Below are 57,671 nucleotides of genomic sequence, written 5' to 3'. Positions count from 1 at the left end.
AAGAGAGCCCCGCCGGTTTCCGCCCCGGGCGGGGGACTCAGTAGGATTGATAGGCCCCCGACCCGGGGGCCTATCGGTTTTAACCCCTTGCGTACCCAGCCGGGACAAGAGCAGGAAACGGCCCGCGCACGGGGTGCCGATATTTCAGTATGTGGACGCTTGCTCCTATGCTTGAGTGCAGTCTCTCTTTGCTGTTGGGGCAATTTATGAAAAAAGAAATTAGGTGTTCATGGGTAGCGTTCTAACCATCCGTGGTGGAGTTCCTCTCACAGGAAAAGTCCCCGTCCGCGGAGCGAAGAACCTCGTTCCCAAGGCCATGGTCGCAGCACTGCTGGGCAACAGCCCTTCACTGCTGCGCAACGTTCCGGAAATCAAGGACGTTGAGGTAGTCACCTCGCTGTTGAAGCTGCACGGCGTCGAGGTTACCAAGGACCCCGTGACCGGTGACCTGACCATGGATCCACAGAACGCGAAGACGGCGGCCTCCAAGGACATCGACGCCCACGCCGGTGATTCCCGGATTCCGATCCTGCTCTGCGGTCCGTTGATGCACAGCCTCGGCGAGGCCTTTATCCCGGATCTGGGCGGCTGCAAAATCGGCGACCGGCCGATCGATTTCCATCTCCAGATGCTGCGGAACTTCGGTGCCGTGGTGGAGAAGCGTCCCGGCGGTATTTCCATTTCCGCGCCCAAGGGCCTCACGGGTGCCAAGGTGGAACTGCCCTACCCGAGCGTCGGTGCCACCGAGCAGGTGCTGCTGACCGCCGTCAAGGCCGTGGGGATCACTGAGCTGCGCGGTGCCGCAGTGGAGCCCGAGATCCTGGACCTCATTGCCGTGCTGCAGAAGATGGGCGCGATCATCACGGTCCAGACGGACCGCGTGATCCGCATCGAGGGTGTCTCCGAGCTGAGCGGATACAACCACCGCGCCCTGCCCGACCGCAACGAAGCCGCCTCCTGGGCCTCCGCTGCCCTGGTCACCAAGGGTGACATTTACGTGGAAGGCGCGTCGCAGCAGGATCTCACGGCCTTCCTGAACACCTACCGCAAAGTGGGCGGGGCATTCGACGTCGACGACGGCGGGATCCGCTTCTACCATCCCGGCGGGGCGCTAAACCCGCTGGTGCTGGAAACCGATGTCCACCCCGGCTTCATGACCGACTGGCAGCAGCCGCTGGTGGTTGCCCTGACCCAGGCTGAAGGCGTGTCGATTGTCCACGAAACGGTTTACGAGAACCGTTTCGGCTTCACGGAGGCCCTGATCCGCATGGGCGCGAACATCCAGGTCCACCGCGAGTGTCTCGGCAGCGTCCCGTGCCGCTTCGGCCAGCGGAATTTCCTGCACTCGGCTGTCATCTCCGGCCCCGTAAAGCTCAAGGGTGCCGACATCGACATTCCGGATCTCCGCGGCGGCTTCAGCCACCTCATCGCAGCCTTGGCTGCCGAGGGCACCTCACGGGTGACAGGGATTGAACTGATCAACCGCGGCTACGAGCATTTCCTCGACAAGCTTGAGGGGCTCGGGGCGGACTTCGACGTCACTCCGGCTTCAGCCGAAGCAAGGTAGCCGCCGCCATGCCTGAGTCGGTCAAATCGCGGGTGGCGTTCGCCCTGTTGGCGAACAGCATGCGGCCGGTGATGAATCTGCTGCTGAGCAAGCAGTGGGAAGGGTTGGAAAACCTGCCCCGGGACACCGGATTCATCGCCTGCCCCAACCATGTGACAGAGATCGACCCGGTAGTAGTGGGGCATTTCTTCTACAACCAGAAGATCATGCCCCACTATCTGGCCAAGGCATCGCTGTTTAAGGTGCCCGTTTTCGGAGCGGCTCTTCGTGCCACCAACCAAGTGCCGGTTGAGCGCGTCACCACCGGAGCCTCGGCGTCCCTGACCAGTGCCCGCAAAGTGATCGATACCGGGGGAGCGCTCATCGTCTACCCCGAAGGAACGCTGACCCGGGACCCGGACCTCTGGCCCATGCGCGGACGGACCGGAGCCGCCCGGCTGGCGTTGCAGACAGGCGCCCCGGTGATTCCGGTGGCGCATTGGGGTGCCGAGGCACTGGTGCCCCGCTACAGCAAGCGCCTGAGGCTGTTTCCGCGCAAGACAGTGCGGCTGCGCGTTGGTGCTCCGGTGGACATGTCCGACCTGCGGGGTCAGCCAATGACGAAGGCACTGCTGGATACCGCTACAGAGCGGATCATGAACAGCCTCACCGAGATGGTTGCCGAGCTGCGGAACGAAAAGGCCCCCATCACCCGCTGGGATCCGGCCATCAAGGGCCAAGCTGCCACCGGCAGGAATTTTGAGCATCCCCGGGATTTTGAGCAGCCCAGGGTTACCAAGCAGGACGGAACGGAAGAGAAATGACCCCCCGCAACGACTACCCCTCAACCGTGGCGGTACTTGGCGCCGGCAGCTGGGGAACCACCTTCGCCAAGATCGTGGCCGACGCCGGGGCTGAACGCCGCACCGACGTCCGGCTCTGGGCCCGCCGCCCGGAAATTGCCGCCGAGATCAATGACGGACACCGCAACACCCAGTACCTCAAGGACACGGTGCTGCCCGGAAACCTCACCGCGTCCGCCGACCCCGCAGAAGTGCTCAAGGGCGCCGAACTCGTGGTGCTGGCGGTTCCCGCGCAGACCCTGCGCGCCCAGCTGCGCCAGATCAGGGACCTGATCCCGGCAGGCGCCGTCGTCGTGTCCCTGATGAAGGGACTGGAAGTCGGTACCGACTCACGGATGAGCCAGGTCATCGAGCAGGAGTTGCATTGGCCCGAAGACCGGGTGGCGGTCATTTCCGGGCCGAACCTGGCCATGGAAATCGCCAACCGGCAGCCGACGGCGTCAGTGGTGGCCTGCTCTGACCTGGACACCGCGGCCTGGATCGCGCGGGCGTGCACCGCTCCGTACTTCCGCCCGTACACCAACACCGACGTGGTGGGCACGGAAATCGGCGGCATCGTCAAGAACGTTATTGCCCTGGCCGTGGGCATCTGCGAAGGCAAGGGCATGGGGGATAACACCAAGGCCTCGGTGATGACCCGCGGCCTGGCCGAAACCACCCGGCTCGCGCTGGCGCTGGGCGGCAGTGCCGAAACCATGTCCGGGCTGGCCGGTATGGGCGACCTCATCGCCACCTGCTCCTCGCCGCTTTCACGCAACCACACGGCCGGCCGGCTCCTGGCCCAGGGCCTGACGCTGGAGGAAGTCAACGCTTCCATGAAGCAGACAGCGGAAGGCATCAAATCCGCGCAGGCAGTCCTGGACCGGGCCACCCAGCTTGGCGTCTACATGCCGATCACCGAAAACGTTGTGGCCGTGCTGCAGGGCGCCATATCCGTTGATGAACTGGGGCCGCGCCTGCTGTCCCGCGAACTGAAATCCGAAGGTGTGCACACCCCGTGACCATTGAGCCCCTGAACCCCGAGACCGGTGTTGTCCCAGGCACCGCCGATTCTGATGGCACCGGCCGCCGCCCCCGCGTCGCCGTGCTGTTCGGCGGCCGGTCCAGCGAACATTCGGTGAGCTGCGTGACCGCCGCCGGCGTGCTGGAAGCCATCGACCGCAATAAGTACGACGTCGTTCCCGTGGGCATCGCGCGCAACGGCCAGTGGTCCCTGGTGTCGGCGGATCCGTCCACCTGGTCCCTGCGGTCGCAGACACTGCCCGAGGTGACGGTCGGCACCGAGTCCGTGGTGCTCTCCGCGGACGGCACAAGTTCCGAACTAGTGGCCCACGCCGACGGCACCCTGCCGCGCAGCCTGGGCCGCATCGACGTCGTCTTCCCCGTGCTGCACGGACCGTTCGGCGAGGACGGAACCCTGCAGGGCATGCTGGAGATGGCGGATATCCGATACGTCGGCGCCGGCGTCCTGGCGTCGGCAGTGGGAATGGACAAGCACTTCATGAAGGTGGTGTTTGAATCCGCCGGGCTGAAGGTTGGACCCTACGAGGTCATCACGGACCGGCAGTGGCAGAAGGACGCCTCCGCCGCCCTGGAGCGCGCAGCGCGGCTGACGTTCCCGCTGTTTGTGAAACCGGCACGCGGTGGCTCCTCCATGGGCATCACCCGGGTCACGGATCCGACCGGTCTGCGGGCCGCGGTGGAAACGGCACGTGAACACGACCCGAAGGTTGTCGTCGAGGCCGGCATCACCGGCCGCGAGATCGAGGTGGCAGTCCTGCAGGGCCGCGGTACCGATGATCCCCGCACCAGCCACCCCGGCGAAATCGCCGTGCAGCACGGCGGACACGAATGGTATGACTTCGAAGCCAAGTATGTGGACGGCACGGCAGCTGAGCTCAGCTGCCCGGCCGACCTGCCGGCGGAAATCTCCGAGCGGGTCCGCGCCCTGGCTGCTCTCGGGTTTGAGGCCGTGGGCGCCGAGGGCCTGTCCCGGGTGGACTTCTTCTACACGCCGGAGGGGGAGCTGATCATCAATGAGATCAACACCATGCCCGGCTTCACCCCGGTCAGCATGTACCCGCAGATGTGGGCCAAATCCGGACTGCAGTACACCGAACTGATCGACGAACTCATCTCCCTGGCGCTGGAGCGGAAAACCGGACTGCGCTAGTCGCAGACGGCGCAGGTCCCCGCGGGGCCGCTACTGCGCGGGCAGCTGGAGATCGTTGCTGCTGACGCACTCGCGCGTCGGCTCGATCCGCGACACAGCGTTTTCCAGCTGTACCAGCAGGGTTGATGAGGAAACCTCTTCCGGATTGAACACCACTTCGATGGCTGGTTCCCGGCCGTAAGTGGTGGCGGTCCACATGGTTTCCTCTTCCTGCAGGATCCAGTCGATTCCGTTGACCGTGGCGCACTGCTCGGTGGTGGGGCCGGGAACCGGAACCCCGCACCGCAGGATGATCTTCGAGGGGTCGCCCCAGGCCGCACTGGACTGGCTGTCCGTCTCACGCTGCTGCTCGTCCGCCAATACGGACGGCAGGGAAACCATGACAATCGCGCAGTCCGGATTCGCGGCGTCGGCCGCCGGTTCGACGTCGGCGATCGGAGTGCAGGCCGTAAGGGCGGCTGCGAGAGTAAGGAGGGCTGCCGGCAGGGCAACGCGGGAGGAGAACATGCCTTCAAGGTTATCCGGCGAAGATGCACAGCCCGGAATCGGAGGATCGCGCCGGGACCGCTAGGCTTCTACTGCAGCTACCGGCTGCAGCTGACAGAGGGAGTTTTTGTGGCGCAGTACATTCAGGAGGATTACGAGGCACCGGTCAAGCGGCGTCGCGGGCATCCGATCCGCAACCTGTTCATGGTCCTGATCGTCCTCTTGGTCATCGCTGCCCTGGTGGCCGGAGGCTACCTCTGGAACCTGGCCCGCAGCTTCGACAGCGGCACCACGACCATAGACAATGCCCTTCCGGCCGAGAGTCCGTTGAAGGACCCGGCGGCGGGGGATTCGCAGAACATACTCCTGATCGGCAGCGACACCCGCGATCCGGCGTCCGACGACGCCCGTTCCGACACCATGATGCTGGTTCACCTGCCCGGGGACCGCAGCGGCGTCTACGTGATGTCGATCATGCGTGACACCTGGACCGAGATTCCCGGCTACGGCGAGCACAAGATCAATGCGGCCATGGCCTTTGGCGGAGTTCCCCTGGTGGTGGATACCGTCCAGACGCTCTTCGATGCCCCGATCGACCACGTGGCCATCATTGATTTTGAGGGCTTCAAGGGCCTGACCGATGCGCTCGGGGGAGTCGAGGTGAACAACCCGGCGGCTTTTACCTCCAGCGGAGAAAGCGGCGAGTACTTCCCTGCAGGAACCGTTTCCCTGGAGGGGGACTCCGCGCTGAGCTTTGTGCGGGAGCGGTATGCCTTTACCGACGGTGACTACCAGCGGGTGCGCAACCAGCAGGCCTTTGTCAGGGGCCTCCTGGGAACAATGCTGACCAAAGAGACCTTGACCAGCCCCGGAACCATCAACAAGTCAGTAGCCGAGATAGCCCCGTACCTCAGTGTGGATGAGGAACTGGATGCGGCCGCCGCAGGAGGCCTTGCCTTCTCACTGCGTAACGTCCGCAACGCCGACATCTCAATGTTCACCCTGCCGACCCAGGGCGTGGGAACGTCCAGCGACGGGCAGTCGATTGTGATCAAGGACGAGACCGCCATCGCGGAAATAGCCGATGCTTTGGACAGCGATGCCATGGAACAGTACTTTGAGGCCCACAATGCGGGAGTTTGACATGCGGGCCGGCGGTTGGAAGCGGCGGGCCGGAACAGCTGTAATGGCTGCCGCACTCCTTACCTCCTTGACTGCCGGCCCGGCTCTGGCGCAGGAGGAAGGTGAACCACCTGCCGAGGCACCGGTTGAAAGTCCAGCTGTGCCGCAGTTGCCGCCCGTTGAGGAGCAGCCACCTGCTCCCGCACCGGAACCCGTTCCGGCTCCGGTTCCGGCTCCGGTGCCGGCACCTGCCCCCGCACCGGCTCCTGTGACTGAAGCGGCGCCCAAGCCTGTGCCGGCACCCGCTCCGGCCGCCATCGACCCGGCTACCGGATTCGCAGTTGACGGTGGCACCGGGTTTTTGATTCATCCGGACACCGGTTGGCTGATCGAGGGAGGAACCGGATACCTTATCGATCCCGGGACTCTGTTGTATACGGACTTCAAGTGGGACGCGGCGACCGGGGTGGTGACACCTCTATCGGATGACGAGGAAACTGCCAGCCCTTCGCCGTCTGCCTCGTCAAGTACCTCCCCGTCGCCCTCGCCAACGGCTACCCAGAAAGTTTCGGCCTCACCCTCACCGACCGCCCTTGCGGCTGCAGCCAGCAGCGACACAGGAAAGACCTTCGGGACCAGCTGGCTGGTACGTGTCGTGGTCATCCTGGGGCTCGTTGGTGCTGGCGTTCTCTACTACGTGCGGCTAAGCGGCTCCTCAACTGTCAAGGGTGCAGGCAAGGGATAGCGGGTGACGCGGTAGACTGTCACGGTCTTATATAGCGGTGCCGTATTGCGCCAGTCCGGGGGGAAGTCTTTTTGCGAGTTCTGTTGCTCACCCATTCCTACTCGCCGGAGCACAGCCCCCCGCAGCGGCGGTGGACGCAGATCATCCGCTCCTTCCGGCAGCAGGACTGGGACGTCGACGTCGTCGCCCCCGTCGCCCACGCTCCACATGGGCGGCGTACGCTGCCGAAATCCGACGCAGGCCGGGCCTTCCGCCGCGATACTGGCGTATTCGGAGAACACGTTCGCCGGGTGCCCTACCTCTGGCACCGCACCACCCGGCTGGGGCGCCTCGCGGACCACCTTGTGTCGGCCGCCTGCAGCGTTCCGGCAGCTCTCCTGGGCCCCAAACCCGATGTGGTGATCGTCACCGTCCCTAGCCTCCCTATCCTGGGTGCCGGATACCTGGCCGCTCGCCTGCTGCGGAAGCCCCTGGTCGTGGACATGCGGGATGCGTGGCCGGACATTGCCCGCGACGCGCGCCTGGTTCCCGGCAGCGCCAAAGGCCTGGCCGAGCGCGTTATCGTCGCGATCCAGGACCGTGCGGACCTGGTCGTCACCGTCACCTACGGCTTTGCGCAGACGCTGCGGGACCGGGGACTGGGCAACGTGGCGACCGTCAGCAACGGGGTTGACGTGTCAGTCCGCGAGTTGCTCCGGCCGCCGCCGGAAGAGGCAGAGTTCCTCAGCGTGCTCTATCTTGGCAACCACGGCGAAAGCCAACGGCTGGACGTCGTCATTCGGGCCGCCGCCCTGGCCCGGGACTGCGTCCGGTTGCATCTGGTGGGGCACGGCGTCCAGCGCCGCGAACTCATGGCTCTCGCCAGGGAGCTCGATGCGCCGGTGGTTTTCCACGACCCGGCAGTGGGTGCCGAGGTAATGGAGCATTACCGGCAGGCGGACACCTGTGTGGTGTCGCTGCGCGATGACTGGAAGTCCTTCGAAACCACCATCCCGTCGAAAACCTACGAGGTCCTCGCTGTGGGCAGGCATGTCACCGGGATCGTGCTCGGCGAAGCCCGCAAGATCATTGAAGAAGCAGGCGCCGGCGACGTCGTGTCAGCGCATCCCGAGAAGGTTGCCCAGCTGTGGCGGGCACTGGCAGCTGACCGGTCCATGCTCCTGACCGGAACCTCGGGGCGCGACTGGATCAACGACAACGCCAACGTGGACGCCCTGGCTGAGGCTTATGCCGGCCTGCTGACCACCCTGGTCAACGGGGTCACCGCCCCGTGAGCCGCCTTGTTAGTCTCCTGCGCAACCTTCGCCTGGCCGGAGGAACCGCCGTCGAGCACTTCGGGGACGATCCGGTGGTGCTTGCCCTGCAGATCTCACGCCGCCTCCGGCCTCGCGTGCTCCGGCCGCTGCTTAGTGCCGCTGCACATATGCCCGGCCAGGGAACTCTGGCCTCGCTGGAAGCCATGCTGAGCGGGAACAAAAACCGGCTGGAAGCCAACCTCATCAGCTGTGCACAAGCCAGCGCCCCGGCAGGCCGGAAGCTGCGGATGGCGGATCTGGCCACAGCTGCCGGCCTGCCGGAACTGGCGGCTACCCTGCTGGCGGGCGTTAGCCCCACCGCCCGCGGACGGCGGGGAACAGCTGCCAGGCTGCACTGGTACAACGGGGACATGAACGGTGCGGTCCGCGCCTTGGACGGCGGATCGGCCCGGGAAACCGCACAGCAGTGCAGACTCGCTGCCGAAGCGCGGGTTTTTGCAGGTTGGAAGCCCGAGCTGGCCGCCGTGCCGGGCTATCAGCCCCACCCGCAGACTGTGCTCCATGTGCTCACCAATTCGCTGCCGCACACGCAGAGCGGATACGCGCAGCGCACCCATTCCCTACTGAAGGCGCAGTTGGACCTCGGCTGGGACGTCCATGCCGTGACCCGGCTGGGTTATCCCGTGCAGATTGGGAAGCTGGCCGCCGGCGACACGGACGTGATAAACGGCGTCACATACCACCGGCTGCTGCCGGCCCGCATGCCGTTCGGCATGGACCGCCGGCTGCAGCGCCAGGCGGAAGACATGCTGGCACTGGCGCTGGTCCTGCGCCCTGCCGTTCTGCACACCACCACGCACTTCACCAACGGCCTGGTGACCGCCGCGGTGGCTGACGCTCTGGGTATTCCCTGGGTGTATGAGGTCCGGGGTCAGCTGGCCGATACCTGGGCATCCACTCGGTCCGATGATGCCCGGAGCAGTCAGCGTTACCTTGATTTCAAGGCGTGCGAGGCACGGGTCATGAACGGCGCATCGCTGGTCCCCACCCTGGGCACAGCCATGGCGGAAGAGATCACGGCGGCGGGAGTGGACCCCGCCAAACTGGTCCTCCTGCCCAACGCGGTGGGGGAGTACTACCTCAATGAACCGCTGTCACCGCGCGACGCCAGGAGAAAGCTGGGGCTGCCCCAGGACCCGGAAATTATCGGAACGGTGAGCAGTCTGGTTGACTATGAAGGCTTGGATGACCTGCTGCGGGCCTTCGCACTGCTCGCGCCGGAGCATCCACAACTGACCTGCCTGATCGCCGGAGACGGCTCAGCTGCCCCCGGGTTGAAAGCCCTCGCGGCCGAGCTGGGGATCAACGGCAGGGTCTTGTTCCCGGGCCGTGTATCCCGCGAGAACGCACATTTGTATCATCAGGCACTCGATGTATTTGTGGTGCCCCGGAAGGATCTGAACGTGACACGAGCGGTTACCCCGCTGAAACCCGTCGAAGCCATGGCATGCCGCACCCCCGTGGTCGCGAGCAGCCTGCCGGCACTTCGGGAATTGGTGAACGACGGCGACAACGGCGCCTTGGCTGCGCCAGAGGACCCGTCGTCCCTGGCCGCGTCGCTGGACCGGCTCCTGGCCGATCCATCCCTGCGCGACCGGCTCGGCGCCAACGGGCGGGCGCAGGTTCTGGCTACCCGGACCTGGCACGCCAACGCCAAGCTGTGTCTGGACAAATATGACTCACTGACGGTTGCCGCCTGATGGCGGGTGCTAAGGCGGGTGCTAGGGGAGACAGCCAGGTGAAACCCCTGTCCGTGGACGTCCGCGGACTCCAGCGTGTGGGGGCTCGGCCCGGTTTTGTGGACTATGCCATCTCGGTGTGGAACTACCGCGCGTTCGTTTTTTACGACGCGAAGGCGCGCGTGCAGAGCGGCAACCGCAGGGACCGGCTGGGCAGCATGTGGCTGATCCTGAACCCGGTGCTGAACGGGCTGACATACTTCCTGATCTTCGGGCTGCTGCTTGGAACAGGCGGTGGCATTGAGAACTTCATCGGCTACCTGGTGATTGGAATCTTCCTTTTCCAGTACAGCTCGCGCGCCATCACCAACGGCGGCCGCTCGATCCAGCAGAACCGGGCCGTCATTCAGGCCTTCACCTTTCCGCGGGCAACGCTGCCCATCGCCGTGAACCTGCGGGAACTTCTGGCAAACATCCCGGTTTTCATCGTCATGGTCCTGATCGTTCTCGTTATCCCGCCCACCGAGGAAATCACATGGCTGGGGCTGCTGATCATTCCGGCGCTGCTGCTGCAGAGCATCTTCAACCTGGGGGTGGGACTCATCCTTGCCCGCGTCATTTCCAAGGTTAATGACGTGGTGCATCTCCTGAGCTTCGCGCTGCGGGCCTGGATGTATGCGTCCGCGGTGTTCTACTCCTATGAGCGCTTCATAGACCAACCCGTGCTCTTGGAAATCATCAAACTGAATCCGCTGTTCAACGTCCTGGACATCGTCCGCGATGTGCTGCTGTACAGCACGGTACCGGACTGGCAGTCCTGGGCCATTCTCAGCTGCTGGGCCTTCGGCGCCCTAGCTATCGGAGCTGTGTACTTCTGGCGTGCGGAGGAAACCTATGGACGCGATTAAGGACCTGGAATATCTCCGGGAGGATCCGTGCATCGTCATCGACGAAGTGAGCATGCGCTACCGCGTGACCTCCAGTGAGGCGCCGGCAGCGGATAACACCTCCAGCGGAACGGGGCGCATCCTGCGCAGGGTGCTGGCGAAACCGAACCTGGTCACGGTCAATGCGCTGAACCCGATGTCGCTGGTGGCGGTCCGGGGAGAATCCATCGGCATCGTAGGCCGCAACGGATCCGGCAAGAGCACGCTCATGAAGCTCATCAGCGGACAGGTCAAACCGAGCACGGGTGCTGTCTACGCGGTCAGCACCCCGGTCATGCTCGGTGTTAACGCGGCTCTGGTCTCGGAGCTGCCGGGTGACCACAACGTGGTGCTGGGCTGCCTGGCGATGGGCTTAAGCCGGGCAGAGATCGCTGAGAAGTTTGACGAAATCGTCGAACTCTCCGGCCTGGAAAAAGCCATTCACCTGCCCATGCGGTCATACTCCTCGGGCATGGCATCGAGGCTTCGATTTGCCATTGCCGCAAGCATCGATCCGGAAATCCTCCTCATTGATGAGGCGCTGAACACCGGTGACGCCCAGTTTGCGGACCGCAGCAAGAAGCGCATGGATGAGCTGCGCGCCAAAGCAGGCTGCGTTTTTCTTGTCAGCCACAGCCTGGACACCATTCTCGAAATGTGCACCCGGGTTGTCTGGATGGACAAGGGCGATCTGCTGATGGACGGCGAGCCCAAGGCCGTGGTGAAGGCCTACAAGGATTTCACCAGGCATCTGTCCAAGGGCAATAACATCACAGCGGCGAACCTACGGGCTACTGCCATGGAGGCCCTCACCGTGACCCGGGTCATGGAACGGTCCACCGGGCGCCGCAGCACGAGGGGACAGTAGATGCGCATGCTGGCTGACCTTCGGACCGGGCTCTGGCACCTTCGCGCCGGCGGCCCCGCCCAGGTCCGGGACTGGAAAATCCGAAGCCGTGCCGAACGGGGCTTCGCGGATCCCGCCAACCCCCGCGGGGTGGAGGCAGGCTGGATCGGCCGGGGATCAAACCGGCGGCTGTCCATTCCGGCGGCGCCGCTGCCGGCGCCGGTACCCCGCCGCAGTGACCTCACAGTTGGCGTGATTCTGGACGAGTTCTCCGCCATGGCGTTTGCCTATGAGTGGAATACTGTCGCCCTGGACCCCGTCTCCTGGCAGCAGCAGATGACGGACTCCGCCGTGGATCTGGTGTTCATTGAATCCGCCTGGGCTGGCAACATCCGGCTCTGGCGCGGCAAGCTCGCCGGGCCCACTGGTCCAGCCCCCGAACTGGTGCAGTTGCTGCAGTGGAGTCGCGAACAGGGCATTCCCACGGTCTTCTGGAACAAGGAAGACCCGCCCCACTACGAAGACTTCCTGCCGGCGGCGGCGCTCTTCGATCATGTATTCACTTCCGACGTGCGCCGGGTGCCGTTCTACCGGCAGGACCTTGGCCACGAGAACATCGCGGTCCTTCCCTTTGCAGCACAGCCCGCCATCCACAACCCGGTTCGCCCGCGGCACGGCCGGCATTCCCGGGACATTGCCTTTGCCGGCATGTACTTTGCGCACAAGTATCCGGAGCGCCGGGAGCAGATGGACCTGTTGCTGGGCGGAGCCATGGATGCCTCGGCCAGACTGCCCACCGGGTTGGAAATCTTCTCCCGGAAGCTGGGCGGCGACGCCAACTACCAGTTCCCCGAGCCGCTGAACTCCCGCGTGGTTGGCTCGCTGAGCTACGCGCAGATGCTTTCGGCTTACAAAGCGTACAAAGTGTTCCTGAACGTCAATTCGGTGGTGGACTCACCGAGTATGTGCGCCCGGCGGATCTTTGAAATCAGCGCCGCGGGCACTCCTGTTATCAGTACGCCCAGCGCCGCTGTCGAGCAGTTCTTCGCTCGGACGGAAGTTCCGGTGGCACACACACGGGAGGAAGCAGCGGCGCTGAGCCGCGGCCTGGCCAACAATCCGGAGTACAACGACCGCACCGTCCATCTGGCCCAGCGCCGCATCTGGGAACAGCACACCTACGCGCACCGGGCCGAAACCGTCCTGGCGGCTGCTCTTCCGGACCAGGGTCGGCCGCTTAGCCGGCCCACCGTCTCGGCATTGGTGCCGACCATCCGCCCGCACCAGTTGGAGAGCCTGTTCGCCACCCTCGCCCGGCAGCAAGGCGTAGATGTCGAGCTGGTGCTCCTCACCCACGGTTTCGAACTGGAGCCGGGACAGCTGGAGCAGCTGCAGGCTCAGCACGGACTGACCAAGGTGCAGGTGCTGACCGCCGGGCGAGAGGTTTCCCTGGGCGAGTGCCTGAACCGGTGCGCGGCCGCCGCCAGCGGCGATGTGGTGGCGAAGATGGATGATGACGATCACTACGGCCCCCACTACCTCAGCGACCAGCTGCACGCCCTGCACTACTCCGGGGCGGACATCGTTGGTAAGCAGGCGCACTACATGCACCTGCGCAGTTCCAACGCCACGGTGCTGCGTTTCGGGAACCGGGAACACCGGTACACCGACTTTGTCATGGGCCCCACCATCGTGGCCCGCCGGAGCCTTGTCCTGGAGCTGCCCTTCCCTGCACTGGGACTAGGCGAGGACACCGGTTTCCTGCGGCAGGCAGCCGAAGCCGGCAAACGCATCTACTCATCAGACCGTTTCAACTATTTTCAGGTCCGGGAAGCATCCGGACATACTTGGCAGGTCGACGACGCCACTCTGGTGGCCTCAGGAGATGTGAAATTTTATGGGGGACCACGTGAACACACAGACATATAACGCCGGTGAGGCGGCAACTGACATCGCCGCCGTCGCTGTCGTCGGCCTCGGCTACATCGGGCTGCCCACCGCGGCCATCCTGGCCGGCAAGGGCCTGAAAGTGATTGGCGTTGACGTCAATCCGTACACCGTGGAAGCAGTCAACGAGGGTCGGGTTCCCTTCGTGGAGCCTGACCTGGGCGTGCACGTGGCAGGAGCGGTGAGTCAGGGCTTCCTCAAAGCGCAGGGAAACATGCCGGAAGCGGACGCGTACATCGTGGCCGTTCCGACCCCGTTCAAGGACGATAAGACCGCGGACCTGGTTTACGTGGAGCAGGCAGCCCGGAACATTGCTGCGCGGATCAGACCCGGCAACCTGGTCATCTTGGAATCAACCTCACCCCCCGGCACCACACGGCGGATGGCAGACGTAATCCTCGAGCTGCGCCCCGATCTGGCAGCCAAGGCGAACGACGGCGAAGACGCCGTCCTATTCGCACACTGCCCTGAGCGGGTGCTGCCCGGCCGGATCATGATTGAACTGGTCACCAATGACCGCATCATCGGCGGGCTCACACCGGAAGCGGCATCCGCCGCGGCGGGCCTCTACAGCATCTTCTGCCAGGGAAGCATCCACCTCACCGATGCAGCCACGGCCGAGATGGCCAAACTGGTGGAGAACGCCTACCGCGACGTGAACATTGCGTTCGCCAACGAGCTTTCCGTGATCAGCGACAACCTCGGAATTGACGTGTGGAACCTGATCGAACTGGCCAACCACCACCCGCGCGTGAATATTCTGCAGCCCGGCCCTGGGGTGGGTGGCCACTGCATCGCGGTGGATCCGTGGTTCATTGTGTCGGCGGACCCGGAGAACTCGCGCCTGATCCGCACCGCCCGGGAGGTCAACGACGCCAAGCCCGGCCACGTCGTCGCAGAGGTGAATGCAGCCGTCGCAGGGATCGCTGAGCCCGTCATCGCAGCCCTGGGGCTGGCGTTCAAAGCGAACGTTGATGACACCCGGGAATCTCCCGCCGTGGAGATTGTCCGCAGGCTGGCGCTGGAAAACCGCGCTGCCCGGATTATGGTCGGGCTGTCCTTCCCCGGAGCCACGCTTCCCGAAGAACTGGTCCAACTGCCAAACGTGACCGTGACGGCCACCGGTGACGCCGTTGCCGCCGCCGACGCCGTGGTCCTTTTGGTGGACCACGACGCGTTCCGGGAAATCCGCCCGGAGCAGCTGGCCGGAAAAGCAGTCATTGACACAAGGGGATTCTGGCGCACCACGGTATGAGCAGATTTGCCAAACGGCTCGCCTCGGCCGGCGCGGACCTTCATCCGGCGCTGAAGGCGCGGGTCCGCCGCACGGTGGCGCGCAGCGGCCGCCAGGCCCACGGGCTGTTGAGCGTGGTGGTGCCCATGTACAACGTGGCACCCTATCTGGAGCGCTGCCTCACCAGCCTTGTGAACCAGAGCTACGTGAATCTGGAAATCCTGGTTGTCGATGACGGTTCCACCGACGAATCCGTGGCAATAGCCGCCGGGTACGCCCGGTACGACCGGCGGATCCGCGTCCTGAGGCTGCCGCACGGCGGCAACGGGAGAGCGCGCAACACCGCGATCGCCGCAACCCGCGGCGAGTTCCTCACCTTCGCAGACGCCGACGACGTCGTACCCGGTAACGCCTACGCGCTCATGATGGCGACGCTGGCAGAAACCGGATCCGATTTCTGCGTGGGATCGTACGGCAGAATCCGGGGGAGCAAAAAGACGCCGGTCCGGCTGGCCGAAAGAATCCATGCGCAGACCCGCACCGGCGTTACCGTGGCGGATCACCCGGCCGTCGTTGACGACGTGTTCCTGTGGAACAAAGTCTTCCGCCGCCGGTTCTGGGACCAGCATGTCGGCGCCATGCCCGAGGGCATCCGGTATGAGGACCAGGAAACCACCGCCCGGGCCTACCTGCGCGCCGCGTCCTTCGACGTCTTGGCCGAGACCGTCTACTGGTGGAGGATCCGTGAAGACGGTTCCTCCATCACGCAGGCCAAATACCTGCTGCAGGACCTGCAGGACCGGCTGTCCGTGGCCAGCGATGTCACGGCGCTCTTTGAAACGGAGGCACCGCCTTCGGCCCGAGCCCACTGGTACCGGCGGCTGCTCGGATCGGATCTGATCCCTTACATCGAGCAGGTGCCCGACGTCGACGAGGACTTTTGGCAGCAGCTTCACGACGGGGTCCGGAGCCTCTACGCCGCCGGAGAGCGGCACCTTGAAGACATTGATCCGCAGGCGCGCGTCCTGCTGCACCTGGCCGCCGGCGGCCGGCGCGAGGACATCCGGCGTGCCGTGGTGGACCGGATCAACAACGGCACCGCAAGCCCGCTCGTGTTCGAGAACGGACGGATCTTCGCCGAGCCGCCCCTGCTTCAGGTTCTTGATGTGCCTGTGGACCGCGGATTGCTGGAAGTCCTTCCGGCGCACCTTGAACTGGTGGCGGCCCTCGAGCCGCCGGTTATGAAGAACGACGGTGGTGCCACCGTTCACGGGTACGCCTGCCTGCGCAACGTGGACCTGCGCCGCACCGCCGTGAGCCTCGCCGCAGGTGTTCCCGGGCCTCACGGCTTCCAGCCGCTGGAACTTCACCGCCGGACGGATCCGGAGCTCGACGTGGTCTCCGGCGACCGGAACTGCAGCTATGCCGACTCGGCGTTTGACCTGCGGCTGGAATCCCCGCTGCCACTGAAGCTGATCCTGCGCGCCGAAGTGGACGGACACCGCGTGGAACGCACGGTGCCCCTGCCCGCACCGTCACCCGCCGGGCGCATGCCGGCGTCCCGCTCCACGACCGCCGGGCCGGCAGTCACCGGGTTCACCGCCGGCCCGGATGCCGACGTCGTTGAGGTGGTCGTGGCTGCAGCCCCGGCGACAGCCAGCTACGCCCTGGTCACCGCACGCTTCCGCATCCCGGCCAGTGATGCCACTCCGTTGCCCGACGGCGGGCTCCGGCTGCGGTTCCCGCTCGACGCCGCGCAATGGGGGAGGGAACTGCCGGCACCGCCCTCGGGCTCCTACACGCTGCGCTGGCGGATTGGGGGAGCAGCCGGGCCACAGGACCCGGCCGTTCCGGTGGCAGAAGATACGGCCCGCAGCTTCACCAGCACCCTGGTCCCCGCGGCACGCGTGCGCGCACTGCGGACGGCTGCCGGTGCCATGGCCGTCACCATCGCCGCCCCGCTGGCAGACACCGAGACCGGCACCTTCAACCAGTACCGGCTGCGGCGCGAGGTGTTCGGCGCCGAGGCGGTACCTCCGGCACTCACGCCCGGCATCTTCTTCGAGAGTTTCGGCGGGAAAAGCTGCACCGACAGTCCCCGGGCCATCTCCGATTACCTGGCCGCCACCGGCTTCGACGAACCCCTCTACTGGTCCGTAGCGGACCTTTCCGTCCCGGTTCCGGACTACGCGGTGCCGTTGCTGCAGGGATCGGCGCAGTGGTACGAGAAACTCGCGTCCACGCGGCGGCTGGTGAACAACAACAACTTCCCCTGGTACTTCCGCAAATCCCCGGGCCAGTTCTACCTGCAGACCTGGCACGGAACCCCCCTGAAGAAAATCGGGCTGGACGTGCCGCAGCGGGTGCTCTCCCTGTCCTACCGGGATCTGATGGCGCGGGAGGCGCAATGGTGGGACCTGCTGCTGGCGCAGAATGACTTTGCCGCCGCCACGCTGCCTGTCGCGCTGGGCTACAGCGGAAAGGTGCTCACCGCAGGATATCCGCGCAACGATGCCCTCTTGCATCCGGAGGCCGGGCAGACCCGGAACACGGTGCGCACGCTGCTCGGTATCCCCACGGGTCAGAAGGTGCTGCTCTACGCCCCCACCTGGCGTGACAGCGCCCGGGACGGGGCCGGCCGCTCGGACTGGGTAGGGTTCCTCGACGTGGCCGAAGCCAGCCGGCAGCTGGGGCCGGGCTGGACCTTCCTGATCCGCGGCCACCACAACGTGGCCGGCCAGCGACGGCTGGACGAGCATCCCGCCGCGATCGATGTGACGGACCACCCCGAGGTCAACGACCTGTATCTTGCCTCGGATGCGCTTGTGACTGACTATTCCTCGGCGATGTTCGACTACGCGGTGCTGCAGCAGCCAATCCTTCTGCTGGCACCTGACCTGGGGGAATACAGGAACTCGCGGGGGCTGTATCTGGACCCTGCGGAGGTTCTGCCGGCCACGCTGGCCTCAAACTCCGCTGAGCTCATTGACGCTCTGATTCACCGGCTGACCGCACCCGATCCCGGCGCTTCCGATTTCGCCAACCGTTTTGCCTCCGCCGATCAAGGCATATCGGCAGGGGCAGCGGCCGCTGCACTGCTGACTGCCGTTCCCCAATTAAACGCAACTGGAGACCACCGTGGCTAAGGGCCAATTTTCCCTCGTAGTGGCGCTGTACAACGTGGCCGAGTATGTGCCGGCGTTTCTGAAGTCGCTGGAGATCCAAAGCTATCCGGTCGAGGATCTGGACATCGTTGTCATAGATGACGGATCCACCGACGAGTCGGCTCAGCTGGTGGCGCAATGGGCACAGTCGCGGCCCAACGTCCGGCTGGTTCGCAAAACGAACGGGGGCCCCGGTTCGGCGCGCAACGCCGGACTGGACCTGATCCGGAACGAGTGGGTGACGTTCTGCGATCCCGACGATGCCTTCCATCCCGGATACTTCGAGCGGATTGCCGATTTCATAACCCGTGACACGCAGCAGTCGGCGCAGATGCTCACCGGACGTCTTGTCCAGTTCAATGACGCATCTCTGCAGACGTCGCAGGGCCATCTGCTGAACCGGAAGTTCCGTCTCGGTGACCAACTGGTGGACCTGGACCTGAACCCGGAATGCATCCACATGCATGGACCGACCACCTTCCTCCGCAGGGAGGTCCTCGACACGCACAATCTGCGTTTCGACGAGCGGATCCGCCCCAAGTTCGAGGACGCCCATCTCATCGGCCGCTATCTGGCATCAGTATCCCGCCCGGTTGTCGGGCTGGTGGCCTCGGCCAGTTACTATTACCGCCGGCAGCGTCAGAGCGGCGCGTCACTGGTGCAGGGAACTTGGGGAGATCCCCGCGCCTACAGCGATCTTCCCGAGCATGGCTGGCTGGGGATGCTTGAGGCAGTGCGCGAAAGCGCCGGGCAGGTTCCGCACTGGGCGCAGTACATGGTGCTCTATGACCTGGTCTGGTTCTACATCGATGACAAGCGGATGCACAGCGACACCGGCTCGGCGACACCAGAGCAGCAAACCAACATGCACCGCCTGCTGGAGAGCATTATTGCGCTGATCGACCAGGACGTTATCGACACGTTCAGCGTGGTCAGCCAGGGCTGGCTGTTCCACAACATTCTCCGCTCCCATTACAAGGGCCTCCGCACCACAGCCCGGTCAATCGTCGAAGGGTCGACGGATCCGGTGCAAGAGGTCACCACCTACCACTACCTCTACCAAGATGCCCTGCCGCATGAGGAGTTCGACGTCGACGGCGTTCCTCGCGCCCCGGTGGCAGCGAAGGTGATGGAGCACCGGGTACTGGGACGGATCCTGATCCGCGAACGGATCCTGGTGCTGCCGTCCGGCGAGGAAACCCGGATCCGGCTCGACGGAGTGGACGCGACCATCTCGACCGGCCGCGGAGTTCCACTGCAGGCCGGCCGGAAACCTGCGCCCGCTTCCTATCTGCAGCTGGCGCGGGGCCCCGGGACTTCGGCGGGAAGAACCGGGCAGATTTCCCGGAAGCTGGCCAGAGCACGCGCAAGCTTTACCGTCCGGGGCGTCCTGAGCGGGCAGTCCAGCTCCCGGACGGCTGCAGCGGCAGCCAACCGGATCCTCACCCGGCAGCTCAAAGCCGTGGCCGCAAAACGGCGGTCAGCAGCCGATCGCGCCCTGATCCGCCAGGCCCACACGGAGCAGGTTCAAGCGCGGTACAAGGACGCCTGGCTGCTCATGGACCGGATCGACCGGGCCGATGACAACGCCGAACACCTGTACCGGTACCTCAGGCAGCACCGGCCGGACATCAACGCCTTCTTTGTGATCGAACAGGACTGCCCGGACTGGCCCCGGCTGCAGGCCGACGGCTTCCGCCTGGTTCCCTACGGCTCGGACAAATCGGTGCTCCTGGCCCTGAACGCTGCCTACAAGCTGTCCTCGCACGCCAACTGGAACGTCGAGTATCCGGTGAGCCGGGAGCGTTTTGGCGACGGGGAGGCCAAATTCATCTACCTCCAGCACGGCATCATTAAGGATGACATGTCCCGCTGGATCAACGGCAAGAACATCGGGGTGATGGTCACGACCACCCACGGTGAATACGAGTCCATTGCCGGAGACAATAGCGTATACCGGCTGTCGGGCCACCAGAGCAAGCTTGTCGGTCTGCCCCGCTACGATGCCCTGCGCACCGCTGCGCTGGCCACCCCCGTCGGACAGCGCCGCAATGTCCTGATAGCGCCAACCTGGCGCCAGTATGTAAAGAAGGTCATCGAAGTCTGCGAAACTCCTGCGGAGGCAGCCCTGGCCTTTGAAGCGACGGACTTCGGCGCGAACTGGATGGCGTTGCTGCGCTCCACGGAGTTGAAGGAGCTGAGCGTCAACTCCGATCTGAGCGTGGTCTTCATGCCCCACCCGGAGTTTGAATTCGTGGTGCCGTATCTGGACCTTCCGGAGTATGTGCAGGCCGTGAGATACCGCGATGTCAGCGTGCAGGATGAACTGGTCAAGGCCCACACCATGATCACTGACCATTCCTCCATCGCCTTCGACGCCGCCTACGCCGGGAGCAACGTCGTTTACATGCATTTTGACGGTGACGAGATCTTCCGAGGCAAACATGTGTACCGGAAGGGATATTTCGACTACACCCTGCACGGTTTCGGCCCCGTGACGCCGGACGTTGATGGCGCGTTGAGGGAGCTGAAACGCATTGTTGCCGCTGGTTCGGTCCGTGAGCAGCTGTACGAGGAGCGGGTGAGGGCAACGTTCCCGTTCTGGGATTCGCGGTCCTGTGAGCGGATTACCGTGGCCGTGGAGAATCTTGGGCGTCCGTGGAATCAGCAGCATTCCCTCACGGGAGTCCCGCAGACGACTGGCCGCACTCAGCCGACGGGCAACACTAAATGAAAAGTGCTGACTGGCTCAGGCGGGGTGTGAAGGGTCTACGGCAGCGGGTAGGGGCGGAGTCCGCGAAATCCGGGCCGCAGGTGCCGGCTGCCTGGTCGGCACCGCTCATGGATCCTGTACCCGCCCCGGAACCGGATGCGGCTGCGCTGCGCAGTTGGCTGGACACAGTGTCCACTGCCGCCGCCGTGGTGGAGGCGGAAGCTTCGGACGCCGAGGCCCGGCACTGGTATGGGCAGCGGCTGGCTGATCTGAAGAAGCACGTGGAATACGTCCAGCACAGCGGACCGGACCAGTTCAACACCTTGCGGCAGTTTGTCCGTGCTGTACTTCAAGGCACGACGGGACAATACGCCCTGCAAAACTCCCTGGAGGTCCATCAGCGGGTACTGCTCTCATTGCTCGCAGAGGGGCGACGCGACGACGTTCTTCTGGTGCTCGCCGATCTGCAGGACTATGGCGCGAGCTATCCCCTTGAGGAAGCAGCGGGGTCAGCCTGTTCTGCGACCGCCGTGCCGCCGTATCTGGCCCAGTTGAGCAAACCCGTTGACCCTTCACTGCTCAGCTTATGCGCAGTTGATTTGCCGCTGTCTTCACGGGTGACTGGCTTCGCCTGGAGCGACGCGGGAGCGTTGGAAATTCAGGGCTGGGCCTACCTTCCCGGGATAGATCCTGCGGACTGCACCCTTGAGGTAGGGCTGCGGCACTCCGGCTCAAGCTGCGTGTCCGCGCTCGCGGTCAGCAGGGACCAGGACCCCCGCATTGACATTCCAGCTGCGGACCGCTGGCAGTCGTACGCCGGGGCGGCCTTCACCGCAACGGTGGAGTCGCGTGCTCTGTCGGAGCTGCAGCAGGATTCCGGCGGGGCATCCGAATGGGCGGTGCACGTGACGCTTCGCGCCGGGGATATTTCCGTGTCCGACGTGATCCGGACCCGGGACCCGGACACCCTTCCGCGGCGGCTTCCGGTCGGCCCATTCACGGATGACCGCACACGCATTATCGGGCTGATGGACGGAGCCCAGGGCCTGCGGCTGAAGGCCGTCCGCTATTCATGTACGACAGCTGCCGTGGAGGTAGCCGGCAGTGTGGTGCTGGTGCGCTTTGAACGCTCGGCTGGCCCCGTGCCTGCTGCGCTCCATCTGGCTGTTGCCGGCGAACCGCCGGTGGAGTTCCGCCCGGACCTTTCCGGCTCTGTGTTCAGCGTAGATGCTGCAGCAGTCCCCGGCAGCCTGCCCGCCGGCACTGCGGAACAACGCTGGACGGTCAAGGCACTCCTGCCGAACGGCAGAACGGAGCCACTGGGGTGGGCCGGCAGCAGCGACACTCTGGCTGCTGCTTCAGATCCTACGGCGGCGCTGCGCACCGAGTGCACCGGCTACGGATATCTGCAGGTAGTGCTGCGCCCCGAACGCGTGACCCTGAGCAATGCGGCTGTAAGTGCCGATGGTATGTCACTGGTCTTGGACGGACGGCTGGGCTGTTTATCGGATCAGCCGCATGCGGCGCCGCCGGAGTTGCTGCTCAGAACTGACCGCAACGACGTCAGGCCGCTTTCCGCCGGTTGGCTGGACGGCCATGGCAGTTTCCGTACTGTGTTTCCCCTGACCCAGGACAAATGGGGGCTGGGGGAGAGTGCTCTGGAATCAGGGCACTACCGCGTGTTGCGAACTGTGACAGATGAAAATGGCCGGGTCCGTGCCGTGCGGGTGCCTGCCCTGGGATCGCTGCTCGCTGAGTTGCCCCTTCGGGCCCTGTTGGAGCTGACGAGCCTGGAACTGGTGGGGGAGGGGAACGAACAGGACCTGGTGCTGAGGGTTTCCGCTCCGCGAACTGCCGACGAGCGCACGGCGCGAAACCGTGCCCGGCTGATCTCTGACTATTCCGGGTCTGCTGAGCCCATGGACCGGGGGAGCGTGCTCTTTGAAACCTTCGACGGCAAGTTCTGCTCCGACAGCGGCCGGGCAATCAGCGACGTCCTCGGTCTCTCCCATCCCCGTCTGCACCGATACTGGACCGTTGCTGATTTTTCAGTTCCCGTTCCTCCAGACTGCACGCCCGTACTGAGGGAAAGCCGGGAATGGTTCCGGCTGCTCGCCACGGCAGGCTACTTGGTGAACAACAACAACTTTCCGCACTATTTCCGCAAGCGTCCCGAGCAGTTCTATGTGCAGACGTGGCACGGGACCCCGCTCAAGCGGATCGGCTCCGACACCCCTGTGGACGGCACAACGGCCTCCTACCGGGCCCTTTTGCAGCGCGAAGCGGCTGCCTGGGACATGCTGCTCTCGCAGAGTGAGTTTGCCGCGGAGACCTTGGCATCAGCTTTCGGATACCGGGGGGAGCCGGCCGTTTTTGGCTATCCGCGCAACGACGCCCTGACGGCAGAAACAGCAGCTGGCCGCCGGCTGGAATCCCGCCGCCGGCTGGGGATAGCAGATGACCGGAAGGTACTGCTTTACCTGCCGACTTGGCGGGACAACCGGTCCATGGCCGATCCCTATCTGGACTTCGAGGCCGCCGTGGCACGCTTGGGCCCGGAGTATGTGCTGCTCTATCGGGGGCACCACAAGATTGCAGGGCGCAGGAAGACCACAGGGCAGAACCACTTCATCGACGTGACCACGTATCCGGAGATCAACGATCTCTATCTGGCAGCGGACTTGCTGGTGACGGACTATTCGTCGGCGATGTTCGATTTTTGCGTCACTGGCAAACCGATGTATTTCCTGGTGCCGGATCTGGCGCGCTACCGGGATTCCGAGCGCGGTTTCTACTTCGGTTTTGAAGAAGAAGCACCTGGTCCAATGGTGACTAGTACGGATGACCTGGTGGCAGCAATTCTGGCGGATCATCCCTCCTCTGGCCCCAATGGAGGCCGCTACAGACAATTTACTCGAAGGTATGCTCCCATGGACGACGGCAGCGCAGCGGCCCGGGCAGCAAAAGCTGTCTGGTAGCTGGGTCTACGATGGAAAAACAAGGCAAAACTTGCCGAGCGGCCCAATGCCACTGATGAGAATTTATACTGCATGGCGAACGACGGTAGAGTAACCGTGGGGGAATGCAACTTCAGGTCGCCGGTCAGGGCGCAGTAGGTGGCAGCAGTTTGGCATGCGTTCCCGAAAGGATAAGAGTCTCAAGACGCTATGCAAATAAGGAACGAACAATGACAGTACAAGTAGTGATTCTGGCCGCCGGCATGGGCACCAGACTGGCCCGCCCCCACCCCAAGTCTCTGACCGAACTCGATGACGGCCGAACCATCATGACCCAACAGGTGCAGAACCTGCAGGCAGCCTTCGGGAAAAAACTTCGTCTCAGCATAGTCGTCGGCTTCAAGCTTGAGATGATCATGGAACATGTGCCTGATGCTTCGTATGTTTATAACGAGGCCTTCGACCAGACGAACACGTCGAAGAGTCTCCTCAAAGCGCTCCGCAACTCCACTAAGGGTGGAGTTCTCTGGATGAACGGTGACGTGGTCTTTGACCCGGCCATGCTTGAGTACCTGAGGCCTTTCATTAAATCGGACCAGTCCTTCGTGGCAGTCGACACGTCGTCTGTTTCAGATGAAGAAGTGAAGTACACGGTAGATGTGGAAGGCCATATCGATCAGCTGTCCAAGTCGGTGAAAAATGCCCTTGGTGAAGCGGTAGGAATCAACTACGTCTCGTCCAAGGACAAGAAGAAGCTGATCAAGCGTCTGGCCGGAGTCAAGGACCAGGACTACTTCGAACGCGGTATGGAAAAAACAATTGAAAAAGACGCGGTCAAGTACCTTCCGGTAGATATTAGCGACTTCTACGCGGTTGAAGTCGACTTCGCTGATGACCTGGCACGCGCCAACGAACAGCTAGCTGCCATCCCCGTCGCGTAAAAGGGTTTTAGTAAAAACACTTTGGTATCAGGTGTTAGATATCCGGGGAATGCAAGACTATTAGGAGTACGATGATCGGTTGGCAGGCTGCATACGCTCAGGCTCGGCAGTTGGAGAAGAAAGATGATTGGGCTGCAGCGGCAAAAACGTATGCACGCCTTGTGCGCCTTGGAGAAGACACAAATCCGAGAGTTGTGTTCCGACTTGGGCATGCCTATTTCCGCCTCAACCGACTTGACGAGTCTCTGCCCTTACTCGAGAAGGCCGTCGAATTACAGCCTACGAACGCGGCATGGAACTACCGCCTCGGCTTCGTGTTGGAGCGAAAAAAGTCCTTCGACGCAGCATTATTCTACTATCGCAAAGCACTCGAACTTGATCCGCGCCAAGCCTCATGGGTACACAGAGTCGAGGTTTGTGAGGCTGCGATAACACAACTACGCCTTGATTTAGTCAGTAGAAATCGAGGCGCCACTTGGCAAATTTTGAGTGTCCTTGAAGAGGGGTTGCCTGCCCATGCCAACGATCCCCAATGGTTGGAAAAGCTTGGTGACGCTTATTTCAAAATGGGGAGATCTGACCTAGCCGGCAGTGTGTACACGAAGGCGGCCACGCTACGCCCTGAGAGTGCTGATCTTCAGTTCAAAGCCGGATGGGCATTGGAAGTAGAAGGAAAAGCAGAGCAACGCGACACTGCGTATGAGCGAGCCGTCACGCAGGACACTAGCCTGGGTTCTCCAACGGTGGGTGTGGGCGCTTTTTTTCAGGCCAAGGGCCAGTGGAAATTAGCTGCGAAACACTATGCAAAGACTCTGCAATCTAAACCGGATGCAATTGAGCTTTACTACCGACTCGGGCTCGCCCAGCAGAAGATCTACGACTGGGCTGGTGCAGCCGGTATGTTCCGTAAGGCACTAGAGCTCGATCCATTCCAGGAGAGATTGTCATGGCGGCTCGGTCTTTCGTACGAAAGACTTGGGGATCTTCAATCTGCTGAGATTGCATACTCTCGCGTCCTAAAGAGTACGGCAACGGCTAGTCACTACTGGAAGTACCGTATGGGATACGTCTTGCAGCTCCAGGGCCGTTACCGGGATGCGTGCATCGCTTTCTATCTTTCTCGAGAAGACAAGATCGCTCCGAGCCGGTCCACGGATGGCGACCCTTATCTTGAGAGAGTCCTAAAGGCTGATTTGGAGATCGGGAAACGTTCACAATCAGCGGAGCTTAGCTATAAGTTGGGGCTCCGTGCGGAGGAACTCGGGTATCCTGCCATTGCTGCTGCTGCATATAGTGAAGCTGTTCAGCGCACCTTGGAGTATGATCCGGAGCGCTACTTCAGGTTGGGGCGTGCCCTAATGCTAAGTGGGATGTATCGGGAGGCTTCGGCAGCCTTCCTTGAAACCAGGCAGTTTAAACGCCCGCATGCAGTTGACACGACGCAGTACATGAAGAACAAGCACCAAAAGCAGGCCATGGCCTATACAGAGTATATGGAGACGCTGGATATCCTAGATTCCACTATCCTGTATGAAAGTGCCCACGGCTCAGCAGTAGCGGGAAGCCCTTTACAGGTCTGTAAGTCCGTGATAATGGACACGAGGTTTTCAGGTTTCCGGCACGTTTGGGTGGTTAATGACCTCGCCAGCATTCCAGGGGACTTTAAGCGACGTGAAGACTTTATCTTTGTGACACGAGATAGCGATTTGTACCTGCGCTATCTCGCAACGGCGAGGTTCTTGATAAACGACAACACCTTTCCTCCCTACTTTATTCGTCGAAATGAACAGCAGTATCTAAATACTTGGCACGGAACGCCGTTGAAGACGCTGGGACGCGACATTAAAAACGGGGTAATGGAGCACAAAAACGCTGCTCGTAATTTCCTCCACGCAACTCATCTAATCGCACCGAATAAGTTTACTGCAGATTGTTTAGTAGACAGGTACGACGTCGCAGGGATCTTCAATGGAAGACTCGCGATTACTGGCTATCCGCGAGTCGATGCAACGCTCACAGCAACTGATGACCATAAGGCCGAGTTGCGGAAGCAACTCGGGGTACCACCCGACAAGAAAGTGGTTCTCTACGCGCCAACATGGCGAGGGACCCTGGGCGATCGTATCCTGGATAACAGCCGGCTTGTGGCGGATGTGGAGGCGCTGGCCGGCTCTGATGATTGGCACTTCCTCTTCCGTGGGCATGCCATGACTAGCGCCCAAACAGACGGAAAATCATTGCATCAACACGTGGTCCCGCCAATCATTGACACCAATGACCTTCTTTCAATCGTTGACGTGTTAATCACAGACTACTCCAGTATATTTTTCGATTTCATTGCGACCGGGCGTCCAATTATTTACTACGCATACGATCTAGAACAATACAAGGCAGAGCGTGGATTGTACTTCGATCTGGCTTCAATGCCGGGCAATCTGTGTTACGACGTGGAAGCAGTTGTTAGTCAGATAAGCGAAGCCATCCAGGCGGCGACTGAGCACGAAAAGAGGCTTGACTATATTTCAGCAGAGCAGGAGTTCTGCCCCCTAGACGATGGCGGTGCGACGGCACGAGCGATTGACTTTTTCTTTTTCGGATCGTCTGAATATGAAGTGCATAACGGTCGTGACGGTAAACGCAATGTCCTATTCTACCAAGGGTCATTCCTGCCAAATGGAATCACGACTTCATACCTCAATCTCGTTTCCCATGTTGACCCGGATCAAAACAATATTTATGTTGTGGTTGACCCAGATGCGCTGGCCAGCGAAGCTGCCCGGCTTGAAAAGTTCGAGCAGAATCCCGAACATGTCCGAGTACTCGCCCGTGTCGGAAGCCACGTCCTTACGCCGGAGGAACGCTGGGTCGTTGACAAGTTCAACACCCAGCACACGCTGGACAGCGATGAAATGTGGATTGTCTTCAACCGGGCGTTCGCACGTGAGTTTCGCCGCATGTTCGGCACGGCCTCCTTCGACTCCGTGATTTGCTTTGAAGGTTACGCACGCTTCTGGACTGCGCTGCTGGGCAACGCGCCGCTCGAAGGTGCAAAAAAGTCGGTCTATCTCCACAACGACATGTACAACGAGTGGCGGAACCGGTTTGAGTATCTGGAAGCGAACTTCCGGCTTTATAAAAACTTTGAGTCCCTTGTGTCGGTTACAGAGAGTGTCGCCGAAGAAAACACAACTCAGCTAGCTGAGCGGTTCGAGCTTGATTCAAATAAATTTACCTTCTGCAATAATCTTGTTAACCCTGCAGAGACGCTCCACATGGCGGAACAACCGCTGGACGAAGATATTGCTCAGTGGGTCGATGAGGGCGACACATTGTTCGTAACTCTGGGCCGACTGTCTCCCGAGAAGGGGCATGCCAAACTAATTTGTGCTTTCTCAGAAATTGCTGCCGAGCAATCAGGAGCGAAGCTCGTTATCTTGGGTGACGGCCCGTTACACAGCTCACTACAGGAACTCATCACGCGCCTCGACCTGGACGGATGCGTTCTGCTAGCCGGGCGGCGCCTGAATCCTTTTGCAATCCTTGCGAACGCAGATTGCTTCGTGTTCTCGTCCGACTACGAGGGCCAAGGGCTTGTAGTGCTTGAGGCATTGATTCTGGATCGTCCGGTGATTTCCACGGATGTGGTTGGGCCCCGCAGCGTTCTTGAGGGTGGCTACGGACTGCTCGTCGAAAACAGTGTTGATGGTCTAACTGGGGGATTCCGGTCATTCTTTCTCGGCCAAGTACCGCGCAAAAAATTGGACTATGAATTGTATCAAAAGGAAGCACTGGATAAGTTTGGCTTGGTTGTTCTGTAGTCCACGGTGAGACTGTTCGCGATCCCATAAGACTGCCGGACTCCTGAGGATTAGGAGAAACAGCCGTAGACTATTCCAGATCGGTGCAGTTGGAGTTGGAACGCCACAGTCGGAAGTCCTCACCGGTCTCATCGAATATCTGGAGAGCGCATTGGCCTGATCGGCCGCGGGTCGTCTGTATCATCGAAATGCCCGCTAGGTTGGCGCGTTGCTGGGTTATCCAGGTCCCGGTTCGAGGTGAAACCCACTATCGTAGTGGAGAGTTCACCACAGTTCTCGAGGGCACTTCTGAGCGTAATACGGGTTTTGCAATTGGTGCTGATGACGAACCCGCGCCCAGTCGGTTTGATGTGTTTGATACTCGTATTGATGGCCTCAACCTTGCCCGTCGTGGCACCGGCAACAATGAGAACTTCGATCTCTTCCACCACCGGCAAATGCTCCGCCATAGATGGGTTGTCTCGGGCCGGCCGGATTCCCTCACCGGATGCTCGAGCTGATTCTTGGCAGCGGCGGCGTCGGCCAGCGAGCCGGTGCGCAGCAGGGCCCGCACCTGTTCCTTCACATTCCAGACCGCACTGAGCTCGCCATTACCTGCACACCCAGGCGCGCCACTGCAGCGGGCGCTTGAGCAGCCAGGCACTCACGCCGGTACGGTCCCGTCCGTCAACGACCCCCAACCTGCCCGGTATCGAGGCCACGATGGTCGTCATCCAGGGTTCGATCTACCTCCACAGGGTCGGCGACGGGAATGTCCCTCAGCCGCTGTCAGCGCTTGGAATGTCGGCGCGCACCGATCACCCCGCAGAAAGGACACCCGGACTCGACTGTGCTTTCAACATGGATCCTGCGCCGCCACACGCGAGGATCCTGGTGTCCACTACCGGGTAGTCCTCGAGGTTGAAGATCGTGGTGACAGCATCAGGGTTGGGCAAAGTAAGCTCGGTCAAGGCTCATAGTCCTGTCATCAATGAATGCGTCCGGAATATCCATCGCAACAGGGCTACGAGCCTCCTTGGTTCGAGAACACGAAACCAGATTTCACCACGAACCACGGAGAGCCACGTTGACGGCCACCCGCCACAACAGCGGCTGGGCGAGCGGGCAGAGCAGCGGCCGTGAGGAAAGATCGCGCATCCCGGATATTCCTCGGGGCGGTATCTGTCGGCCCTTTTTGCTACCTTGCGGAATTAGTTCCCACGAAGCATGACTACCCGGTTAATCTCGGATGCGTTCCAACGCGAGATCTTGTAAACGACAGTGAAGACGACATGTGCATCCTGGGGTGCTTCAGCCATGGCAGAAGCAATTCAAAATGTCATTCCAAGCATTCAACTGAAGAAACTTAGGGCGCTTCGCATGAAAACTCGAAGTGCCCGCCCTCGGATGGAATCCCATAACACATCATGTTAAGGTACATAGTCACTAGATTAAGAGACTGCGGACTGACATCAGGATGATCCGATATCTGAGGATGGCGGAAATCAATAAGACTCATGTCTTTAGTCAGATGATTGCCGATGATCTCCCGCAGGTAGGGAGCTTGGGGGGACTGAGTAGAATAGACGACTATGATCCTTGATTCATGATCTTTAGCGGACGTACTCGGCGCCCTTCGCTTGTACGTCTCTATCGCACGGGCGAACGTATGTTCTTTTTTTTCGACAAAAATATCTGCAGCAGTGAAGTGTGTATCGCCAAATCGGGTCTCATAGTAGTGATCGTTTACGATAGGCTCAACACAGACGCATCTGTAGTCGCTATTGATGGCATGAAATAGCGCCCCAGTTGCTCCTTTAGATGCGCCATAGGTGATCACTGAGTCTTTGTCGAGAGAATTAGCTATGCGCATGGATTCGATTAGGTTGCCCACTCGTTTCGTATTGCGCGGTGCATAATGAGTGTCCAAATAGAATGAGCCGACAACGCCTCCGATATCCGCAATGCGAAGAATTGCAGTATCGGCCGGGACATGCTTTTGAATGGATCGGAAGTTCTGTGTAAAATAGCGGGACAATCCATTCCCGAATATGTCTCCACCTATCGATGAAAAAACGACGACCATATTGCGGATAGGCCCTCCCGATTTTGGCTCCTGGAAGCTATAGACCACACCGTCCGGAGAGCTCAAATATTGACCTTCACGGACGCTATGCCACATTTGCGGTATGTGACTTTCCAAGACGAATCGGGCGACGCCGTCCACCATGTGGTATACGTAATAGCCCATTTTGGCGAGCTCGATGACTATGTTCTTTACTTTGGAGTTCCGATGGGCTGCAAGTAGTAGAGGTCTATTGTCGAGTAAGTTTTCAGGATCTGATAAATGAATGTATTTGTATTCGCCGGTCTTGAGATCATCAATCAGGTCAGCCAATGGGTATGCAAGCGAGCGAAATAAAGTTGATGACGAACTCATGAGGCGCCCTCGGCTAGGTCTTTATGATTAGACGCTGATAAGTTTAGAAACAGTTCTGCATCCAAGGGTATTTCCAGAAGTCGCTGGTCGTTGTTCCAAGTAACCTCGTAGAACAAGGATGCGTTTGAGCGTAGCCGTGAGAGATCATCTTCTGCGATCGTCCAGTTTAGATCAAACTGGTTATCATCCTCCAGCTCACTAAGAGTGTTCGGGAGATATTGTACTTCCCCCTCCGTGCTGTGGATCCGAACAGCTACTCGGAGGCCGGCGGGTCGATCGGCTCCTTCATAAAGCGCAGTGACAATGAGACGTCCACCTATTCTGAGGTGGGAGGCACGGAGTCTAACTCCGATACCCTCATTGCTCAACGCGATGGCAATAGGTGAAGCCCCGACTGCACTGACGCGCTGAACCTCTAGCGATGATGAAATAATACTAACTCGTTGTGCCTTCTGGATCTTTACGCTCTCAAATAACCGGCACCATTTATCCAGGAAGATTGGAACGCTGAACTGTCGAGCTAAATCGATCGAGGATGCCGACATTGTTGCGATGTCACTGCTGAAAACCCTGAGAATATCCTCAGAAAGCGTTTTGATATTGCCTTCGGGGCTGAGGAAGCCATTAGATCCTTGGCGCACCATTTCGGCCGGACCGTATTTGATATCGTAAGACACTATTGGGCATCCATGGGCTAAGGCCTCCAATAGGGATAGTGGCTGCGCCTCAAATAGGCTCGTCATGATAAAAACAGACGCGCGCTCGTATTGCCTCTCCGGTCTGGGTTCGTATCCCATGAACAGCACAGAGTTCGAGATGTTCAGACTTTTGACGAGATCGGTCCATTCCTGGAGTTTGGACCCAGTCCCGTATATCTCCAGACGAGCAGTAGGACGCTTTTCCAATACATGAGCAAAGGCATGGATCGCGTCTTGAAGTCGCTTTTGGTTTTCTAGTCGACAGACAATGAGTGCAAGGTCCGGGTCTCGCTTTGTCGAGTCTGTATCGGGTACTATATCAACGGCCGGATGAGGAATAACATAAATGTTATTCCTGTCGCCATATCTAAGATTGAGGTCATTCTTGTGGGCTTCGCTAAGAACAACAAATCCATCCCAGAGTGCTAGGCTTTTCATGGTTTCACCCCAGTCAAAGGAGGCTGGCGGCGAATCCCATTGCCGTGGTGGCTGCAAATGTGGGGTGTGCGCAAGAAGTATGAAGTGCTGATTAGTTTCCCTGTTTTCCTCTGCAATGAGGTATCCGGATTCTTTCGAGTCGAAAATGAGAAAATGATCTGTTTCGCCTTCTCCGAGGATCTTTATCCATCGACTTATCAATGCGCTCTTTCTTGCATAGAAACCGATAGGGGATCCGTCGTTTCTGACAACAACGGTTCCACGCTCGTTGCGGTCCCAGTCGGTTCCACCTATGCGTCGATCAATCGTGGCATAGACCGTCCCGTCTGGTCGGAGGTAAGAGAAGAAAAAGGACCGATTGGTGCCCGTAGCGTCATACTTGCGACGCCAGGGTTGCCCGCTGCTCGTATATTCCATTACAAATGGAATATCGGAAAGCGAATGGAACCATTCGGGTATGTTTGTGGAATCGGTGTTTCTAAATCGCTCCAAGTCAGTTTCCGAGGACAGCTCTTCGTGGAGATTCAGCAGGCTTACACCCGGGCAGGTCAATCCAGCCTCCGCCAATAGGTGCCGCTCACTTTCATACTCTGGGTAAACGTCGAAGGTAATCACATCAACGGATTGGCCAGCGTTCTGCGCGAAGAGACGTGCCCGGAGAAGCTGGGACCGGGTTGCTCCACCGTAACTTTCCCTGACAGAAGCGTTGACCATGGTATATCTGCCTTCGGGGAACTTCGCCACATTATTTCCTTGTTAGAAACGAGTTGAATTGGGGAGATTGTTGCTGGCACCGCAAGTGAGTCGCTGAATAGCCGCTACGCTACGTGCAGCAGCCGTACCATCCCCATAGGGATTCATCGCCTCGGACATGGAGTGGAAGGAATCCCGGTCGTGCAGCAAGCGCTCCACTTCGGAAACGATGCGGTCTTCATCCGTGCCGATGAGTTTCACGACGCCGGCTTGCACAGCTTCCGGCCGCTCGGTGTTTGCCCGCATAACAAGTACCGGTACACCCAGGCTGGGGGCTTCTTCCTGGACCCCTCCGGAATCGGTCAGGACGATGTGGGCTAGGGATAATAGCCGGGTGAACTCGCCGTATTCCAACGGTTCAGTAACAAGAACGTTAGCCAGCCCGTCCAAGTGTGGCAGTACGGCCTTCCGGACCAACGGATTGCTGTGAACGGGGAGGACAATCGTCAGATCAGGTTCGGCGAGGGCAATGCGGGCCAGCGCGCGGCCGATTCCTTGCATGGTCTCGCCTTGGTTCTCACGGCGATGCGTGGTCACCAGCAGGACCCGCTGGTCGGAAGCCGCGAGTTCCTCAAGATCGGGGTCCGAAAACGGAACATTCTTCTCCACGGTCGCCAAGAGCGCGTCGATAACGGTGTTTCCAGTGACCACAATGTCAGCTGGATTGATGTTCTCGGCTAACAGGTTCCGCCGGCTTCCCTCAGTCGGCGCCAGATGCAGGGAAGCAATCTGTGACGTAATCTTGCGGTTGCCTTCCTCTGGGAAGGGGGAGGATGGGTTTCCACTTCGCAACCCGGCTTCAACATGCACCACCGGGATGCCGTGGTAGAACGCAGCCATGGCAGCGGCGGTGGAGGTGGTGGTGTCACCCTGAACAATGACGGCGTCCGGCCGGTTAACGCTAAAGAGCTTCTCCAAGCCGTCGATGGTTCGGGCAAGGATGCCGTTCAGGGACTGCCCGGGTTCGAAAATGTTCAGGTCGTGGTCGGGTTCGATTCCGAAGAGGTTGTTGACCTGATCTAGCATGGAACGGTGCTGCCCGGTGACCGTCACGAAGCAGTCCAGCACTTTTGATTTCTTTAGCTCCGCCACGATGGGCGCCATTTTTATAGCTTCAGGACGCGTCCCGTAAATGGGCATAACAACAGGCAAGATCCAACCCCCAGCAAAGCAAGAACAGTGATGTGTAGATCCCCAGCGTAGCCGATGGCTTTTACGTTGTTCTTGTTCTGGCTGTCAACCGTAATTTCAGAGTCAAAGCTAGCCGAAGAGGAAAAGCAGAACGGCGAGTGAGGGGACGGAAACCGAGACGAGCGTGATGATCACGATTACCGCAATTTTCTGCCGCCGGTAGCGGGTGGTCAGCTGAGATTTAGTCGGTGCGGCCGGCGTTGGCACTCTGTCAGCTGTGGTGACCTCAAAGGACTCGGCTTCGCCTGAAAGACGTGCCGTGCTCAGGTGTCTAGCCGCGGCAATGTCCGGGTACTGCTTGTGCGCCATAGGCTCAACCTTCCCACATTTGTGCAAATCGTTATCGGCACCGCCAAGGTAGCTGCGGTAGGCTTCCTACTGACCAAACCGGCACGAGGGCAACGGGGCCCGGCGTCCGGAACACCAGTGCCAGCATGGAATGGGATCACTTTGCAGACCAAAATCACTGCGAACGCACAGGCACTGAAGCGATGGTTGAGTAACGCCGAAGTCTCCCTGGGCAACCACAGCGACCGTCTCAACGCGATCAACATCTTCCCCGTAGCCGACGGCGACACCGGCACCAATCTCTACCTCACCCTTCGGGCCGCGTCCCGCGCCGCCTCCGAAGCCGACACCGCTGACATCGGTGAACTCCTGGCCATTGCCGGCCGCGCCGCCATGGAAGATGCCCGCGGCAACTCCGGCACCCTGATCTCGGTCTTCCTGACCGCCATGGCCGAACCGCTGCAGGGCAACACCCGGCTCTCCGCGCCGCTGCTGGCCACGGCACTGGAGCGCGCCCAGCTGCGGTCCTGGTCGGTTCTCAGCGACCCGGTTCCGGGAACCATGCTTTCGGTGCTGGAGGAAGCCGCCCGCGCCGCCATGGACACCGAAGCCGCGCAGGCCGGCGATGATTCCAACGTTGGCCTGGCCGCCACCCTGCGCACCATGATGGACGCGGCCCTGGCCGCCGTCGTGCACACCGAACTCCAGCTGGACGCGCTCACCCAGGCCAAAGTAGTGGACGCCGGAGGGGTGGGCTTCCTGCTCGTCCTGGACGCCATGCGCGCCGCGGCGCTCGGCGAGGAGCTGCAGGAGGAACTGCTGGACGGCCTGCACGGCTACGACGTCCAGGCACCGCACATCCACAGCGACATGCCCCGGATGGAGGGCGTAGAGGTCATGTGCCTCATCAACCTGAGCCCGCTGGATGCTGCCACCCTGCGCCTGCAGCTCGATGAGCTGGGGGACTCGGTGATCATGAGCGCGGTCAACGCAGTGGAGGACGGCTACCGCTGGCGGGTGCACGTGCACACGCCCGACGCCGGTTCCGCCATCGACCTGCTGCGCACCGTCGGCGAACCCACCAACCTCACCATCACCGAACTCTCCGCCGACGGGCACGAGACCAACGAGATTCCCGAGGGCAGCGGAATCCACGAGGCCCATGAAGTCTAACGTTCCCCCGGAACTGGATTTCCCGCTCGAACGGCGCATCGGCAAGCCCTCCGCTACCAAGCTGCACAAGCAGTTGGGCCTGGAAACCGTGGGCGACCTGCTGCATCATTTCCCGCGCCGTTACCTGGAGCGCGGGGAGCTCACCCCGATCGCTGACATCCCGTACGACGAGGACGTCACGCTGATCGCCCGGGTGCAGAGCGCCAACGCGCGGCGTATGCAGACCCGCAAGGGAACCCTCTTGGAGGTGACGGTTGCCGATGACGCCTCAGGCGCCCTGGGCCTGCTGCATCTGACCTTCTTTAATGGCTGGACCGCGCAGAAGGAACTCACCGTCGGTACCCGCGCCATGTTCTCCGGCAAGGTGGGCGTCTACAAGAGCCAGCTCACCCTGACCAACCCCAACTATGTGGTGCTCAACGACGAAGCCGACGACGAAGAAGAGGCCAAGCGTCCCATCCCCGTGTATCCGGCCACCGCTAAGTTCAACAGCTGGGACATCAAAAAGGCAGTGGACCAGTTGCTGGACACCATGGAGACCGAACGCCTGCGCGATCCCATTCCGCAGCCCATCCGGGAGTCCGAGCATCTGGTCGGGCTGGTGGAAGCCTACGAAATGATCCACCGTCCGGCGGAAATCGGCGAGGCGTACAAGGCCCGGCACCGTTTCCGCTATCAGGAAGCCCTGGTGCTGCAGACGGCACTGGCCCGCCGGCGCAGTTTCGCCGCGCAGGAGGACGCCACCGCCCGCCCGCCCCGCGCCGGCGGGTTGTTGGATAAATTCGACGCCGCCCTGCCGTTCACGCTCACGAACGGCCAGTTCGACGTCGGCCGGGAACTGGCCGAAGACCTGGCCCGTCCGTATCCGATGAACCGGCTGCTGCAGGGCGAGGTGGGATCCGGCAAGACCCTGGTGGCCCTGCGCGCCATGCTGCAGGTCATCGATGCGGGAGGGCAGGCAGCACTGCTGGCCCCTACCGAGGTCCTCGCCGCCCAGCACTACGAATCCATTACCAGGACCCTGGGTCCGCTGGGCCAGGGCGGACGGTTGGGGAGTGACGACGACGCCACCCAAGTCACGTTGCTGACCGGCTCCATGAACACCGCGCAGCGCCGCGCCGCCCTGCTCGATGCCGCCAGTGGCGCCGCTGGAATTGTCGTCGGCACCCACGCCCTACTCTCCGAGCACGTTCAGTTCGCGGACCTGGGGCTGGTCGTCGTCGATGAACAGCACCGGTTCGGCGTCGAACAGCGCGACATCCTGCGCACCAAGGGCCGGAGCACTCCGCACCTGCTGGTCATGACGGCCACGCCCATTCCCCGGACCGTAGCCATGACTGTTTTCGGCGATCTCAATGTCTCCACGCTGACCGAGCTGCCCGCGGGTAGGGCTCCGATCTCCACGTACATGGCTCCGCTGGCCGAAAAGCCGGCCTGGGGTCGGCGCATCTGGGAGCGCGCCCGCGAGGAGATCAGTGCCGGGCGGCAGGTGTACGTGGTCTGCCCCAAAATCGGTGAGAAGGAAGAGGAGCCGGGCTCCGAGCTCGCCCTGCTCGACTACGGACCAACCCCGCCCGGAAGGGCCGAGAAGCTCGACCTGGCCTCGGTCAACGAAATGTTCCAGCAGCTCTCCGAGACCCCGGCGCTCGCCGGAGTCCGGATCGGGCTGCTGCACGGCCGCCTGGACCCGGCGGAAAAAACCGAAACCATGGCCGCCTTCAACCGCGGAGACATCGACCTGCTGGTCTCCACCACCGTTATCGAAGTGGGCGTGGACGTGCACAACGCCTCCCTAATGGTGATCATGGACGCCGACCGCTTCGGCATCTCCCAGCTCCACCAGCTCCGCGGACGGGTGGGCCGCGGCGGGCTGCCCGGGACCGCACTGCTGGTTACCCGGCTCGAGCCCGGGCACCCCAGCCGCGAGCGCCTCGAAGCAGTGGCCGCCACCACCGACGGCTTTGAGCTCTCCCGCAAGGACCTGGAGCTGCGGCGTGAAGGCGACATCCTGGGCGCCTCGCAGTCCGGCGGACGCTCCACGCTGAAGCTGCTGCGCGCCATCCAGGACGAGCCGCTCATCGAGAAGGCTCGCGCCCATGCCACGGCCCTGGTGGCGGAGGACCCTGATCTGGCGGAGTATCCGGCGTTGAACGAGGCCATCGAGGACTATCTCAACCCCGAGAAGGAAGCCTTCCTGGACCGCGGCTAAGCCCGACGGCCGGATCTGCCCGGAAGCGGGCAGATCCGACAAGACGCCCGGCCAAAGCCCGATAAAGTAAAACCCATGAGCCGCATCATTGCCGGAACCGCCGGCGGAACCTCCCTGACCAGTGTTCCCGGAACCGGAACCCGTCCCACCACGGACCGCGTGAAGGAGGCGCTCTTCTCCCGGCTGGAGTCCTACGACATCCTCGCCGGCGCCCGCGTGCTGGACCTCTTCGCCGGATCCGGTGCCCTGGGCGTGGAAAGCGCCAGCCGCGGAGCGGTCTCCGTGGACCTGGTGGAACTGGCCGACAAGGCCGCCGGCACCTGCAAGCAGAACGCCAAGCTGATCAACGACGCCGCCGGCCGCTCCGTCGTGAACGTGCACCGCGCCAAGGCCGATACCTACCTGCTGCGCGTTCCCGCCGATGTCACCTGGGACCTGGTCTTCCTGGATCCGCCGTACGACCTGGACGAGGATGACCTGAACGCCGTGCTGCGGGCGCTGCCGCGGCACCTGGCCGAGGGTGCCGTCGTCGTCCTGGAACGTTCCACCCGCTCGCCGGAACCGGTGTGGCCGGCCGGGATGGAACGCTTCAGCGAACGCAAGTACGGGGAAACCACGCTGTGGTTTGCCGAGCCCGCGCAGGCCGCCGACGACATTGCCGACGACGACGACGCCGCTGCAGACGCCGCCGGCTCCTAGGCCCCGGACCTCCTAGGAACCCGACGCAAAAACGTCCAGCCGCTCCCCGGTCAGGACATCCGCCGGGTGCGGACCCGCGGCTAGCAGGGCAGTGGTCCAGTCTTCGGGCCACGGAAAGGCAGTGGCCGCCAGGACGATGTTCCCCGGATAGCGGCCGGTGAACATGGACTTCTCGGCCAGCGCCGCGAATCCGGCTTCGGGAATCCCTGACATTCCCGCCTGCAGGTTTCGGACCTGCCGCCGGCAGAAGGCCAGCCCAGGATCGTCGCCCACGTTTACCAGCAGCACGCCGGCGGGGGAGAGCAGGGCAGCGGCCTCGGCATAAAACTCCGTCGTGGTCAGGTGCTCCGGGGCATCCGCGCCGGAGAAGACGTCCAGCACGATCGCCTCAAAGGACCCGGGCTCGTAGCGGGAGAGGGCGTCCCGGGCGTCGCCGATCACCGTCTCCAGCACGGTTCCCTCCGGCAGCGGCAAATGCGCCAGCACAAAGTCCAGCAGCTCCCGCTCCAGCTCCACCGCATGCTGCTCCGAGCCGGGCCGGGTGGCCTGCAGGTACCGGGTCAGCGTCAATGCCCCGGCGCCCAGATGCAGGGTCCGTAGCGGTTCGCCGGCCGGTGCCGCCAGGTCCAGGACATTGCCGATCCGGCGCAGGTACTCGTAGAAGATCTCCTCCGGATGCGCCAGGTTCACGTGGGATTGTTCCGCGCCGCCGATGCTCAACACCCAGGCGCCCGGGTTGAAGCCGTCCTCGGTAATGGTGGCGTGCGCGCCAATGCCGCGCAGCAGCCGCGACGGGGAACGGCCGGCGTCGTTCGGTTTGTTCGACTTGTTCGCCGCCATCAGAGCACCTGCCCCAGCCGTGAGATGCGTTCGGCGGCTTCCTGCAGGATCTCGGTTTTTTTGCAGAACGCAAAGCGCAGCAGCGAGCTGGTGCGGCGGGCGCCGTCGTCGTGGCAGAACACCGCCACCGGGATGGCGCCCACCCCCACCAGCTCGGGCAGCCGGCGGGCGAGCGCCGTTGCGTCAGTGATGCCCAGGGGTGCGACGTCGGCGTTTACGAAGTAGGTGCCCTGCGGTTCAAAGACGGTCAGGCCTGCGGCGCGCAGCCCGGCGCTGAGCACATCGCGCTTGGCCTGCAGGGTCTGCGCGATTCCGGTGAAGAAGGCATCCTCCAGCCCCAGGCCCACGGCGATGGCGCCCTGGAACGGAGTGCCGGAGCTGTAGCTGAGGAAGGATTTCACCGCCCGGACGGCAGCGACCAGCTCAGCCGGGCCGGAGAGCCAGCCGATTTTCCAGCCGGTGAAGGAGAAGGTCTTGCCGGCCGAGGAAATGGTCAGCGTGCGCTCGGCGGCTCCGGGCAGCGTGGCCACGGGAATGTGCCGGGGGCCGAAAGTGAGGTGTTCATAGACCTCGTCGGTGACGATGAGCGCGTTGTATTTCGCCGCCAGCTCCACGATCCGCTGGAGGGTTGCGGCCGGAAAGACGGCCCCGGTGGGATTGTGCGGGTTGTTCACAAGTACCACCCGGGTGCGCTCGGAGAATGAATCCTCCAGGGTGGCAAGATCCGGCTGGAAGTCCGGAGCCAGCAGTGGAGCGGTGGTGTGCGTGGCGCCGCTGAGCCCGATCATGGCCCCGTAGGAGTCGTAGAACGGCTCAAAGGTCAGCACCTCGTCGCCCGGTCCGGTGAGCGCCAGCAGGGTGGCCGCAATGGCTTCGGTGGCGCCGGTGGTCACGATGATCTGGGTCTCCGGATCCATATGGATGCCGTAGAAGCGCTCCTGATGGGCGGCGACGGCGTTGCGGAGCACCGGCAGCCCCTGGCCGGGCGCGTACTGGTTGGCTCCGCCGCTGATGGCCGCGCGGGCTGCCTCTTTGATCTCCGCCGGACCGTCCTCGTCCGGGAAGCCCTGGCCCAGGTTGATGGCGTTGTGCCGGCCGGACAGCACGGTGATCTCCTCGAAGATGGTCACCCCCAGGGCGCCGTCGGCTCCGAGCAGATTGGCGCCGGCGGCGGTGCGCTGCCAGGGCGGGGCTGCTCCGGCGAAGTCGGAGCGTAACAACGGCGTGCGGGGGAGGGAACTCATGTCTTCCAGTATTACCCGCTTTCACCGGGTAGATTCGATCTATGCGACGCGCTGTATGCCCCGGCTCCTATGACCCCATCCACAACGGACACGCGGAGGTGATTGCCCGCGCGGCCAGCCTGTTCGACGAAGTCATCGTGGCCGTGTCCACCAATTACGCCAAGAAGTACCGGTTCTCCGGCCCGGAACGCCTGGCCATGGCCCAGGAAACCCTGGGCGGGCTGCGGGGCGTCTCGGTGGTGCCAATGGGGGACGGACTGTTGGCCGACTTCTGCCGCGAGCACGGCGTGGACGCCATAGTGAAGGGCCTGCGCTCGATCCAGGACTACCAGTACGAGCTGCCGATGGCCGTGATGAACCGGCACCTCACCGGCGTCGAAACGGTCTTCCTGCCCGCCGAGAGCCGCTACACGCACCTGTCCTCAACACTGATCAAGGAAGTCTCGGCCCTCGGCGGCGACGTCAAGGAGTTGGTCCCGCTCGCCGCCTACCGCCGGCTGCACCAGGACCAAGGCGCCTAGGAGTATGGCGGGGCCGCAGGCGGCTCCTGCCACGGCAGCGGGCCTGGTTCCGGAAGGCTGCGTCAACGTGCTGTGGTGGGATGAACGCGCCAACTTTGGAGACGCCGTCGGGCCCTGGCTCGTCAACCGGATCACGGGGCTGACGCCGGTCAACGGCTGGAAGCGCCACTTGGCTGTTCCGCCGCTGGCAGCCGTGGGCTCAACGGCGGGGTGGCTGGAGCAGCACGGCTCGCAGGTGTGGGGCGCGGGGCTAATGCACCGGTTGTCACCGGCTGCGGCGGAACGCCTGGCCCGCCTGAACGGCGTGCGGATCCACGCTGTCCGGGGAGGGTTGACCGCGGCGCAGCTGCGCTCGCGGCTGGGGTGGAGCGTGCCAGCCGTGTATGGCGATCCGGCGCTGCTACTGCCACGCTTCCTTCCGGTGCCGGACGGACAGCCCTCGCAGGGCAAAGTGTCGGTGGTGCCGCACATCGACCATCAGGGGCTGTTCAGCGCCGCCGAAGCCGATGGCGTCCACATGGTTGATGCCGGGCAGGACATGGAGAGCGTAGTGCGGGAAATTGCCGCTTCCCGGGCATGCATTTCCAGCTCGCTGCACGGAATCATTGTGGCGCAGGCCTACGGTGTGCCCTGGGTGTGGGTCCGGATCGATGATGCCGTTATTGCCGGTGATACTTTCAAGTTCCGGGACTTCTTCACCACTGTTCAGGCCTCAGCCGTGTCCGCGCTCAACATCACCGCTGCCGGGGCCCGGCATCTTGACCCGGTGGACCTGGCCCGGAAGGCGTCGCTGCCGCGGCTTCAGGTCTCGCTGGACGCCCTGCTGGATGCTTTCCCGCTGTCCCGGCGCCCGGGGGTGCGGGTCTAGATCCGGCTCGCGCAGGCCGGCCGGAGCGTGGCCGCGGCCAGCCCGCCGGTTTCCTCTGCGAACCGGCCCAGCCACTGCATGGGGGAGAGCTCGGGGTCCGAACCCACCATGGTGAGTTCCGCCGTCGTGCACTGGGAAAGGTTGGTTTCGGCGCGCAGCAGGTGATACCGGGAGGTGACCACAATCAGGTTCTCCCAGCCGTTGTCCGCTGCGAGGCGGGCTATGGCGCGGGCCTCGCCGCGGGTGGTCAGCGGTTCCGGAAAGAAGCAGGTCACCGCGGCGCTGTCCGGGTCCTCGGTGACGGTGTCCCCGGCGGTGTAGTCGCAGTACAGGTCGGTGATTCGATTGCCGGGGGTGTCGGTATAGGAGAGCACGAGTTCGGGTGCGTAGCTCCCGTCGATCAGCTCCCGGCCCACCGGAAGCCTCTCGGACGCCGCCCCGGCGAGGACGACGACGGCGTCGGCCTTTTTGGGTTCGCTGACCTGCGGGTAATAAAAGAGGTTGGCCGCAGCAAAAAGCCAGATCAGCAGGACCGAGGTGAGCCCGCCGACGGCGAGGTCCACGCTGCGGGGAACGCCCCGCTGGAGCCGGCCCAGGAGGCGGTGTCGCAGGGCACGGAAACGGGGGAGCATCCCGCCAGCTTATGTGAGCGAAACACGCCTCCGGTAAACCCGCGGCCCCAAGGCCTGTAAACTGGAACCAGCAGCCCGCACCCTGCCTCTTCCGGGGCCCTGTGCGGTGCAGTTTGAGAGAATCGGCCGTATCAGGCTAAGATGATATGTCGGTCTATGTTCTACAGGAGTTCTCATTAGCGTTCAGTCGCGGATTAATCCGGGTTCGTCGCCCTTGGCCATTAGTGTCAAGGATCTCGGGCGCAGCCCGGGTGTTATGCGAACGATGCAGGAACATGTTCCGGCACCGAAGGACTTCGGTGTTGCGCTTATCGGCGTACCGGAAGGAACAGATCTTGATCTGGACCTGAGGTTCGAAGCCGTGCACGAGGGGATTTTGGTATCCGGAACCGTCATCGCTCCTGTCAAGGGAGAATGCGGACGGTGCCTGAAGCCCATCGCGTACGACGAGGAAGTCGATGTGCAGGAACTCTTCTATTACGAGGACGCAGAGTCTTTCGGAACAGAAGAGGAAGAAGAGCAACACCGGATCGAGCGAGATGTCATCAATCTTGAGCCGGTTTTGCGGGACGCAGTGGTCACCACCCTGCCGTTCCAGCCGGTGTGCCGGGAGGACTGCGAAGGCCTTTGCTCCGAATGCGGAGCGCGCCTTGAGGAGGATCCGGGTCACCACCACCAAAGCGTGGATCCTCGCTGGGCAGCCCTCTCCGGGCTGGCTGGCAGCGCCGCAGACAATTCTGCGGCAACAAGTACAGAGTCAGACGAGAGAGAAGAGAGTTAGTCGTGGCTGTTCCTAAGCGGAAAATGTCCCGCTCGAATACGCGTGCCCGCCGGTCCCAGTGGAAGGCAACTGCCCCCAACCTGGTGAAAACCGTTGAGAACGGCCGCGTTACCTACAGCCTGCCTCACCAGGCCAAGGTCGTGACCGACTCAGCTGGTACCGCGCTGTTCCTTGAATACAAGGGCCGCAAGGTAGCGGACGTCTAAATCAGTGTTCCTTCCCCGTCCGGTCTTGCCGGGCAGGGAAATGAATACTGCTTTTCGGGTCAGAACCAAAAAGTGAAGAATACTGAAGAGCTTCTGAAGCGTCTCGGCGTCGATATCGACGCCGGGACGCTTCGTCTTGCCCTCACGCACCGCTCCTACGCTTACGAGCAGGGCGGCATCCCCACGAACGAACGCCTTGAGTTCCTGGGTGACTCCATCCTGGGCTTTTCCGTCACGGATGCGCTGTACCGGGACAATCCGGACCTGTCCGAGGGCGAGCTGGCCAAGCGCCGCTCCGCCGTCGTCAGCACCCGGGCCCTGGCCGGCGTCGCCCGCGACCTGGAACTGGGCCAGTACATCCTGCTGGGCCAGGGCGAGAAACTCACCAACGGCCGGGACAAGTCCTCCATCCTTGCGGATACCACCGAAGCCTTGATCGGCGCCGTCTACCTCTGCCACGGGATCGAAACCGCCCGGGCCATGGTGATGCGCCTGATCGGCCCGCTCCTGCGCAGTGCCCACGCCCTGGGCGCCGGTACCGACTGGAAAACCAGCATCCAGGAGATCGCGGCAGCCAAGAAGCTGGGCGACATCGAATACAAGGTCACCGGCTCCGGCCCGGACCATTCGCGCAGTTTCGTTGCCGTGCTCCACATCGGCGACAAGCCGTACGGATCCGGCGTGGGACACTCCAAAAAGGAAGCGGAGCAGGAAGCTGCCGCCGCCACCTGGAAGATGATCTACCCCTCGGGCAGCTCCGCGGCCGCCGGAGCCTAGCTCCGTGCCCGAACTGCCCGAAGTGGAAGTGGTCCGCCGCGGACTGGCCTCATGGGTCCGCGGCAGGACCATCACCGGCGTCGACATCCTCGACGCCCGCTCCGTGCGTCGCCACGCCGCCGGTCCCGAGGACCTGCGCGGCAACCTTGAAGGGGCAACTGTCACCGATGTCGCGCGCCGCGGCAAGTTCCTCTGGCTGCCGCTGGTCGAAGCCTCCGCTGGCTCCTCCGGCGCGCCGGCTTCCACGGGGGCTCCAGAAGCCGACGACGGCGTACCCCGGCTGGCGCTGATGGCCCACCTGGGCATGAGCGGACAGCTGCTGATGGAGGATTCCCACCTTCCGGACGAGAAACACCTCAAGGTCCGGCTCACGCTCAGCCCCGCCGTGTCCGCGGACGGAACGCCGATGCCGTCGGAGCTGCGGTTCGTGGATCAGCGGATCTTCGGCGGCGTGTTCCTCACCGATCTGCTGCCAACCCCGGACGGCGCCCCAGGAGGACTTTCCGAGAGCGGCCTGCCGCTGATCCCGGAAGAAGCGGCTCACATTGCGCGTGATCCGCTCGATCCGGCCTTTTCCTTCGATGACTTTTATACCCGGCTGCGACGGCGCCGGACCGGGATCAAGCGTGCCCTGCTGGATCAGGGACTTATCTCCGGGGTGGGGAACATCTACGCGGACGAAGCCCTTTGGGCCGCGAAGCTGCACTTCGCCCGGCCCACGGACACCATGCGCCGGGCGGACGCGCTGCGCCTGATCGAGTCCGCCCGCGACGTCATGACCCGTGCCCTGGCCGCCGGCGGAACCAGCTTCGACTCGCTGTACGTCAACGTCAACGGCGCTTCCGGCTACTTCTCGCGGTCCCTGAACGCCTACGGCCGCGAGGGAGAGCCGTGTCCGCGCTGCGCGGCCGCCGGGCTCTCCACCCTGATCCGGCGCGACTCCTTCATGAACCGTTCCTCGTACAGCTGTCCGGTATGCCAGCCGCGGCCGCGGAACGGCCGCTGGTAAAGGGTTTCCAGCGGCGGGGCACTCTCGACACGCGCGTTCTCTGGCCGGCCGAGGCCACATCTGCCCCACACAGTGGGAACCTGTGCACGCGAAGCGGCTGCCCCGCTCACTGAGTGTGCAGCTTTGGCGGTTTAGGACCGCGGGGGCTGCACCGAGAGTGCAGATCTGGGGGCTATTTCCGTCTGGAACCCGCCATACATGCACTCTCGGTTGGGCCGGAAGGCGGACTAGTCGCCATAGGTGCACTCTCGGCGTTGCAGCCTCGCTGAGTGTGCAGCTTTGCCGACTTCGGACCGAGGCGCGGCACGACGCCGGCCTTCCCGGGCACGTGCGTTAGGCCCCGCGGAGCTCCGCCAGCACACCGTCGGTAAACGCCGGCCACACCTCGGCCGCCCACGGCCCGAAGTCCCGGTCCGTCAGCGCGACGGCGGCAGCACCGGCCTCGGGATCCACCCACAGGAACGTTCCGGCCTGCCCGAAGTGCCCGAAGGTCCGGGGCGAGCTGGAGGAACCGGTCCAGTGCGGGGACTTGGAGTTGCGGATTTCAAAGCCCAGGCCCCAGTCATTTTCCTTCTGCCGGCCGAAACCGGGCAGCACGCCGGCCAGTCCGGGGAACACCACGGTGGTGGCTTCGGCCAGGCGCCCGGGAGCGGTGAGGGCCGGCTGCTGCAGCTCGGCGGCGAAGCGGGCCAGATCGGCCACCGTGGAGACGGCCCCGGCGGCAGGGGAGCCGTCCAGAGCAGTGGAGTCCATGCCCAGGGGAGCCAGGACGCCGTCGTGCAGGTAATCCGCCATGGAAATGCCGGTGGCCTCCTCCAGCGTTTCTCCCAGCACCTCGAAACCGGCGTTGGAGTACAACCGCCGCGTGCCCGGGGCGTAGCGGACCGTACGTTCGGCAAAGTCATAACCGGCGCTGTGGGCGAGCAGATGCCGCACCGTTGATCCCTCAGGACCTGCCGGCTGATCCAGCTCGAGCGCACCCTCGTCCAGCGCGACCAGCATGCTGTAGGCGGTCAGCAGCTTGGTCACCGAGGCGAGCGGGTACCGCCGGTCCAAGTCGCCGTGGCGGCCAGCCACCGTCCCGTCGGCCAGGATCACCGCTGCGGAGGCATGCTCCACGGGCCAGTTGTCGATTTCCTTGACGCTGTCCATCGGATTCCTCTGCTGTGATCGATACTGACAAGGTGGTTTCAGGGCAACCCGGAAGGGTGGCGGCGACGGTTAGGCCGCGGTGCCGCCGTAGTGCGCGGCGAGCCGGCGCATGCCGTCCTCCACGGTAACCTCCGGGGTCCAGTCGAGCACCTCACGGGTACGGCGCTGGTCGAACCAGTGGGACGTGGAGAGCTGCTCGGCCAGGAAACGGGTCATCGGCGGTTCATCGTGCACCAGGCCGCGGCTTCCAGCGGAAAGCCAGAGGCGCTCCAGCACGGACCCGGCACCGCGCGCAGCCCAGCCCGGCACACTCCACCCCGGAGCGGAGACCCCGGCGGCGGCACAAATGCCAGCGATCAGCTCACCGACCGGCCGGGGCTGGCCGTTGGTCACCACGAGCGCCTGCCCGTGCGCGTGGTCCATCCGCTCTAATCCGCGGACAATGCCGGCGGCCGCGTTGGAAATATAGGTGGTGTCGATCAGTGCCGTGCCGCCGTCAAGCAGCGGCAGCCGGCCGGAGCGGGCCCGGTCGATCACGCGTTCCACGAGCTGGGTGTCGCCCGGCCCCCACACGACATGCGGGCGGATGGCGTCCACGCGGAAGGCCGCTGAGTCCTCGGCCAGGGCGAGCAGCTCCGCCGCAGCCTTGGAACGGGCGTAGAACCCACGGGCACGCTCCGGATCCGCGGTCCCGGCTTCCGCTCCGGCGATCGGCTCGCCGAAGTGAGCCACCGAGGGAGAGGACACAAAAACAAAGTCCCGCACGCCGGCTGCCTTGGCAGCATCGATCAGCGTCCTGGTGCCGGTGATGTTGGTGTCAACAAAATCCTGCCACTGACCCGTGAAGGAAACCTTCGCGGCCAGATGCACGACGGCGTCCATTCCCTCGACAGCGCGGGTTGCGGCCCCGGGATCGGACACGGACCCGGCAATGGATTCAAACGCCGCGCCTACTGAACCGGGGCGGGCGGAAGACAGCGGGGACAACGGCGTGCGCTGCAGTGTGCGCACCTTGTGCCCCTTATCGGCCAGCAGACGCGCGACGGCGCCGCCGAGCAGCCCGCTGGCACCGGTCACCAGGACCCGCCGCGGGGGAGCAGGTACCGCCCCGGTGCCGCTCATTTGCGGCCTCCGGGCACGGGTGCGCTGCCGCCGGCCAGAAGTTGCCCGGCCCAACCCGCCAGAGCGGTGCGGTCGATCTTGGAGTTGTGCCGGATGTCGGTGGGCATGGCCGGCAGCACCAGCACCGCGGCCAGATCCAGTCCGGTGGCTTCGGCAACGGCGGCCCGCACGGCAGCGGTCAGATCCGGTGCCGCGGTGCCGGCGCGGCGCACCGGTGAGGCAAGTTCGAGCACGGCCACCGGAACCTGGGTTCCGGCCGGGCCCACGCCGACGACGGCGGCACGTCCCACGCCGGATACGGCCTCGGCGGCCTGCTCGGCGGCCACCGGGGTCACGACGCCGTCGGGTGTTGTCAGGATGTGCCCAAGGCGGCCCTCCACCCAGAGCCTGCCCTGCTCGTCGAGGTGCCCCACGTCGCCGGTGCGGTGCCAGCCCGGCAGCGAGGCGCTCTTGGACTCGGTGATCCAGAGCCGGTCGTATCGGTCCTTGACGTGCGGCGCGGAGACCAGGATCTCCCCGGTGAGGCCGGGGGTCTCCAGCGGGGTGTCGCCCACGGTCCCGTCCGGCGCCAGGGCGGCAATTGCCACCTGCGCCCCGGAGACCGGGGTGCCCACGCAGACACCGTTGCCGGCACCCGCGGCCCGGATCTGCTCCAGGCTGATGTCGGTCACGGGCAGGGCTTCGGTCATGCCGTACGGAGTGTGGAGTTCAGCGTTCGGGGCCAGTTCGGAGACGCGGGCCAGCAGCGGCTCCGGAATCGGCGCACCGGCGGAGAGCAGCAGGTCAACCTTTGCCAGGGCCTTGCGCTGGTCCGGATCCAGGTCACCTGAGGTAGCCAGGACGTTGACCAGGGCAGCCGGCGAGGCGAACACGGTGGTGGCCCCCACGGCGGTGGCGGCGTCGGCCAGCGCCGCGGCGGTCAGCGTGCGCGGCGAGGTGACATCCATGTCCGGAGTCACCGAGGTGGCGCCCAGCGCCGGTCCGAGCAGCGCGAACGGTGCAAAGCCGGCCACCAGGGAGGTACCCGCCTGGAGGTTGTACGTGTTCTTCAGCGCATCCCGCATGGCCGTCAGCTGCCGGTGTGTGTAGACGACGCCCTTGGCCGGGCCGGTGGAGCCGGAGGTGAAGAGCACTGCGGCGTCGGCGTCGGGATCCAAGCGCAGCCACGGCACCTCGGCGTCCTCGCCGGCGGCGATGAGCCCGGGCACGGAATGCGTGACACCCAGCAGCCGCGCCTTGGCGGGGGAGAGCGTTTCGGCGCTGATCCTGGTACCGGGCCAACCGAAGAGACGGGCTCCGATCAGCCCGCGTTCGATGCCCACAATGAACTTCGGTCCGGCGCCCTTGATGGCCCGGCCGAGGCCCTTGGTGCCCAGGCCGGCGTCGGCGACGACAATCACGGCCCCCAGCCGCAGGCAGGCATAGATCAGCGAGGTGAGTTCGATGCCCGGCGGCACCAGCAGGTTCACCCGGTCGCCGGGGCGGACGCCGGCGGCGGACAGACCGGCGGCCAGCCGGTTGACCCGCGTGGCCAGCTCGGCCCAGGACAGAGTGGCCGGAGCGCTGCCGGCCGGTGCGCCCAGCGGCGCCATGTCGACGACGGCGGGGGAGTCGTCGCCGTCGCGCTCGTCCAATTCCGCCAGCATGGGCCGGAAGACGGACAGGCCGGCGGCAGCGCGGCCGCGGAGCTCGGCATTTTCAGTTCCCGGACCGCGGCGGAGCCAGTCGAACACCGGTGCCGTGATGTCCACATCCTCGGGCAGCAGGTGGCTGGCCCCTTCAAAACGGTGCACATCGGCGTGCGGAAGCCGGTCCATCAGGTCGCGCAGGTATCGGTCGGAGAACACCGGATCCTTGGGACCCCAGAGCAGCAGCGCGGGGACATCCAGGCGGCGCAGCCCTTCGGACACCCGGTCCAGGGCCCGCCAGCTCGGGTGCGTGGAGTCGGCGGGGATGTCCGCCACAAAGTTGGAGACACCGGTGCGCCGGGACGCGCCGCGGTACGGGGCCGAGAAGGCCGCCCGTACGTCCTTGGCCAGGGCAGGCTGGGCCAGGGAGTGGGTCACGCGGATAAAGGCGTCGGTGGTCTGGGTGCCCCAGCCGTGGACGGCCGGGTGCAGGGCCAGGCGCAGCGCAGGGGGTAGGTCAAAGCCGGCCGGATGAACTGCGGTGTTGGTCAGGACGACGCCGGCGAGCTGGCCGCGGTGCCGCAGTGCCCAGCCCAGCGAAATGAGGCCGCCCCAGTCGTGGCCGACGGTAACGACCTTGCCGTCCAGCCCCAGGGCGGACGTCAGGTCGCCCAGGTCGGTGATGCGGTCCTCCAACCGGCGGAAGGCGCCGGTCCGGGCCGAGAAGCCCATGTCCAGCTGGTCCACGGCAATAACCCGCCAGGGCTTCTCCGCCGCGGTGCCGGCGGCAATCAGGCTGCGCCAGAGGTAGGACCAGGTGGGGTTGCCGTGCACGCAGAGCAGGGTGCCGGCCGGTTCGATCCCGGCGGCGGCCAGGTCCGGGCCGTTGTCCAGCAGGTGCCACTTATGGACCGTGCCGGGACGGTCAACTGCCGCCGTCGAGGGGACCTGTACGAAGGACGACCAGGATTCCGGGACACCGGGCCACAGCTCGGTCACCAGGCAATCTCCATCATCATCGTGTTCAGTCCCGAGCCCACGCCCATGCACAGCACCCGGTCACCCGGGTTCAGGGTGCGGGCTTCCTGGGCCAGGGTCATCGGCAGCGACGCCGGACCTACATTGCCCCAGCGCGGGAAGGTGATCGGCACGCGGTCGCGGACCAGGTCCACGGCCTTGATGATGGCGTTGGTGTAGGAGTTCGAGACCTGGTGGGTGACATAGCGGTCCATGGAGCGCCAGTCCCAGCCCTTCTCGTGCGCCTCGTCCCAGGCGTTGACGACCAACTCCAGGCCGCCGTCGAGCAGGCCCTTGGTATCGGTGTACATGCCGTCGACGCCCCCCACGCAGAGTTCGTGGTGCTCGGTGCCGGCACGCGAGACGCCGCCCATGATGCGGTGGGAGCCCGGATTTTCGTCCGCGCGGCCTATGACGGCGGCGGCGGCGCCGGAACCCAGGGTCAGGGTGGCAAACTCGCGGAGGTAATCGTCGCGGGTGGAGTCGGGGCGGTTCAGGCGCGCAAAGGTGGCTTCCTGGGTGCCCTGGGCGTCTTCGCCGGCCACGATCAGGGCGTACTTGATCTGGCCGGATTCGATCATGTTCGCGGCCAGGGTCATGCCGTTGACGAAGCCGAGGCAGGCGTTGGCCAGGTCGAAGTTCAGGGCGGAGGAGGGCAGGCCCAGGGCATTGTGGATTTTCACTGCCACTGAGGGCTCCAGATTGCGGCGGGTCACCGAGGTGTTGATCAGCAGCCCGATTTCCGAGGGCTCAACCCCGGCTTCGGCGATGGCCTTCGCGCCCGCCTCGATGGCGGCGTCGTCGAAATTCGTCCCCGGCGACCACCACCGCCGCTCGCTCACCCCGGCCACCCGTTCCAGCAGGCGTTTGGAAAGTCGAAGCCGTTTGAGGGACGGCGCCAGCCGTTCGTCGAATTCGGCTGACGTCATAACTACCGGTGCTTCAACGCTTGTGACGCTGAGAAGAGCCGTGTTTTCGTGCTGGAAGTTGAAGTTCCCGGTCAAAATGCCTGCCTTGTCTCCTGCTGAAGTGATCGCGCTGGCCGGCTGAGGGGAGCCCGCATCCACGTTTTGATTCACTTGTTCCTTAGAGAATCCTACGGTCCCCGTGGGGCCCAAGGGACTCGCAGGCCGGGATTACGCTCAGCGAGTACTGCAGATAAGTCTCAGGCACCAAGTAGATTTAGGGAATCACCCGACCGCAGGAAAGATTGGCCCCCGTGCATCTGAAGACGCTGACCATGCGTGGATTCAAGTCCTTCGCATCAGCCACCACTTTTGAGTTTGAACCCGGGGTTACTGCCGTGGTGGGGCCCAACGGATCGGGAAAATCCAATGTCGTGGACGCGCTGGCCTGGGTGATGGGGGAGCAGGGCGCCAAGACGCTGCGCGGCGGAAAGATGGAAGACGTCATCTTCGCCGGAACCAGCGGACGCCCCGCGCTGGGCCGCGCGCAGGTCTCGCTGACCATCGACAACGCCGACGGCGCCCTGCCGATCGAATACTCCGAAGTCACCATTTCCCGCACCCTGTTCCGGGCCGGCGGTTCGGAATACGCGATCAACGGCTCGCCTGCCCGGCTCCTGGACATTCAGGAACTGCTCTCCGATTCCGGGCTGGGCCGGGAGATGCACGTCATTGTCGGCCAGGGCCAGCTGGACAGGATCCTGCATGCCGGAGCCGACGAGCGGCGCGGCTTCATCGAGGAAGCCGCCGGAATCCTCAAGCACCGCCGCCGGCGGGAAAAAACCGTGCGCAAGCTCGAGGCGATGCAGGCCAATCTGGCCCGGCTCGGCGACCTCACCGCTGAACTGCGCCGCCAGCTCGGGCCGTTGGGTAAGCAGGCCGCCGTCGCGCGCCGCGCCCGCACCGTGCAGCAGGACGTCCGCGATGCCCGTGCCCGGCTGCTCGCCGATGACCTGGTGACCCTGACCGGATCGCTGGCCCGCGAAGCCGCCGAAGAAGCCGCACTGCTGGCCCGGCGGGACACTGCCTCGGCTGCCCTTGCCGCCGCCCGGGCGCGCCAGGCGGAGCTGGAGCGGCTGGCCGCAGAGGCAACCCCGCGGATCAGCGCCGCCCGCGACACCTGGTATGCGCTCTCGTCGCTGCGTGAACGCTTCCGCTCCCTGGCAGCGCTGGCCGAAGAACGACGTCGGCTGCTGGGCTCGTCCGATCATCAGGAGGACACCGGCCAGGACCCCGAGCGGCTGCAGGCCCAGGCCGACCGGGTCCGTGTCGAAGCCGCCGCCCTGCAGCGCGACATTGAAGAGCGCAGGGGGATGCTGGAAGACGCGGTTGAGCTGCGTGCCGCGGCAGAGGACGACGCCGCTGCCGAGGAGCAGCGGGTTGCAGCGATGCTCCGTGCGGCCGCTGACCGCCGCGAAGGACTCGCCCGGATCGCCGGAGCCGTAGGCGCCGCCCGGTCCAGGGTGGAGGCGGCGGAAGCGGAACTGGGGCGGCTGCGAACCTCCATCACCGACGGTGAGGAACGGCGGCGGATCGCGCAGCAGGAATTCACCGCGTTGGAGAATTCGGCGGCCGGCGTTGAGGAAGGCGAGGAAGGCCTCGACGCCGAATACGAGGAAGCATTGGCGGAACTGGACGCGGCAGCGGCCGCACTGGCCGAGCTGCGCCGCACGAAGCAGGAGGCCGAGCGGGAGCGGGAGACCCTGACCGCCCGGCGGGATGCGCTCCGTGTCGGGCTGGACCGCAGGGACGGTTCGGCGGTGCTGCTGGACGCCGGGATCGACGGCGTGCTGGCGCCCCTGGCCGGGATGCTCACGGTGGCAGCCGGCCATGAACGGGCGGTGACCGCCGCGCTGGGTACGGCGGCTGCGGCCGTCACGGTTGCGGATAACGCTGCGGCCGTCCGGGCATTGGAACACCTCAAGATGGCCGACGCAGGGCAGGTGGACCTGGTGCTGGCTGCCGGCGGGCACGATGCTGCGGCAGATGAGCCTGCGCCTAACCTTCCGCCGCTGGGCCCGGATGCGCTGTGGGCGGTGGACGTGGTGGAGGCACCGGCCGCGGTGCGGCCGGCCGTCACGGCGCTGCTGTCCGGGGTGGTCCTCGTGCCTACCCTGGCGCACGCGGCAGACCTGCTGGCACGGCATCCGGGGCTCACGGCGGTGACCGCCGAAGGCGACCTGCTCTCTGCCTTCACCGGACGCGGCGGATCCGCGTCCGCGCCCGGGCTGCTCGAGCTGCAGGCAGCGGTCGAGGAAACCGGGGAGCAGATACGCGCTGCCGCTGCCCGTTCCGAGCAGGCCGGTTTTGCCCTTGTCGGGGCGGGGGCCCGGCACGAGGCCGCCCAAGTGCGTACCGAAGCCGCGCTGGCTGACCTGCACGCCTCGGACGCCCGGCTGGCCGCCGTCGCCGAACGGCTGGGAACGCTGGGGTCCGCCTTGCGCTCGGCCGTTGGCGAGTCCGACCGGCTGGCCCGCCTGGCCGCGGCGGCAGAGGCCAACCTGGCCGCTGAACGCGTGGCCCTGGCAGCTGCAACCGACCGGCTGGCTGCGGCCGGTGATGCTCCGGCCGATGCTGAGCCCTCAACTGAACGGCGTGAGGCGCTGGCGCTCGCGGCAGCCGCTGCCCGGCGGGCGGAAACGGATGCCCGGCTGGCGCTGCGCTCTGCCGAGGAACAGTACAAGGCAGTGTCCGGACGGGCAGCCGGACTGGAACGGGCTGCGGAGAGCGAACGCCGGGCCCGCGCGGCGGCTCAGGTGCGCGCCCGCCGTCGGGCCCTGCAGTCTGCCAAGGCCGCTGCCGTAGCGGAGGCGGCGCGGCAGGTGCTGCGCTTCCTGGAGGTCTCACTCGATGCCGCCGCCGCAGAGCGCGATGAGGCCGAGACGGTGCGCGCCGCCTGGGACGCCGAACTGGGGACCGTCCGCACCGCAGCAACCGCTGCCGCGGCCGAGCTGGCCCGGCTGACCGATTCCGTGCACCGCGACGAACTGGTCCGCGCCCAGCAGCAGCTGCGCGTGGAGGCGCTCCAAGCCCGGGCCATCGAGGAGCTGGGCCTAACCCCGGAGCACCTGGTCGCGGAGTTTGGTCCCGACCAGCCGGTCCCCGTTCCCGTGGGGCCCGACGCCGGCACGGCCGGAGCAGACAAATGGGCTGCGCTGCACGCTCCGGTGGACGAGGACGGAAACCCCCTGACCACCGGGATCCCGTACGACCGGGCAGAGCAGCAAAAGCGGCTCAAACAGGCCGAACGGGATCTGGCTGCCCTGGGCCGGGTCAATCCGCTGGCTCTGGAGGAGTTCGCCGCGTTGGAGGAACGGCACACCTTCCTGAGCACCCAGCTGGAGGACCTCAAGGCCACCCGCCGCGACCTGCTGGATATCATCAAGGACGTCGACCGCAAGGTGGAGGAAGTCTTCACCGCCGCGTACCGGGATACCGCCGAGCAGTTCGAACGGGTCTTCGCGACGCTGTTCCCCGGCGGCGAGGGCCGGCTGGTGCTGACCGAACCGGACAACATGCTCACCACCGGCATCGAGATCCAGGCCCGGCCGGCGGGCAAGAAGATCAAGCGTCTGTCGCTGCTCTCCGGCGGCGAGCGGTCCCTGACCGCGGTGGCGCTGCTCGTGGCGATCTTCAAGGCCAGGCCCTCGCCCTTCTACGTCATGGACGAGGTCGAGGCTGCCCTGGATGACACCAACCTGGGCCGGCTGATCACCATCTTCGAGGAGCTGAAGGAATCCAGCCAGCTGATCGTGATCACCCACCAGAAGCGGACCATGGAGGTGGCCGACGCACTGTACGGCGTGACCATGCAGGGCGACGGCGTCTCCACGGTGATCAGCCAGCGGCTGGACAAAGTGGCTGGGCCCGCTGCCTGAACCCCGGGCTCATCAACGAACCGGCGGTAACTCCTAGCGGGCGTAGCGGCGCACGAAGTTGCGCAGGATCAGCGGTGGAATCCTCACGTCCGCATCGCGCACCGAGTCCGCCACCGATTCGGCCTCCTCGGGCGGGAAATAGCCCGCGTGCCGGTACACCGAGATGCGGGTCAGCAGCCCGGGCACGTCCAGTTCCGGATGGAACTGCGTCGCGTAGAGGTTCTCCTTGATCCGGAACATCTGCACCGGGCAATCCGAGGACCCGGCAAGGTTCTCGGCATTCGCCGGGAGCGCTGAAATCGCCTCGCGGTGACCCACGAAGGCGGAGAACGAATCCGGAACGTCCTCGAGCAGGGGATCGACCCGGCCGGCAGCGGTCAGCTTGATGTCCACGGCGCCGATTGCCTCGCCGAACTGCCGGTCCACGGTCCCGCCCTGGTGCCGGCCCAGCGTGCCGACCCCGTAGCAGGCGCCCAGGAACGGGAAGTCCCGGTCCACCACCTCGTCCAGCAGCACCCCGAGCTCGCTTTCCACCCGCAGCTGCAGCTCCGACTTGGAGCCCTCCGGGTCGCTGGCGTTGAACGGGCTGCCGCTGACGAAGATGCCGCTGTACTCATCCAGGTTGATCCGGGGCAGCGGTCCTGCTTCAAGCCGGATCCGGTGCAGCTGCTCCGGTTCAAGATGCCCGAAGCGCAGAAAGGCCTCGTACTCTTCGATGGCGGCGTCGTCTTCGGCCCGGGAGGCCAGCAGCAGGAAAGGCTTCATTCTTCGATCGTAGTGCGGGAGGGGCGCCGTGGTGTGTCAGGGGACACATCGGCGGAAACGTCGGGGGACGACGGCGGCACGGCCGGGGCAGCTGACGCTTCGGGTTCCAGCGTCTCGCGGGCGCCGATCCAGGCGAAGCAGGCCATGATGACAATCGCACCGGTCACGCCGAACGCCCAGCTGTAACCCAGATGGTCGGCAAGGAGGCCGGCCAGGATGGGCCCCACAATGGCGCCGCTGTCGCTGGCCATCTGGAAGGTGGCCAGCACCTTGCCGCCGCTGCGGTCATTGCCCACGACGTCGCCCACGGCGGCCTGCTGTGCCGGGTTCAACAGGCCGGTGCCCATGCCGGCGATGGCGGAGACCACCAGGAACATCGGCACGTTGGTGCTGAAGCCGATGGCCGCGGTGGCCAGCGCGTTGACGGCCAGGCCGCTGAGCACCAGCGGACGGCGCCCCCAGCTGTCGGCCAGCCGGCCGGAGAAGGTCAGTACTACGGCGGTGCCGGCGGCGAAGGCGGTCAGCGAGATGCCGGCGATTTCCGGGCCCGCGGTCAGGACCGCAGCGGCGAACAGCGGCAGCAGGGAATTGCGGACTCCGAACGAGGACCAGCCATTGACGAAGCTGGAGGCCAGCGCCGCCCGGTAGGCGGAGTCGCCCAGGGCCTCGCGCACCGTCAGCACCGGACGGGCCGCGGGCTTCGGTTCGCCGCTGGCCAGGCGGGCGTCCTTGAGTTGGAGGGCGACGACGGCGGCAGCCACCAGCAGCGCTGCGGCATAGACCAGGAACGGGACCCGCAACCCGAATCCGGCGAGCAGTCCGCCCGCCAGCGGACCGGCGATGTTGCCCAGCAGGAAGGAGGAGGCATACGCACTGGAGACCCTGCCGCGGACCGCGGGTTTGGCCAGCCGGATGATCAACGCCATGGCGGAAATGGTGAACATGGTGGAACCGATTCCGCCGAGGCCGCGGAAAATCAGCAGCTGCCAGTAGCTTCCGGCGAAGGCGCACGCGGCAGTGGACGCTGCGACGATCAGCAGGCCGGTGATGTACACCGGGCGCTCGCCGAACTTCTCCAGCAGTGCACCGCCGGCCGGAGCGAAGATGAGCCGGGTGAAGGCGAAGACACTGACAATGACGGAGGAAGCGGCCACGCCCACGTTGAAGCTCTGGGCAAACTGCGGCAGCACCGGCGCCACCAGGCCGAAGCCCAGGGCAATGACAAAAGCGGCGGCGATAAGGACTTTGATTTCCCGCGGAATCGCGAGACGGGGAGGTCGGACCATGATGACTTGATTCTCTCAGACGGCGGCCCCGCGCACAGAGCAGATCGCCGACGGCGGACAGCCGGTGCACGGGCGCCCGGAGCGCGGCAGGACCGGCTGCTGCGGGTGCCCGGAAACATACCGGTGTGACATGCTAAAGAGCGTGAATGAGACTCTTGCGATTGTGATCTATGTGGTCATCGCCCTTGCCGTTGTCGGTTCCGTGGCAGCCCTGCTGGTACGGACCCGCCGAACGCCCAAGGGCATGTATCCCACTACCCGTGACGCCAATGATCCAGTGACCGGTGCGGGGGCGCACGCCGCCGGCACCGATGTCCTGGATGCCCCGCCAACGGGCACCGCACCGCCGGCCGAAACCGGCGTCGTCGTGCCCGATGACCTGCGCGGGCTGGAAGAGGCGGCTCCCGCCCCCGAAGCTCCGGCGCTGGAGACCCCTGAGCCCGTTCAGGGCCGGCTGGCCCGCCTGCGTGCGCGGCTGGCCAAGTCCAACAACGCGCTGGGCAAGGCGCTGCTGGCCCTGCTGGCCAGCGACAAGATCGATGAAGATGTCTGGGAGGAGATCGAGGAAACCCTGCTCCTGGCGGATCTCGGCACCGAACCCACCATGGAACTGGTGGATGCCCTGCGCGAGCGGG

At 64.0% G+C, this 57,671-nt stretch carries 42 protein-coding genes (1 of these 42 running past the window's edge); 27 read left to right on the top strand and 15 right to left on the bottom strand.

The features are described 5' to 3' along the window. Nucleotides 1-229: 229 nt before the first annotated feature. The 4 genes from murA to KKR91_RS11440 are packed head-to-tail and all read left to right on the top strand — an operon-like array spanning nucleotide 230 to nucleotide 4,582. On the top strand, nucleotides 230-1,567 hold the full coding sequence (murA, locus tag KKR91_RS11455; RefSeq protein WP_210229666.1) for a UDP-N-acetylglucosamine 1-carboxyvinyltransferase: 1,338 nt from the start codon (nucleotides 230-232) through the stop codon (nucleotides 1,565-1,567). A gap of 8 nt (nucleotides 1,568-1,575) precedes the next feature. Then, entirely contained in the window at nucleotides 1,576-2,370 is a 795-nt protein-coding gene (locus KKR91_RS11450; RefSeq protein WP_210229664.1) for a lysophospholipid acyltransferase family protein, read from the top strand. Next, a complete protein-coding gene (locus KKR91_RS11445) occupies nucleotides 2,367-3,410 on the top strand; it encodes an NAD(P)H-dependent glycerol-3-phosphate dehydrogenase (RefSeq protein ID WP_210229663.1) in 1,044 nt (347 codons plus the stop codon). Before KKR91_RS11450 ends, KKR91_RS11445 begins: the two co-directional genes overlap by 4 nt. A gap of 11 nt (nucleotides 3,411-3,421) precedes the next feature. Then, nucleotides 3,422-4,582 carry a D-alanine--D-alanine ligase family protein gene (locus KKR91_RS11440; protein ID WP_210229840.1) on the top strand — a complete coding sequence of 387 codons (1,161 nt, stop codon included), beginning with the start codon at nucleotides 3,422-3,424 and terminating at the stop codon, nucleotides 4,580-4,582. Nucleotides 4,583-4,612: 30 nt separating this feature from the next. Here the strand turns inward: KKR91_RS11440 and KKR91_RS11435 are convergent, their stop codons facing one another. Further along, nucleotides 4,613-5,089 (bottom strand): DUF3515 family protein, encoded by a 477-nt coding sequence (locus KKR91_RS11435; protein WP_210229661.1) that lies wholly within the window; start codon nucleotides 5,087-5,089, stop codon nucleotides 4,613-4,615. Nucleotides 5,090-5,197: 108 nt separating this feature from the next. Here KKR91_RS11435 and KKR91_RS11430 point away from each other — a divergent pair, with 108 nt between their 5' ends. From KKR91_RS11430 to KKR91_RS11375, 12 genes are all read left to right on the top strand, one after another. Beyond that, on the top strand, nucleotides 5,198-6,211 hold the full coding sequence (locus KKR91_RS11430) for an LCP family protein (protein WP_237687358.1): 1,014 nt from the start codon (nucleotides 5,198-5,200) through the stop codon (nucleotides 6,209-6,211). A 795-nt stretch (nucleotides 6,212-7,006) separates the two neighbouring features. Continuing rightward, nucleotides 7,007-8,209: a glycosyltransferase family 4 protein gene (locus KKR91_RS11425; RefSeq protein WP_210229659.1), complete on the top strand. Its 1,203-nt coding sequence runs from the start codon at nucleotides 7,007-7,009 to the stop codon at nucleotides 8,207-8,209. Beyond that, the gene (locus KKR91_RS11420) at nucleotides 8,206-9,951 is read left to right on the top strand and encodes a glycosyltransferase family 4 protein (RefSeq protein WP_210229657.1); all 1,746 of its coding nucleotides are present in this window, start codon (nucleotides 8,206-8,208) and stop codon (nucleotides 9,949-9,951) included. The genes KKR91_RS11425 and KKR91_RS11420 overlap by 4 nt, the downstream gene beginning before the upstream one ends. 38 nt (nucleotides 9,952-9,989) lie before the next feature. Beyond that, on the top strand, nucleotides 9,990-10,838 hold the full coding sequence (locus KKR91_RS11415; protein ID WP_237687357.1) for an ABC transporter permease: 849 nt from the start codon (nucleotides 9,990-9,992) through the stop codon (nucleotides 10,836-10,838). Then, nucleotides 10,825-11,724, top strand: a complete 900-nt coding sequence (locus KKR91_RS11410; protein ID WP_210229653.1) for an ABC transporter ATP-binding protein — start codon at nucleotides 10,825-10,827, stop codon at nucleotides 11,722-11,724. The genes KKR91_RS11415 and KKR91_RS11410 overlap by 14 nt, the downstream gene beginning before the upstream one ends. Nucleotides 11,725-11,730: 6 nt before the next feature. Beyond that, nucleotides 11,731-13,632 carry a glycosyltransferase family protein gene (locus KKR91_RS11405; RefSeq protein ID WP_210229651.1) on the top strand — a complete coding sequence of 634 codons (1,902 nt, stop codon included), beginning with the start codon at nucleotides 11,731-11,733 and terminating at the stop codon, nucleotides 13,630-13,632. Beyond that, on the top strand, nucleotides 13,613-14,905 hold the full coding sequence (wecC, locus tag KKR91_RS11400; RefSeq protein ID WP_237687356.1) for a UDP-N-acetyl-D-mannosamine dehydrogenase: 1,293 nt from the start codon (nucleotides 13,613-13,615) through the stop codon (nucleotides 14,903-14,905). The genes KKR91_RS11405 and wecC overlap by 20 nt, the downstream gene beginning before the upstream one ends. Beyond that, complete coding sequence (locus KKR91_RS11395; protein WP_210229647.1) at nucleotides 14,902-18,030, top strand: bifunctional glycosyltransferase/CDP-glycerol:glycerophosphate glycerophosphotransferase; 3,129 nt, start codon at nucleotides 14,902-14,904, stop codon at nucleotides 18,028-18,030. The genes wecC and KKR91_RS11395 overlap by 4 nt, the downstream gene beginning before the upstream one ends. Then, nucleotides 18,023-20,782, top strand: coding sequence for a bifunctional glycosyltransferase/CDP-glycerol:glycerophosphate glycerophosphotransferase (locus KKR91_RS11390; protein ID WP_210229644.1), 2,760 nt, complete (start codon nucleotides 18,023-18,025; stop codon nucleotides 20,780-20,782). The genes KKR91_RS11395 and KKR91_RS11390 overlap by 8 nt, the downstream gene beginning before the upstream one ends. A gap of 107 nt (nucleotides 20,783-20,889) precedes the next feature. Next, the gene (locus KKR91_RS11385; protein ID WP_210229642.1) at nucleotides 20,890-23,739 is read left to right on the top strand and encodes a CDP-glycerol glycerophosphotransferase family protein; all 2,850 of its coding nucleotides are present in this window, start codon (nucleotides 20,890-20,892) and stop codon (nucleotides 23,737-23,739) included. Nucleotides 23,740-23,948: 209 nt separating this feature from the next. Beyond that, on the top strand, nucleotides 23,949-24,659 hold the full coding sequence (locus KKR91_RS11380) for a phosphocholine cytidylyltransferase family protein (protein ID WP_210229640.1): 711 nt from the start codon (nucleotides 23,949-23,951) through the stop codon (nucleotides 24,657-24,659). Nucleotides 24,660-24,730: 71 nt separating this feature from the next. Further along, nucleotides 24,731-28,477, top strand: a complete 3,747-nt coding sequence (locus KKR91_RS11375) for a CDP-glycerol glycerophosphotransferase family protein (RefSeq protein ID WP_210229638.1) — start codon at nucleotides 24,731-24,733, stop codon at nucleotides 28,475-28,477. Between the two features lie 128 nt (nucleotides 28,478-28,605). On the opposite strand, the gene KKR91_RS11370 is transcribed toward KKR91_RS11375, so the two are convergent. From KKR91_RS11370 to KKR91_RS11350, 5 genes are all read right to left on the bottom strand, one after another. Continuing rightward, nucleotides 28,606-28,926: a transposase gene (locus KKR91_RS11370; RefSeq protein ID WP_210229636.1), complete on the bottom strand. Its 321-nt coding sequence runs from the start codon at nucleotides 28,924-28,926 to the stop codon at nucleotides 28,606-28,608. A gap of 896 nt (nucleotides 28,927-29,822) precedes the next feature. Then, nucleotides 29,823-30,896, bottom strand: coding sequence for an XcbB/CpsF family capsular polysaccharide biosynthesis protein (locus tag KKR91_RS11365; RefSeq protein WP_210229634.1), 1,074 nt, complete (start codon nucleotides 30,894-30,896; stop codon nucleotides 29,823-29,825). Then, nucleotides 30,893-32,776 carry a glycosyltransferase gene (locus tag KKR91_RS11360; RefSeq protein WP_210229631.1) on the bottom strand — a complete coding sequence of 628 codons (1,884 nt, stop codon included), beginning with the start codon at nucleotides 32,774-32,776 and terminating at the stop codon, nucleotides 30,893-30,895. The genes KKR91_RS11365 and KKR91_RS11360 overlap by 4 nt, the downstream gene beginning before the upstream one ends. Nucleotides 32,777-32,788: 12 nt before the next feature. Further along, entirely contained in the window at nucleotides 32,789-33,937 is a 1,149-nt protein-coding gene (gene wecB, locus KKR91_RS11355) for a non-hydrolyzing UDP-N-acetylglucosamine 2-epimerase (RefSeq protein WP_210229629.1), read from the bottom strand. A 108-nt stretch (nucleotides 33,938-34,045) separates the two neighbouring features. Further along, on the bottom strand, nucleotides 34,046-34,285 hold the full coding sequence (locus KKR91_RS11350) for a hypothetical protein (protein ID WP_210229627.1): 240 nt from the start codon (nucleotides 34,283-34,285) through the stop codon (nucleotides 34,046-34,048). A 186-nt stretch (nucleotides 34,286-34,471) separates the two neighbouring features. Here KKR91_RS11350 and KKR91_RS11345 point away from each other — a divergent pair, with 186 nt between their 5' ends. From KKR91_RS11345 to rsmD, 3 genes are all read left to right on the top strand, one after another. After that, the gene (locus KKR91_RS11345) at nucleotides 34,472-35,437 is read left to right on the top strand and encodes a DAK2 domain-containing protein (protein WP_420481392.1); all 966 of its coding nucleotides are present in this window, start codon (nucleotides 34,472-34,474) and stop codon (nucleotides 35,435-35,437) included. After that, nucleotides 35,427-37,646, top strand: a complete 2,220-nt coding sequence (recG, locus tag KKR91_RS11340) for an ATP-dependent DNA helicase RecG (RefSeq protein WP_210229625.1) — start codon at nucleotides 35,427-35,429, stop codon at nucleotides 37,644-37,646. The genes KKR91_RS11345 and recG overlap by 11 nt, the downstream gene beginning before the upstream one ends. A 75-nt stretch (nucleotides 37,647-37,721) precedes the next feature. Continuing rightward, entirely contained in the window at nucleotides 37,722-38,345 is a 624-nt protein-coding gene (rsmD, locus tag KKR91_RS11335) for a 16S rRNA (guanine(966)-N(2))-methyltransferase RsmD (protein WP_210229623.1), read from the top strand. 12 nt (nucleotides 38,346-38,357) lie between these two features. Here the strand turns inward: rsmD and KKR91_RS11330 are convergent, their stop codons facing one another. Together KKR91_RS11330 and KKR91_RS11325 are read right to left on the bottom strand one after the other, a co-directional pair. Next, the gene (locus tag KKR91_RS11330) at nucleotides 38,358-39,185 is read right to left on the bottom strand and encodes a spermidine synthase (protein ID WP_210229621.1); all 828 of its coding nucleotides are present in this window, start codon (nucleotides 39,183-39,185) and stop codon (nucleotides 38,358-38,360) included. Next, nucleotides 39,185-40,429, bottom strand: coding sequence for an aminotransferase class I/II-fold pyridoxal phosphate-dependent enzyme (locus KKR91_RS11325; RefSeq protein WP_210229619.1), 1,245 nt, complete (start codon nucleotides 40,427-40,429; stop codon nucleotides 39,185-39,187). The genes KKR91_RS11330 and KKR91_RS11325 overlap by 1 nt, the downstream gene beginning before the upstream one ends. A gap of 41 nt (nucleotides 40,430-40,470) precedes the next feature. On the opposite strand from KKR91_RS11325, the gene coaD reads away from it, so the two are divergent. After that, entirely contained in the window at nucleotides 40,471-40,950 is a 480-nt protein-coding gene (gene coaD / locus KKR91_RS11320; protein ID WP_210229617.1) for a pantetheine-phosphate adenylyltransferase, read from the top strand. A gap of 4 nt (nucleotides 40,951-40,954) precedes the next feature. Next, a complete protein-coding gene (locus KKR91_RS11315; RefSeq protein ID WP_210229615.1) occupies nucleotides 40,955-41,818 on the top strand; it encodes a polysaccharide pyruvyl transferase family protein in 864 nt (287 codons plus the stop codon). On the opposite strand, the gene KKR91_RS11310 is transcribed toward KKR91_RS11315, so the two are convergent. Further along, nucleotides 41,815-42,450: a YdcF family protein gene (locus KKR91_RS11310; protein WP_210229613.1), complete on the bottom strand. Its 636-nt coding sequence runs from the start codon at nucleotides 42,448-42,450 to the stop codon at nucleotides 41,815-41,817. The two genes, KKR91_RS11315 and KKR91_RS11310, sit on opposite strands and share 4 nt — an antisense overlap. Before the next feature lie 214 nt (nucleotides 42,451-42,664). Here KKR91_RS11310 and KKR91_RS11305 point away from each other — a divergent pair, with 214 nt between their 5' ends. The 4 genes from KKR91_RS11305 (at nucleotide 42,665) to mutM (ending at nucleotide 45,223) form a co-directional block, all read left to right on the top strand. After that, complete coding sequence (locus KKR91_RS11305) at nucleotides 42,665-43,231, top strand: YceD family protein (RefSeq protein WP_210229611.1); 567 nt, start codon at nucleotides 42,665-42,667, stop codon at nucleotides 43,229-43,231. Between the two features lie 2 nt (nucleotides 43,232-43,233). Then, entirely contained in the window at nucleotides 43,234-43,437 is a 204-nt protein-coding gene (rpmF, locus tag KKR91_RS11300) for a 50S ribosomal protein L32 (RefSeq protein ID WP_055240805.1), read from the top strand. 72 nt (nucleotides 43,438-43,509) lie between these two features. Then, nucleotides 43,510-44,214 carry a ribonuclease III gene (rnc, locus tag KKR91_RS11295; RefSeq protein WP_210229609.1) on the top strand — a complete coding sequence of 235 codons (705 nt, stop codon included), beginning with the start codon at nucleotides 43,510-43,512 and terminating at the stop codon, nucleotides 44,212-44,214. Nucleotides 44,215-44,218: 4 nt separating this feature from the next. Then, nucleotides 44,219-45,223: a bifunctional DNA-formamidopyrimidine glycosylase/DNA-(apurinic or apyrimidinic site) lyase gene (gene mutM, locus KKR91_RS11290; RefSeq protein ID WP_210229607.1), complete on the top strand. Its 1,005-nt coding sequence runs from the start codon at nucleotides 44,219-44,221 to the stop codon at nucleotides 45,221-45,223. A gap of 333 nt (nucleotides 45,224-45,556) precedes the next feature. Here the strand turns inward: mutM and KKR91_RS11285 are convergent, their stop codons facing one another. The 4 genes from KKR91_RS11285 to KKR91_RS11270 all read right to left on the bottom strand — a co-directional run bounded on the left by KKR91_RS11285 (nucleotide 45,557) and on the right by KKR91_RS11270 (nucleotide 51,146). Continuing rightward, entirely contained in the window at nucleotides 45,557-46,375 is an 819-nt protein-coding gene (locus KKR91_RS11285; protein WP_210229605.1) for a serine hydrolase domain-containing protein, read from the bottom strand. Between the two features lie 69 nt (nucleotides 46,376-46,444). After that, nucleotides 46,445-47,497 (bottom strand): NAD-dependent epimerase/dehydratase family protein, encoded by a 1,053-nt coding sequence (locus KKR91_RS11280; RefSeq protein WP_210229603.1) that lies wholly within the window; start codon nucleotides 47,495-47,497, stop codon nucleotides 46,445-46,447. Next, on the bottom strand, nucleotides 47,494-50,127 hold the full coding sequence (locus KKR91_RS11275; protein WP_210229837.1) for an alpha/beta fold hydrolase: 2,634 nt from the start codon (nucleotides 50,125-50,127) through the stop codon (nucleotides 47,494-47,496). Before KKR91_RS11275 ends, KKR91_RS11280 begins: the two co-directional genes overlap by 4 nt. Next, a complete protein-coding gene (locus tag KKR91_RS11270; RefSeq protein ID WP_210229835.1) occupies nucleotides 50,121-51,146 on the bottom strand; it encodes a 3-oxoacyl-ACP synthase III in 1,026 nt (341 codons plus the stop codon). Before KKR91_RS11270 ends, KKR91_RS11275 begins: the two co-directional genes overlap by 7 nt. A gap of 215 nt (nucleotides 51,147-51,361) precedes the next feature. On the opposite strand from KKR91_RS11270, the gene smc reads away from it, so the two are divergent. After that, a complete protein-coding gene (smc, locus tag KKR91_RS11265) occupies nucleotides 51,362-54,985 on the top strand; it encodes a chromosome segregation protein SMC (RefSeq protein WP_210229601.1) in 3,624 nt (1,207 codons plus the stop codon). Between the two features lie 33 nt (nucleotides 54,986-55,018). Here smc and KKR91_RS11260 read toward each other — a convergent pair whose 3' ends face one another. Together KKR91_RS11260 and KKR91_RS11255 are read right to left on the bottom strand one after the other, a co-directional pair. Then, nucleotides 55,019-55,750 carry a glutamine amidotransferase gene (locus KKR91_RS11260; protein WP_210229599.1) on the bottom strand — a complete coding sequence of 244 codons (732 nt, stop codon included), beginning with the start codon at nucleotides 55,748-55,750 and terminating at the stop codon, nucleotides 55,019-55,021. Next, nucleotides 55,747-57,036, bottom strand: coding sequence for an MFS transporter (locus KKR91_RS11255; protein WP_210229597.1), 1,290 nt, complete (start codon nucleotides 57,034-57,036; stop codon nucleotides 55,747-55,749). The genes KKR91_RS11260 and KKR91_RS11255 overlap by 4 nt, the downstream gene beginning before the upstream one ends. Before the next feature lie 142 nt (nucleotides 57,037-57,178). On the opposite strand from KKR91_RS11255, the gene ftsY reads away from it, so the two are divergent. Beyond that, on the top strand, nucleotides 57,179-57,671 hold the start of the coding sequence (gene ftsY, locus KKR91_RS11250) for a signal recognition particle-docking protein FtsY (protein WP_210229595.1). 725 nt of this gene lie beyond the right edge of the window; only the first 493 of its 1,218 coding nucleotides appear in the window; it begins with the start codon at nucleotides 57,179-57,181; its stop codon lies off the right edge, out of view.

It is taken from the genome of Arthrobacter jiangjiafuii (assembly GCF_018622995.1).
Taxonomy (GTDB): Bacteria; Actinomycetota; Actinomycetes; order Actinomycetales; family Micrococcaceae; genus Arthrobacter_B; species Arthrobacter_B jiangjiafuii.
The sequence above is the reverse complement of the archived record's forward strand: the minus strand, read 5'-3'. Positions and strand labels throughout refer to the sequence as shown.

Excerpts from the sequence above, each read along its gene's own strand:
- murA (WP_210229666.1), top strand. The coding sequence starts at position 230 with ATGGGTAGCGTTCTAACCATCCGTGGTGGAGTTCCTCTCACAGGAAAA.
- KKR91_RS11450 (WP_210229664.1), top strand. The coding sequence starts at position 1,576 with ATGCCTGAGTCGGTCAAATCGCGGGTGGCGTTCGCCCTGTTGGCGAAC.
- KKR91_RS11445 (WP_210229663.1), top strand. The coding sequence starts at position 2,367 with ATGACCCCCCGCAACGACTACCCCTCAACCGTGGCGGTACTTGGCGCC.
- KKR91_RS11435 (WP_210229661.1), bottom strand. The coding sequence starts at position 5,089 with ATGTTCTCCTCCCGCGTTGCCCTGCCGGCAGCCCTCCTTACTCTCGCA.
- KKR91_RS11410 (WP_210229653.1), top strand. The coding sequence starts at position 10,825 with ATGGACGCGATTAAGGACCTGGAATATCTCCGGGAGGATCCGTGCATC.
- KKR91_RS11405 (WP_210229651.1), top strand. The coding sequence starts at position 11,731 with ATGCTGGCTGACCTTCGGACCGGGCTCTGGCACCTTCGCGCCGGCGGC.
- KKR91_RS11395 (WP_210229647.1), top strand. The coding sequence starts at position 14,902 with ATGAGCAGATTTGCCAAACGGCTCGCCTCGGCCGGCGCGGACCTTCAT.
- KKR91_RS11385 (WP_210229642.1), top strand. The coding sequence starts at position 20,890 with ATGGATCCTGTACCCGCCCCGGAACCGGATGCGGCTGCGCTGCGCAGT.
- KKR91_RS11380 (WP_210229640.1), top strand. The coding sequence starts at position 23,949 with ATGACAGTACAAGTAGTGATTCTGGCCGCCGGCATGGGCACCAGACTG.
- KKR91_RS11375 (WP_210229638.1), top strand. The coding sequence starts at position 24,731 with ATGATCGGTTGGCAGGCTGCATACGCTCAGGCTCGGCAGTTGGAGAAG.
- KKR91_RS11370 (WP_210229636.1), bottom strand. The coding sequence starts at position 28,926 with ATGGCGGAGCATTTGCCGGTGGTGGAAGAGATCGAAGTTCTCATTGTT.
- KKR91_RS11365 (WP_210229634.1), bottom strand. The coding sequence starts at position 30,896 with ATGAGTTCGTCATCAACTTTATTTCGCTCGCTTGCATACCCATTGGCT.
- KKR91_RS11350 (WP_210229627.1), bottom strand. The coding sequence starts at position 34,285 with ATGGCGCACAAGCAGTACCCGGACATTGCCGCGGCTAGACACCTGAGC.
- recG (WP_210229625.1), top strand. The coding sequence starts at position 35,427 with ATGAAGTCTAACGTTCCCCCGGAACTGGATTTCCCGCTCGAACGGCGC.
- rsmD (WP_210229623.1), top strand. The coding sequence starts at position 37,722 with ATGAGCCGCATCATTGCCGGAACCGCCGGCGGAACCTCCCTGACCAGT.
- KKR91_RS11330 (WP_210229621.1), bottom strand. The coding sequence starts at position 39,185 with ATGGCGGCGAACAAGTCGAACAAACCGAACGACGCCGGCCGTTCCCCG.
- KKR91_RS11325 (WP_210229619.1), bottom strand. The coding sequence starts at position 40,429 with ATGAGTTCCCTCCCCCGCACGCCGTTGTTACGCTCCGACTTCGCCGGA.
- coaD (WP_210229617.1), top strand. The coding sequence starts at position 40,471 with ATGCGACGCGCTGTATGCCCCGGCTCCTATGACCCCATCCACAACGGA.
- KKR91_RS11315 (WP_210229615.1), top strand. The coding sequence starts at position 40,955 with ATGGCGGGGCCGCAGGCGGCTCCTGCCACGGCAGCGGGCCTGGTTCCG.
- KKR91_RS11310 (WP_210229613.1), bottom strand. The coding sequence starts at position 42,450 with ATGCTCCCCCGTTTCCGTGCCCTGCGACACCGCCTCCTGGGCCGGCTC.
- KKR91_RS11285 (WP_210229605.1), bottom strand. The coding sequence starts at position 46,375 with ATGGACAGCGTCAAGGAAATCGACAACTGGCCCGTGGAGCATGCCTCC.
- KKR91_RS11280 (WP_210229603.1), bottom strand. The coding sequence starts at position 47,497 with ATGAGCGGCACCGGGGCGGTACCTGCTCCCCCGCGGCGGGTCCTGGTG.
- KKR91_RS11260 (WP_210229599.1), bottom strand. The coding sequence starts at position 55,750 with ATGAAGCCTTTCCTGCTGCTGGCCTCCCGGGCCGAAGACGACGCCGCC.
- KKR91_RS11255 (WP_210229597.1), bottom strand. The coding sequence starts at position 57,036 with ATGGTCCGACCTCCCCGTCTCGCGATTCCGCGGGAAATCAAAGTCCTT.